The sequence below is a fragment of the Maribacter aurantiacus genome (genome assembly GCF_005780245.1).
Lineage (GTDB): Bacteria > Bacteroidota > Bacteroidia > Flavobacteriales > Flavobacteriaceae > Maribacter > Maribacter flavus.
Genome location: NZ_VBUK01000009.1, coordinates 1 through 57,671 on the forward strand (window position 1 = coordinate 1; position 57,671 = coordinate 57,671).

Below are 57,671 nucleotides of genomic sequence, written 5' to 3' on the forward strand. Positions count from 1 at the left end.
TTCTTCCTAAGAAACTTTGTGGGATGCGGATAGTGAATCGCTCTGAAATCCCGCACTACGCTTATACTTGACCGTTATGTGTAATTTTAGCCGCAAACGCAGTTAAAACAAAAAGGCTCCGAATTTCGGAACCTTCTTTTTATCATTTCATTTTTCTAAAAAACTTGTACAACAAATCGATTTTATTTGAACAAAGAATTGGCATTGCTTCAAAAAGGGTTTCTTCATCCCATTCCCACCATTTCATTTCCTGCAATTTTTGGATGTCATCATCACTAAATCTCTTTTTTATCAATTTGGCTGGATTTCCCCCTACAATTGAATAAGGTTCAACATCTTTTGTAACCAAAGCACGACTGCCAATAACAGCTCCATCTCCTATCTGAACTCCTGGCATTATCATAGCTTCACTACCAATCCAAACATCATTCCCAACAACTGTATCTCCTGCTTTTTGAAATCCATCTTGGCTTTTACTGAAAACATCAAATTCAGACATATAAAAAAATGGAAAACTGGAAATCCAATCATATTTATGACCTTGATTACCTGCCATTATGAAACTTGCACCGCTCCCTATTGAACAATAAGAACCGATAATTAGTTTATCGACATCATTCCTGTCCGGAAACAGATAACGAGCACAATCGTCAAATGAATGACCGTGATAATAACCAGAATAATGTACGTTTTCAAAGAAGTTGGACATCTTAAGTAGAGAGTAATTTACAAAATATTTGCGGCTTTAAAGCGCTGATGATTCCTTCTTCTTTTCTGCATAGATTTCTGTTTTAAAATTTTACGTTGTTCCAAGATTTTGTGATGTGTTCCGTTGTACACACTTGCCGGTGTACAGTTGTTAAGTGACTCATGGTAGCGTTCATTGTTGTAGTACTCAATGTACTCGTCTATGGCACGCTGAAGATCAGAGAAGCTGTAGTAGTGATGTAGTTTTACTACGTTTTTCATTGATCTGTGGTAGCGCTCTATTTTTCCTTGCGTTTGTGGATGCATAGGCGCTCCATGAACCTGAGTAATGCCCTTTTCCTTCATAAAAGACTTGATGTCATGGGAGACGTAGCACGATCCGTTATCAGATAAGATCTTAGGGCGTCTGTCATTTGGGAGCCCTGTCTTTTCAAGGGCAGCTTCTACATTACGTGCCACATCTGGTGTCTGCATAGTTGAGCATAGCTCATGATGTATGATAAACCGTGAGTGGTCGTCCATAATGCTGGAGAGGTAATACCAGCCAACTCCCACAACCTTGAAGTAGGTAAAGTCCGTTTGCCACATCTGATGGATGCGGGTGGTCTTGTCCTTGAACTCGTTAGCCGCCTTAATCAGGATGTGGTTGGGGCTAGTAATCAAGTTCGCAGCCTTGAGTATCCGGTATACAGAACTCTCAGAGATGAAGTGTCCATTATGGTCTGTCATAAAGGTAGCTACCTCTCTAGGAGAGTCGTCCGCACGTTCTAAAGCGACCTCAATGACTTTGCTCTTGTAGCTTTCTGGGATTTTGTTCCAGGTGCTACGGCTTTTCTTGTCTTCCAGCGCATCAGGTCCGCCCTCTAGGTACTTGTTGTACCAGTTATAGAAAGTTGACTTACTCACGCCTAGTTCCTTTATCGTTCGCTTAAGAGGGAGTTCAGACCGCTCTGCGATCTGAATGATCTCCATCTTTTCATCTTTTGTGTATCTCATGTAGCGCTGATAAGGATCTATTCCATGCCCTTCGAGAGCTTTTTTAAAAAGCGGTTGCGCAACATCTGTTCTGCTAGTGCTTCCTTGAGCTCTGCATTTTCATTGCGCATGGCGTTTACTTCATCCGAGTCTGCTTCACGCTTGGTGTCCCCATTTAAACGGGCTTTGCCAGCTTCCATAAAAGCTTTGCTCCATTTATAGTATACAGACTGTGCTATACCCTCTCTGCGGCAAAGCGCTGCTATAGACTCTTCTCCGCTCATGCCTTCCAATACTATGGCAATCTTTTCTTCTGGGTTAAACTGACGCTTGGTACGTCGTTTTACATCCTTGATAATGGCCTCTGATTTCTTGGGCCTTCCTGGTCCTCTTTTCATTTTGACTAAAGTGTTGGGAGACTCTCTGATCACTCTTAAAGTCTCCATTAAAAAATACTAACTTTAGTCCAACTTCCGCTGACGCCTTACAACTTAATAATATATTTTCTGTTGGTATTTGTGGTTAGGTCAGTTTTGTTGTGGAAGAAGACAGGAATTAATCCATTAACCTTTAACAAAACCGATGATGCTCACGGATTCAACGGTAAAATATTCACGATAATATCCATTCTCGAGTTGTTAATAGTCGGGTTATATGCCTTCAAAAATGAGTGGTACGAATATTTACTCCCTTTTTGGTATTTAGAGAATGAAACTTTGCAAAAAATTGGTTGGGGTTTTCTAATTGTTTCTTTGATTCTTGTTTGGATTGCACAAACCCATATGGCAAATTCTTGGAGAATAGGAATTGATGAAGAAAACAAGGCTAAACTCGTGACGAACGGAATGTTTTCAATTTCAAGAAACCCGATTTTTCTTGGAATAATGGTTGCGAATATCGGTTTGTTTCTGATAATACCAAATGCGTTTACCCTATTGATAATCTCACTATCAACAATAAGTATCAATACTCAAATTCGATTAGAAGAAGAATTTTTAAAGCGAGAATTTGGGAAAGATTACGAAGATTACGCAAACAAAGTAAGAAGATGGATTTAAAAAAAAACTGGCTACAACAACGGCTATAGCATATGCCCTGAGGGACACGTGCCATAGCCAAACCGTTAGGTAGCATTACGAAAAAACAAACAAATGGAATATACGGTTAATGACCACTTGATAAATAAAGAACCAATAGTTTCCAAAATCTACGAGAAACTAATAACCGAATGCGAAAAATTTGGAACAGTAACTCAATTACCTAAAAAGTCAAGCATTCATTTGGACAGTAAATCGGGATTTGCTGGAGTTTACTCACGGAAAAACTACCTCTTGTTGAAAATTCACACAAACTTTGAAATTGAGAGTGAAAGAATACAAAAAATTGAAAAAATATCTGCTAACAGATTTAAGCATATAGTTAAATTGGAAAAACTTAATGATGTTGACAAAGAATTGATAAGTTGGCTAAAATCTGCCTACGAATTAAAAAGTTGAAAATATGAATAATATTATCAAAGGTTTGATTGCTGGGACAATTTTTGGAATTACCTCAATAATACCAATGTTCTTTATGGAATTTGAAGATAAGCAAAAAGCAATTATTGCTTCATTTGTAAATAGGTTTTCTATTGGGTTTATTATTTTCAACATTGACTTGCCAATACAGGGTTGGTTGAAGGGATTAATAATTGGCGGAGTAATGAGTTTTCCAGATGCTTTGATAACGAAGGCATTTAAACCAATAATGGCATTGGGGTTAATTGGTGGGCTGATTTGCGGATTATTAACCTAAAAAAGTAAAAAAAACGCTACCTAACACTGTGTATATGTCATAGCCACCTATCGGCAGGCTACGCCACATACACGCGACCGTTAAAAAATACGAACTCAAATGGAATTAATAGTCCACCATAAAATTTCGGACTTGTATAAATCGCTGAATTTACCAATTGAGCAAGAAATGGACTTTACGATTCATTTTTTACCTGCTATTCATTCTAAAACACCTTTTAAATCACCAGTTTTTAGAGCCGATTATTTTTCTTTTGTATTTATAAAAGAAGGTTCTGGAAAATATACCATTGATGATAAAATATTTCCTTTTGATTCACAAACCATATATTTTACAAATCCCGGACATATTAAATCCTTTGAAATAGAAAACTCTAAAGACGCCTATATTATCACATTAACAGAGAGTTTTTTAAGAGAGAATGTTCACCCAGATATTTTTGGTGAATTTCCGTTTTTATTAGCAGAAACAGTTCCACCAAAAAAAATGTTGCAGAATGACTTTAGTGAATTTGAAATTCTTTACAAACAAATATTCAAAGAGTTCAAAAAACAATCTGAATACAAGAACAAAATTCTTGGAAACCTTTTTGTTGTATTACTTCTAAAAATAAAAGAAAATTTTTGGCTATCGTACAATCCATTAGAAGAAGGAGGAAGAAATTCTCAAATTGTTAAATCCTTTAAAATTTTATTGGAACGAGAGTTTAAAATAGCAACTTCAAAAGGACTAACTATCGCCTTTCAAGTACAAGATTATGCCAACGAATTAAATTTACACCCAAATTATTTAAATTCTGTAATAAAAAGTAAAACAGGTAGAACTGTAAACGATTGGATTTCTAAACGAACATTGTCAGTAGCCAAATCATTGCTCAAAAACACTACCTATTCTTCAAAGGAAATAGCGTACAAATTAGGATTCAGTGAACCCACTCATTTCAGTCGGTTTTTTAAAAAACACACACAAATTTCACCAACTACATTCCGAAAATCTAACCAATAGTTGTAAATCTTTGAAATTGGTCATTTCTTGTTTAATTAAGGTTATATAAAATACTTCCTTTTGACTCAACTTTGCTCTATAAATTTTAAAACATAGAACAATGGAACAAAGAATATTGATTACAGGAGCAAGTGGAGGATTTGGATTTTTAACTTGCCAATCTCTTATTGAAAAAGGATACAAAGTTGTTGGAACAATGCGTTCAACCAAAGGGAAAAATGAAAAAGTTGCTGATTCTCTAAAATCAATTGGCGTTCATTTAGTAGAAATGGATGTTACCAATGAAGAAAGCGTAAACAAAGGTGTTAAAAACGCTATTGATTTATTAAATGGTTTGGATGTTTTGATTAACAATGCAGGAGTTGGTGTATTTGGGATGCAAGAACATTTTACACCAGACGATATGAAATATGTGTTTGATGTAAATGTTTTTGGCGTTCAGCGTGTAATGCGAGCAACTTTACCACATTTTAGAAAACAAGGAAAAGGAACAGTAATCTATACTTCAAGTTTGTTAGGTAGAATGACTTTACCTTTTTACGGTGTTTACAATGCTTCCAAATGGGCATTGGAGGCTATCGCAGAAAATTACAGAACAGAGTTATCTGCATTTGGAATTGAATCTAGTATTATTGAACCAGGAGGTTTTCCAACAACATTTATGGAAAACTTAAAAAAGCCTAGCGACAACAGCAGAGACGAAGCCTATGGTGACTTTATGCAAGCACCAAAAGCTATGTTTGATGGATTTGAACAGGCTTTAGAAGCAAATACAGAGCAAAGGCCACAAAAAGTTGCAGATGCCATTACAAATCTTATTGCGATTCCTTACGGAGAAAAACCTATGCGAACTGTAGTTGATTATATGGGAATGGGAGAACACATTACCAATTATAATGAAATGTTGGACAATGTAACTTTTGGAATTTATTCTGCTTTTGGAAATGAAGGAATGTTGAAAATAAATAAATAAAATGGAATTTACTGTTAAAGAGCAAATCATTGAAATAGTTCATAAACTGTTTATCTATACGGATAATCAAGAATGGAAAAAACTTCAAAAAGAAGTGTTTTCAGAGCTCGTTGACTTTGATATGTCCTCACTTGGTGGAGAAATTTCCAAGAAGAGTTCTATTGACATTTGTAATGAATGGAAACAAGGATTTGAAGGTATAGATTCCATAAACCATTTAGCAGGAAATCATTTGGTTAAAATCAGCAATAATTCGGCAGAAGTTTTTATTTACGCAACTGCTACACATTTTAAAGAATCGGCAATCAAAGGAAAAACTCGAGAATTTGTTGGGAGTTACAATTTACATTTAGTTAAAAATATGAAACGATGGAAAATTGACAAATTCAAGTATAATCTAAAGTATATGACTGGAAATCTCGATTTGAAATAAGTATTGAGGAAATGGAGTAATAACTATTGCCAACAACGTATATAAAAAAATAGCGGTTTTGGGGCTAACCTGAACCGCTTTTGCCTTTATTTAAGTATATTGCTTTCCGAAAAGTTAGTGCTCAAAAATCCGCTACTTTTCATATACAAGACCGTTAAATAAACAACTCCTTATAAATCTCCATTGTGGACTTGTTGTAGCTCCAATTCTTCCACGCATACTTTAAAGCTTCTCGTCCAATGTCGGTGCGTAATTGAGCATCAGTAATCAATTTCTGTAATTGCTCTTTCCACTCATTTTCATTTTTCGCAAGCATGCCATTTTCACCATGCTTGATGATTTCAGAATAAGGAAAAAGAGAAGAACTTATCATAGGAATTGCAAAAGCAGCAGCCTCCAAATACTTTACAAATGATTTTCCTTCCGTATTAAATAGATGGTCGTTCATGGGGTGAAGTATTACATCCAAGGCGAGCTTATTCAACTTAGTGGGATATTCTAAAAAAGACACTGGCTTCACGAATTTGAAAGTTAAATCACCAAGGCTGTTTTCGTCTTTGAGTTTTCCATTCCAACCAAAAATGAAGAGTTCCGCATTTTGGTCTTTCAATACTTCCTGCAAAACAGGTAAAATGCTTTTAACATCTTCCGATTGTGAAGGATTGGTAATGATTCCCAGTCTTACAGTTTTACCATTATTCTTGTTGATTTGAGGAACTTCGGCATAAGCTTGATTAGAAAGTAAGTTGGGAACAAAAGCAAACATCGGATCCGAATCAGGAAAAGCGACTTCCAACTTATCTTCAATGGCTTCCAATATTCCATTGGTTGGAGCTGTTATCGCATCCATTTTGGAAAGGTTCTCCAATAGCTTATCCAGTTGCTCTTTTGGGTACTTTTTTATTCCGGGATGATAGTCAGGAAAATTGAAATAATGACAATCAATATCCATTACAAACTGAATGCGGTCATTAATGGAAACAATACCTTCAATGATGGGTTGAATATCTGTAAAGAAGGTAGGAAATACGATGTAGTCAGCCCAACGAATTAATCGTTCATCAACCGGAGTATCGTATTCATCATGCTTTTTGTTGAAGTTCCATTTGTGAATTTGATTCACAACAGCTTTATGCGACTTGGTTTTATTGAGCTCCAAAGCAGGTGCAATCATTCTGTAATAACCCGAAGCATTCATACAAGGAGCCACATACAGCACATGCACTTTTTCAGCTTCATCTTGTAGTTCAGGGTATTTTTCCTCGAAGGAAAGGGAGCTGTTTAATCGCTCCAATAGTTCTTTTAAATTTCTCATGAGTTCACGTCTTTTTTTACCGGGGTTCCCTCGAAATACTTTTCAATCTCGTTACCGGTTTGTTTGTCATAAATGATGGCAGCATCGGCTTTTGTGCCGTATTCCGTTACTTTCTTTCTAAGTCTTGCTAAACCTAAATTTCGGTCCAGGAACTTGGAATACTTGTGCTTCCAGTCCAATGACCATAGCGTTCTTACATTGCCATCTTTGAAATAGATGAGCAGTTTTGAAAGGGAATCCCTTTTTAATTTCCAACCTTCTTTGGGTGCTGTCATGGTTTAAATTGTTTTATTAATGTTTTCAATGGAATAAGGCTATGGTGCTTTTCACCATGGCATAAGAAAACCTTTACCAGGTTGTCTTGAAGCTGAATTTTAGCATTGACCTTTTCAGGTGGGATAGCATGAGCAATGGCGAGATGCTGCAAATAATCACTCACTCGCTTCTCAACAATAGGCTGTAAACCTAATGCCGTTGCCATACCATCACCTGCAAAAAAGTCGATTAATTCAGGTGTGGGAATAGCATAGAGCATTTCTATTTCTGTGATCAATCGGGCTTTACATTGTTTGTTTTGCAAGCCGATTTCTACAATCATATCTTCTTTAGAAAGTCGATAATTCTTGGATTGCACCTGAAAATAGCCCTGTACATTGCTAATGACTTTCTTTTCATAGCCAAAAACATCTATGGTTACATTCTCCATATAGTTTTTAAGGCTCTCTTTGATTCCTTTTTTCTTTCCTAGCATATCTATCTGATTTGATGAATAACTTCCGGTTTGAGCACCGCAGCATGAAATAGGTGCAATAGAGATTGATCGCCCAGTTTGCCGATTCGTGTTTCGCATTCTCGATACACCTGAAGCGAAGACTTTCGATTGGAATCTGTTTTTTTCTCGTTGTTCAAATACTTTTTGATTTGAGCATGGAGAATGAGTTTTTTGCGGACTTCCTCTTTGCGTTCCAAGTGTTTTTGAAGCCACTTTTTGGTTCCGGTGAATCCGGAAGGGTTATTGGTGTCGAAATAGCGATATGGAAGTTGCACAAAACGCTTTTCGGGATCCTTGGCAACAAAATCTCGAACGAGGTAAACCCGTTCGCAATAATTTTGATGCACATTGGATAAAAACTTGTCGGAAACAGGCTCATACCACTTGACAAGCATCTCTTTGGCTTGGTTTTCCTGAAATTCAGTCAGAAAAACATCCCTGTACAAAAGGTTTTTCGCCAGTTTCCACAAGCTTTCTGCATAAAAATTAAGGGAAGTGCTGCGAGCCGAACCGTCCTGTTGTTTCCAGTTTTGTTCATTATTGGCTCGCTTTCGCACTTTTCCCCCGGTATCTTTAGAAATTTTCGCAACTTTTCCCCCGGTGTTTCCAGTTAAAATGTTTCCAGTAGGGTAACCTGCTTTATTTAAAATTTCCGTGAGCGATAGCGAACTCCGATTTCTTTGGTTGCCAGTTCTTCTCTGATCAGGAGATGAACCGTTGGAGTTATCTACACCTATTATTAAATTATTTTTATTGTAACTATTGTTTCTAGTGTATGTATGAGGACAATTTGTCGTACCCTCATTTTTAATTGATTGATTTTCAAGGTCTTTTTGTTTTGCTTCCTGCAACTCCTTTTCGGCTTCCAAAAGGTCTTTTCGACACCTTGCTAACAGTATTTTAGGGTTTATCAACAATTCATATCCGCTATTGCTTCCGCAAAACTCCTTGCCTGTGATAATATCTGCTTCTTGTAGTTTGATGATATGTCTTTGAATGGTTCTTGGGCTTACCTTGACCAATCCTGCTAATTGAGAATTGTTTGTTTTTAGAGCCGGCAGGTTTTCAGCCGTTAGCTCCATAATGCCATTTGCCTTGATTAAAAAGGCTCCGTAAATGCGAATGATTTCCTTGGCGGTTAGCAGTACACTTGCTTTGATCTTATCCGATAAAGCCTCATGTGAATCGTTGTGGTATTCCACGAACTGATCCAGTGCTTTATAGGAGATTGAATAATTGATGACCAACATGATGATATATTTTAAATGACATGAGCTATCGCTCGATATATTCCGAAGGGTTTTAAGTCCAGGTTCGTGGCTTGTCTTACCAACCTGAATCGCTTCACCCAAATAATTTCTTGATAGGATGTTGTAATGTCTGCTGCATCGAATTGAGCAACATAAATTTGAAGACCTTGCTTATAGAAGGGTAAAGGATTTTTATAAAGCATACAGCCCAGTTCAGATTGGAAGCTGTGCCATTCACCGTTCTTTACGCCTTTAGGAAGACTGAATTGCAAGCAATCTTCTTCTAGTGAACGCCCTTCACCAGTCAAAACCTTGAAAAATATGTTAGCAGGTCTGACCATAAGAAGGGTTTGTTTCCTTTACCTGTTCAATCAATGCCTTCAACTCTGAAAGGAAAGCATGATATTTACTATTTTGTATAACTTTCATAAACTGAATTAGTATTCTTTGTTTAGCACTTCTTCGGCATGACGTTTTAATTCGGCACGCTTTTCTTTCATTTCTTGGATGATTAACCAACCTTCTTTCCAAATTTTTTCAGCGAGGTGAAGGCGTATTTCTTCTCCTTCCAAAAACTTATAAATCGTTGGACGTGAGATACCTGTACGGCTTTTTATCATCTGTATTCCTTTCAAAGGAAGCTCATCTTTGAACCCTTTTATTTCTTCTCGTGTAAACATGTTGTAAATATTTTGTAAATTTGTTTACCTTTAATAAATAAAAATATCTATCTTTGCTGCAAAGATATACTAAATTAGTAAACTAATACAAATTAAATTGATAAAAATGGTAAACTATGGTTGATAAAGAAATTACCAGAGAGATGCTGAATGAGCGATATGTGTCTGCAATAGAACATCTTATGCGAGTGCATACGCTAAAAAATCAGCGTGAATTTTCTGCTAAAATGGAAGAGAATCCCACAGTATTCTCTCAAATTAAGTCAGGAAATAGAAATGCCTCACTCACGCAGTTAACTAAAATTGTAAACGATTTCGACCTGAATGCAAACTATTTTCTAAAGTTTGAGAATCAAAAGGAGCCAATCGAATACAGTGAGCTGAACATTAATCCAACAATTTCAGGGGATAATCAGGATGTGATGGTTGGTAAGAATGTTTCCAAAAATGACGGAGTTGTTCATGGAGACTTCTACAATGTAGAGAAGCTAATCAATCAAGCTCCACCGGAGTTAAGAGAACATATCAGACAGTTGCAAACCAAGTATGAGCTGCTAGAAAAGGAAAACAGCAAATTCAAGGACGAAGTCAGCGAATTAAAAAAAATAATCGCAAACATGACTTCACAGCTCAATGACGCACATGCTCAAATCAAAGAGAAAGACGAGCGTTTGTATCAGGCACAATGCGAACTGATTGAAGTTTACAAAAAGAAGAAGTAGGATTATGAAGAGCAATAATCACATAGCAACTGGTCAATCTCCATTGGAGCAACTGCTTTTTTGTTTGCGAAACAAAAAGGTGGACTGTGTTTTATTGTCTTCTGATCAAAATGCAAGCCTTTCATTTATTGATGGTATTAATGAAGCAATTCTATTTCAGGCATCCGATTTTAATTTGAATCAAACTGCCATTCAAAAATTATCGTCATCGCTTAACGAACAAACTAACAGAAATGGTATATGGCTTAGTTATTTAGAAAGCCGTGTGTTGGATGTGTTGGTGAGTGAAAAATCCATCCTTATCACATTTGATAAGAGTGGAAAGCTGATTGAAAGTTTACATGGAATAGGCTGTTTTGTAATCCATCTTGCAGAATTAATAAAGGAGGTTTTTCCGGGAATATACCTTTGGGCAAAGGAATTGAATCTGATAGCCATTGAACAAAAGGAATCTAAAGCTTTGGATTTTATACAAAACAAGAACTACCACAGTGTTAAAGTAATCAAACGCAAAGGTCAGCTTGATAGAGTGGAATGCGAAGAGAAAATGCCTATTGACAAAAGGGTAATTGACATAATGAGAGATGCTGCCTTCCAAAGTATTTCCATCAACCAGGAAGACGGTAAGGCGGTACATATTAATAGAGTTGTAAAACAAAAGTTATGAAAGCTTTGAGAAATATTCAGGCAACATCACAAACACTGGTCTTATCAAAAGATTTGAGGGATTGGCGAAGTGAAGGAAAATGCAAACGAGAGAAAATGGATCTCATGCGGAAACGTATCGAAAAATTCTAAAAGCAGAAAAAATGACACCGGAGAGACTTAGAGCTTTTCCGGGATTTGAAGAAATAAAGGAAGATGAAGCAAAACATGTAATTGAAACTTTAGAGTGTTTTTGTGGAATCATTGTAAAACATATATCGAAAAAAGAAGATTATGAAGAACCTTGATATTTTTAAGCCATTTGCGAAGCAATCAAAAGGGCAGTCGATAAATACTGATGGAAAAGCAGTAATCTACACAAGGGTATCGACCAAAGAACAAGCTGAAAACAATGCCAGTTTAGAAACTCAAAAGAAGTATTGTTTAGAATTCGCAAAGCGGAAAAATATTGAAGTAATAGAGTATTTCGGTGGAACCTACGAATCTGCCAAAAGCGATGAAAGAAAGCAATTTCAGAAGATGCTGACTTTCGTTAAAAGAAGAAAAGACATTTCATACATCATCGTATATTCTTACGATAGATTTTCAAGAACTGGAGCAAACGGAGCTTATATCAGTGATACATTAAAGCAGCAGGGAATTGTAACACTTTCAGCTACTCAGGAAGTGGATGCCATGACCGCAGCAGGATCCTTTCAACAAAACCTGTACTACATGTTTAGTCAATTCGATAATGAATTGAGAAGAGACAAGTCGGTATCAGGAATGCGTGAGAAACTTCGAAAAGGATATTGGATCGGAACTATTCCATTTGGCTACACCAATCTTAATCCGGGTAAAGGAAAAGAACAGGACATTGTAATCAATGAAGACGGAGAATTATTGAGACATGCATTTATATGGAAGGCAAACGAAGACATAACCCACAATGAAATCTCCGACCGATTAGCTAAGAAGGGATTAAAGGTAACAGCCAAGAAATTGAGCGACCTTTTTAGAAACCCATTCTATTGTGGTTTAGTAGTAAGCTCTCACATCCCCGGAGAAGTAGTAGAAGGAAAACATGAGGGCTTAGTATCAAAAGAAATATTCCTGAAGATTCACAAACTATTAAACAAGCGTGGATACGGAGAGAAACGCAATGCAGATTGCGAACACCTTCCTTTAAAGCAATTCGTTCGTTCAGCAGATTGTGACACACCTTACACAGGCTATTTGGTTAGAAAGAAAGGTTTATACTATTACAAGAACAACCGAATCGGAGCAAAAGAAAATAGAAGTGCCAAAGTGATGCACGAGAAGTTCACAGACCTTTTGAAGAACTATCAAATTCAAGATAAGAAATACATCGCCCCGATGAAGGAGATCATGTATTACACTTTCAAGGCTGAACATGAAGCAAAAATTCAAGAGACCGCAGTTCAGCAAAAACAAATATTAGAACTTGCAACCAAGCTAGAAAGATTGGAAGAGCGATACGTTTTTGAGGAAATCTCACAAGGTCAATACGAGAAGTTCAAGCAAAAGCTAGAAGCCGAGAAGTACGAAATTGAGGAAAGTTTGTATAGCAATGGTTTTAATTTATCGAACCTTGAAAAAGCCATTGATTTATCATTGAAATATTCCCTAAAACTCCCTGAATTGTGGGATTCTGGCGATTTAGAGGTAAAGAGAAGTATTCAAAAAATGGTGTTTCCGGACGGGATTCTGTATGACTTCAAAAATGACGATTATCGAACCACAAGAATAAATTCAATTTTCAGCGTAATCCCTTCATTATCAGTAAAAAACAAGCATAAAAAAAACGGGAATAAAACTGAAAATTCAGATTATTCCCGTTTAGTACTCGAGGCGGGAGTACCAATCGTTTTATTTTCCTTAAAACCTATTTAAACGCTCAAATACTGTGTTTATTGATGATAATAAATCAATTTAAATTGATTAAATTTATATATCGGATTTTTTTTGACACCAAATATGACACCAATTTTATCCATTTAAATCTATTTCAACGCTGATGCAAGTTATCTACTATATAATTGAGAGTAAGTTGGATAAACAAGGCAACGCGCCTATTTTCTATAGTATCACTTTTGGTGGGGAAAGAATTCGACGTAAGATAAAAGGGGTGAAAGTAATGCCTAAGGATTGGAATGGAAACTTACAACGGGTCAAGCCGCCATTGAAAAAAGAACCTTATAACTATCATATTGAATACAACAAAACAATTGAAGAACTTGATCAAAAATTAAAAACGATTTTTCGATTAATTCTCTTAAACGAAATAGTGCCAACTAAAGACTATATACTGGATAAACTGGATGATAAGTCGCCAGTTGAAATAACTCATAACTTCATTGATTCGTTTCAAGAATTTATTGATACATCAAAAATCACAAAGGCTGAAAGAACCATTAAATCTTATGTGACTGCCTTGAACGTATTTAAGGATTTCAGCGAAAGGAAAAAATATCCCCTGCGTTTTGATACCATTAACAAGGAGTTTTTTGCGAAGTTTCAGGAATTCTGTTTTGTAGAAAAGAAAACAAAAAACAATTATTTCTCAAGGTTAATTACAACGTTAAAAACATTTATGCGGTGGGCCATGGAAAATGATTACCATGAAAATTTGGACTTTTTGAAATTTCAAGCTCCAGAAGAGGAAATTGAGGTAATTTATTTGACCCTTGATGAATTGATGAAACTGTACCATCACGATTTTGAAAAAGAGAAATTAAGTAGGGTTCGGGATGTATATTGTTTTGGATGCTTTACAGGCTTAAGATTTTCGGATTTAAAAAACCTTAGGCCATCAAACATCATGGAGAACGAGATTAAGCTTAACATTCAAAAGACCCGGACCATAGATCATCGGATTCCATTAAACGAATATGCAAAATCCATATTACAAAGATATCGGGATACGATATGGGAACCTCTGCCCATAATCTCCCCGCAAAAATTCAATTCTTATGTCAAGGAATGCTGTCGATTAGCAGGAATTGATACCCCCACTTCTATAACACGGTATCGAGGTACAAAACGATTGGATAAGACCGTTCCAAAATATGAGCTTATAACAAGTCATACTGCCAGAAAAACGTTTGTGACCAATAGTCTGGTTTTAGGTATGAAGGAAATGGTAGTACGAAATATTACGGGACATAAAAAGGAAGAAACCTTTCGGCGTTATGTCAAAATAGCTGAAAACCTTAAGCAGGAGGAAATGTCCAAGGCGTGGAACAACATATAATTATTTCCTTCCCATAATTATACTTAGAAATCGGTCAAATAGCTCTATTCCAATTGTATATATAAGATTTTTCTAATAATCCCGTTTGAATAGGACAATTTTCAAACGAATCGCTTTTGGCCAAATCCCTAAATATAGAAGAATCCTTCGATTCGATTATTCTGTTTTTCTTCAGTGACTTCCAAACCAAAGAGTTCAAGGAGTTCACCAGAATAAAGATTAAAAATCTAAGTCCCTATCAGTACTATCACTTGTTAGGATGGTTACTGGAAAATATCAAGGATGATATCCTCTTGGCCAACTTGGACATAATATTTGATTTTTCTGCCTTGAAACCTAAAAAGTACCTCCCCACTGAACCTAGGGAAGTTGCACCTTCCAATGAACCAGTAGAGGGACCATTACTGCCCGACAGATTTGGAAAGGATTGCATAAAATTCTTCCGAATGGGTTATGGGTCCATCAAATTTTTGCAAGACGAGGTAGACTCTATGGATTCGGTTGATCGATTTTTGTTTCATTATAGGGCCAAGGGATGTCTAATCGAACCTGAAGTCGATTATGAACGTTTGTTGCATTTGATGTCCCTGGAGGAACGGCTTTGCTTTCCTGTCTACGACTTTCCCAATGAGAATTCGCTTCCCTTCTATGGTCATGCCATCAATTACCTTCGTGTGAAGGTAGAAAGGGAAGTAAACTCCTTAAAACTGTCTTTGGATGAATGTCTTTGTAAGGTAGGGGAAAAAATTAAAAAGATGTTTTTGGGCAAATCGAAACAGTCCCTTCCGATGGCATTTATGACAAGGGAAGTAATGGTGTTGCCTTTAGTTGTGGGTTTCGAGCAATGGAAAAGATTGGTCTTGGACTCGCTTCATAACAAAAAGTATTTTCCACTTTTAAAGGCCAGGATATTGTTTTTGTTGGACGAACTTCAACAACTAATCAAGGATAGCTTTTTTCAGGATTTAACCTCCTATGCAAAAAGAAAAGGATTGATTGTCGAGGATAAGGAGATGGGCATTCGGACATTAAAGTCGCTATCACCTCCATTGGTCAGTTCCTATGAATATAGAAAATGGCTGAAAAACCTCAAATTATCGGATTTGAACAAGGAGGTAAAAATAGAAAAAGAGGAATCATCACCATATCAAATCATAATTTCAAAAAATGGGTCGCAATTAAAGCTGAAAAAGGCCTTACTCGAATTTTTTGCATATATAAAATTAAGAATCGACGAAGAGAGGGATAGGGCTTTAGAGAGTTTTATCTATCGTACCTTCTCCTATGAGTACCATGATAAAACGGATTATTCCAAACGAACAGTGAACAACTTTGGATACAAACCAATGACCTTTATTAAGTCGGAACATGCCAAGGACTTTACGAAATTATTACTTTACCTATCCGATAAGGGTTACTTGGTAAGTAACAAGACCCAGATTATCCGTACGCTTGATGATGATATCCACGAAAAAAAGGGCAAGGATGGCTTTAGTTACAGTTCTTTGATACGAATTCCAAGTGATGAACACCACCTATTTCCCGATGATACCCTTAGGAAGAGGGTTCGTTCCATCCTAAGGATTGACGATTAAGTGCACCATCAAAAATTGGATTGCTCCCAAGTATCCCATCATAGGGAACGTTTTAAAAGATTACTGCACTAATTCTGGTAGTGTAACCCAGTTTTTCCAATTTGTCCCCAATTTAGGTATCCGGCTTTTTCATCCGGCTTAAATACACTACATATGGGAAATATACTTTTTTACACGCACACGAAGGAAGATTTGAAAAGAACCGTAAAAATGGTCCTGGAAGAACTAAGTAAAACAGAATTGATTAATGAAACTTCTATCAATCCTGAGGACGACAGGCTCACCCAACAGGAAGCGGCCAAATTCTTAGGTATCTCCGTGACCTCATTGATCAGTTGGAAGAAGAAAAAAATTGTACCCTACTATCAAATAGGACGTGCTATTTTCTTTTCAAAAAAAGAGTTATTGGCACTCGCTAGGAAAAATGAATTTGTAAGAAGGTCACGATATTGATTTTTAATTTTAGTCATTGGTATTTTAGTTTAAATGCATCCATTTAAAACGAAAAAAGATTAAGACAAAAGTCAATCTTATACCTAAACATCATCTATACGGGAAACGTTCTTTTTGAACTGCGAAAAAAATTGTTCGAACAAGCTTGTTTCTCCTAGAATTAGCAGAACTTTATTTGAAGGCTTATCGAAGATTTTATTCGGTATCGCATCTTCATTGGCTAATATGACTTCGTAGGACACTTCATCATTCTGAAATTCAATTTGATTACCCAGAATTCCTATTTCCGAAATCTGGCCTTGCCTATCAAGATTTATTTTTGTAATGTTTTCTTTGATATCAAATTTTTCGAAGTCGGTAATGGGAACTTTAATGAAAAAAAATGGCCTGGAGTTTTCAAAAGACGGACTTACAGAACTAGAGTGCAAATCATAAGACCTGTAAATAGGATATTTCAGCTCGTTCGATGCAATTATGCCAGCAATTATAAAAATTATAAAAAGCAGATTGCCATAACCAAGAAAAAAACCTAATTTTTTTTCTAATAAATCTTGAACCTCCGGACTTCTTATTATGTCATGCTTTTCCTGTGCCATTTTACATTCTAATTTCCGAGTTCAAGTTGATTTCTGATAAGATTAAAGTATTCCTTTTTATTAGCGATGAGTTCGGAATGCGAACCTGATTCTATAATCTTACCTTTGTCCAACACGATGATATTGTCTGCGTTTTTTACGGTACTGAGACGATGAGCGACAACAACCACTGTTTTGTTTTTAAAAATCCTATTAAGCCTTTCCACGATAATTCTTTCGTTTATAGTATCTAAAGAAGAAGTGGCTTCATCAAAAATTAGAAGTTTAGGGTCTTTATATATAGCGCGTGCTATCAGGAGCCGTTGTTTTTGCCCTGAACTAATTTGAGTGCCTTCAGCCCCGATTACGGTTTCGTAACCCAAAGGGAGTTCTGACACGAAATCATGTATGTTTGCTATCCGAGCTGAACTTAAAACCGATTCAAGATCATAATTATCCATCCCAAAAGCTATATTTTTAGCTATAGTGTCATTGAATAAATACCCCTCTTGCATTACCGCTCCGCAGTAATCTCTCCATGATTTAAGGTTTAAAGACTCTAGATTAGTGGCCCCGAATTTTATAGAACCTTCTTGAGGGACATAGAATCGCATCAATATTTTTAAGAGTGTTGTTTTTCCGCTACCACTCTCACCTACAATAGCTGTTACCTTGTTTTTGGGAATTTTAAAACTAATATCATTTAATATAATTTTACTTTCTGGAGTATATCTGAAGGTTACATTATTCAAGGTCAAATCCTCGATTCCATTAACAAGAGACTTGCCAATGTCCATATCTACTTCATCATTTTTGTTATGAATCTCCCCAAGTCTCTCCAATGCGATTTTTGCATCCTGAATATCTCGTAGAAAATAAATTATTTGACTTACCGGCGAATTCAGCTGACCCACAATGGATGCAACGGCTAGCATCATACCCAAGGTTATTTCTCCTTCGATTACCAGTTTTGCACATAGAACAGTTATTAATATGTTTTTTAATTCGTTGATTAGCATAGAACCGCTGGACTGCTTTTGTTCCAGTGTGAGATTTTTTATTCCTACCTTAAAAAGATTGATTTGGATTTTTTCCCAACCCCATCTCATTCTAGTCTCGGCATTGTGCAACTTGATTTCCTGCATGCCGTTGATGATTTCGATCACCTTGCTTTGTTCCTTGCTGAATTCCTTGAATCTTAAGTAATCCAGTACCTTCCTTCTTTTGAAAAAATGCAGTGTCCATAGGAAGTACAACAAGGTGCCAATTATGAATACAATGAAAATCTGGATGTTATAATATGCTAGAATTGAACCAAAAGCTAGAAAACTGAAAGTTGAGAAAAATGTGCTCAGTGTAGATGTAGTCAATATTCGCTCCAGTCTTTTATGGTCACCAATCCGTTGTATGATATCACCCGTCACTTTGGAGTCGAAAAAGGCAATTGGTAAATTCATAAGCTTTTGAAAAAAATCGGAAATCAATGAAATACTTATCTTGGTACTAAGATGAAGTAGAATCCATCCCCGCAATATTTCAAGGCCCGTTCTACCAAAAAACACAAAGATTTGGGCTAATAAGACCAAATGCACAAAACCTATATCTTGGTTTTTTATGCCAATATCTACAACGCTTTGAGTTAAAAAGGGGAAAAACAGTTGCAATAAGGTCCCGGCAAATAGCCCCAAAATCAATTGAAAAATTAGTTTTTGGTAATTTTTGAAGTACTTTACTAAAAATTTAAAATTAATAGAGGAGGAATTATCAATATTCTTGATTAGATGAAAGTCTTTATCTGGTTCTATTAATAATGCGATACCACTACAATTATCTTTGTTATTTCTACACCAATGACCAATAAAACCTTCTTTATTAATTTTTAAATGACCAATCGCCGGATCCATAATATAGAAACAGTAGTTTTTTATTTTATAGAGAACAACATAATGGTTCTGATTCCAATGTAGTATACATGGCAGTTTTACATCAAATAAGTCCGTAAATACTAGTTTTGCGGCCTCCGAAATGAAACCAAGTTTGTGCGCAGCTTTTGTAAGACTGAAGAGACTACTGCCCTCTCTGGTCGTATCCATATAGCTCCGTATTATTTCGATATCTACTTGCTTATCAAAATATAGGAGCAAGGATTTCAAACAACTGGGGCCACAGTCATTCGACTCTCGTTGTTTAAAAAAAGGAACTTTATGTTTTTTAATTCTATACCTCATTTGAAAAAAGCCAAGGCCTTCCTAAACCTTGGCTTTCAATTACTAGATACAACAACCATTTGATGAATACCAAAATTCGCATGATGGACTCGGTGTACTCAGGCCACAACTTGGGTTATAACCATGGTTCATAGGATAACAGCAATCGTTTGCTGGATCACAACAATTCCTGTATGCACCTGCTGAACCACCAAAAATGTTTTTCTGCTCCTGATTGCTCAGAATTTTGAAGCTTTTAATTTTTTTCATCGTAATTAAATTTAAAATTATTTTTGCCTTGAACAGTTAGGGACACTCAAGGTTTATGTCCATCTTTCGCGAAAAGATATTGTTCATGCCGAATTCTTTGAACCATATGTAATCGGCATTTTTTATACTGCTAGTTGTAGTTCCATGTTTTGTAAATCAATAAAATCGCTTAAAACGAGTGGTAAGTCCGAAATATCATATTGTTTTGGAAGTGGGGCCCCATTTATAAGAACATAAGGCGTAAAAAATATTTGGTTTTTAGTACACCACTCTTTTTGTTTTTCTAATAACATATCAGCCTTTTCTAAAGTAAGTTCTTCTACTTTCGGTGATTCTTCAAGCCAATTCAACATTTCCTTTTGACTACCCCTAAGAATATCTAAAACTGGGGCTACCTGCTTCTTCGGTATTTTTTCATATAATGCAGTCAGTTGTTTAGCTATTCTATAGCCTAAGCTGTCGGTATTCTTTGTATCAGCCGAAAAGCGTATGGTCAAACCTACATGCTCGGGAAACCTTTCTACAGCAGTTCTTAGAACCGGATAGGCGCTCTTGCAATAACTACAGGTTGGATTAGTAATCATAACGATTTGGGTTTTAGAAGCTGGATTTCCTATTTTAATTTCATTGTAGGCTTCTAAACTACCCCCATCCATTAATCTACTGGCACTATTGTATGCAAGTATGAAAAGCTCGAAATTCGATTTGAACTTATAATATTTGATTTTATCAGTTGCCAATTCTATATAACTCGAAATGAAATTTTTGACAAAAGACCATATAATAATTAGATAAATTAATATAATTACCAAGAATAGAATGGAATTTATATCTGGCCAAACATTAAAATTCCAGAGGTTATTGTTAATAGAAAAAACACCGAACTGAAGCCATAGAATTCCAACAATTGCAAGACACAGTGTGCACCATTTTTCAATGATTAGTTTTTGATAGTATATCGAAAAGAGTGTAATCGGAATCGATAAAATAGCTAAGTAAAATAATATTGATGTATCGATATCGATAATTACTGATACTATCCAGAACAATAAATTAGAACCAAAATAAATGATGGCCAAATCGCCCAATTCGACATTATAAGGCAGGGAAATTTCCTTGGAGTTAATTACCCGGTCACAATCCGTCATACTCGTAAAATGGCATACCTTGTCCAATAGAGGGGACATTCCCCCGAATTGCTTGTTGATTATTAAAATACTTACAAAAAGACCCAATAGAGTTGAAATGAAATGTATCCTTTCCAATGTATTTTCAAGATTCCAAAAAATCAAACCTAACAAAATTAATGTTCCTAATGACAATGCAATTAGTGCAGGCTTAGTTCCTTTGTTCGAGCCAACCTTCTTAGTAAGCTTTTCTACTATTAACACTTTACCATCCCAAATTTCTAAGAACTCATGTATCGTAAGCTTTTTATGGGTGGTATCTTCATAGGTCAATTCTATTGTTGTCTCCCCCTTTTTTGTAACCATTACAAACGCATTGCTTTCCTTTGTCTTGGTTATAAACCGCATTGGTAGGTCGTTCAAATTAGCCGGGGTTTCATCAATTTGAATGGGGTAATTGTTAACTCCAAAATGGTTCAGCACTCCAACTACCGAATTTAGGCTAGGGTAATAGGGATGGCTTAATAATTGAAATCTAAGTTCGCTAGCATTGATTTTAAAATTAAGCTTTGATAAAAAGTTTTTCAAGAACAGAAAAAGCTGGTCATTTTGCATGGCGATTTTAGTTTTTAAGTAAGTAATAATGCTTTTAAATTAGTATTTTTTCTTTATAATATGTAAGAAAATACTTTAATTCTACATTATTTTTGTAATTTCATTTTTATCTGTTGACTTATGAATACTTCGTGTTTAAAAAAAGTTAACTTTAGATTATATTGATATTAGTTTTTTGACTATTCCATTATACCCTAAGGATTAGTTGCTTATATGTATTTGTTTAACTTTTCAACACCATCTAATATTTGGAAGTGTATTTTTATCTATTAAATAAGCTCTACTTCTTGCTGACTATTTTGTTTTTGTCGGCATTCGTCATCTGTCATGGTCAGGAACCGACCAACATTTCTGGAAACTATACCAATATTCCGCTAAAGGATGCCCTTTTGGACATTGAATCAAAGACGGATTACCGTTTCTTTTTCTTGGACGATAGGATGGAAGACGAAAAGGTGACCTTACGTTACAATGCTATGGAAGTGAGCGAAGTCCTTGACGGCATTTTGGAATCCTCTGCCTATAATTACTACATAAAAGAAGATGAAAAACGGATATTTATCATCAACAATTCCATAATATATGATGAATTGCCAGATGGATTTTTTAATGATTTGGAAAAAGGTGAAGGCGATAGTTTGATTGTGCAAAAATCAAATGCACCGCCACCTACTTTTTACAATGAAGAGGTTAGTCCAAAGGAGAAAAAATATCCTGTTGCACGCATTGGCAAGTCAGACCCAAATAATCTCCAATTTGAGTACACATTGTCCGGAAGGGCGGTAAACGTAGTAACTCGAGAGCCAGTTCCTGATTTAACCATCCGAGTAAAGGATATGGATAGGTTTGTGATAACAGACAGTGCTGGAAACTTTACCATCCAAGTTCCTGCCGGTTACAATAAATTGGTTGTTAGGGCTATGGGTATTGCTTCTACCGAGCGTGAAGTCATCATGTACAATGACGGTAATCTGGATTTGTTGTTGGAGGAGGGACTGCAACAATTGGATGAGGTAGTGGTGCAGGCGGACGCCGCCAGAAACGTGGAAGATGCCGATACAGGAAGTGAGCAGATCGATTCAGAAGCGTCCAAAAATATTCCTTTGGTTTTGGGGGAGCGCGATATTTTACAGGTTGCAAAGGCGCTTCCTGGGATTTCTTCCGCGGGCGAGGGGGCAACGGGGTTAAACGTGCGCGGTGGTAAAACGGACCAAAACCTGGTACTTTTGGACGATGCGGTCCTATACAATCCACAACATTTTTTCGGAATTTTTCAAGCATTAAATCCCTTTACCACAAAAGGTGTGAACATTTACAAAGGTGCAATGCCGGTGGAATTTGGGGGCCGACTTTCCTCGGTCTTTGATATACGGACAAAAAACGGCAACGTGGAGAAATTGGCGGGTGAAGGTTCCATAGGTCCCGTGACGGGTAATTTGGCCCTTGAAATTCCCGTAGTCAGGGATAAATCCTCCCTTGTGGTTGGGGCAAGAGGCGCCTATGCAGATTGGATATTGCGCTCTTTGGACGAACCGTCCTTAAACAATAGTAATGCCAGTTTTTTTGACGGTATCCTAAAGTATCACCATAAAATCAATGACGCCAACGAAGTAAAGGCCACTGCCTACTACAGTAGGGACGCCTTTAGTATCACTTCAGACTCACTTTACAATTATGATAACAGGTTATTTTCTTTGAGGTGGGACAGAAAAATCAGTGAAAGGTCAACCACGGCAATGGTACTGGGAAATAGTAATTATGGTTTTGGAATCGATTTTGACGGACAGGCAAACACGGATTTTAAGCTGGATTATAGCATCAATGAAACCGAGTTCAAATATAAGTTTAGGACCTTGCTGAATGAAAGGAATACGCTGGATTATGGTATTTCTGCCAAATATTATTCGGTCAACCCGGGAAGTATTCGCCCGGACGGGAATGAATCCAGTGTAAGCACCATTTTAATTGATAATGAACAAGCCTTGGAAGGAGCATTGTTTTTGGGGAATGAATACAAATTGAGTGAAAAGTTTTTATTGGATCTAGGGGTAAGGTATGCCTTTTTTGCCGCTTTGGGTCCGGGTACACAGCAGCGCTATCAAGAAGGGCTTCCTAAAAATGAATCCACCGTGCAGGAAACCATAACCTATGATGGGGCAGAGGTAATAAAGACCTACGGTGGGCCAGAGGCCCGGGTTTCAGCTAGGTATCTTTTTACACCCGATTTTTCCATTAAGGCCAGTTTTAATAATTCGTATCAATTCCTACATACACTATCCAACAATACGACTGTTTCCCCTATAGATACTTGGAAGCTTTCTGATTTGAATATTGCTCCTCAAACAGGGTATCAAGCCTCGTTGGGACTCTACAAGAACTTTAAGGAAAATGAATATGAATTGAGCCTGGAGGGTTATTACAAGGGTATGGACAATGTGCTGGACTTTAAAACGGGGGCCGACCTGTTTCTGAACGAGAATGTGGAGACCGAAGTACTGCAAGGGGAAGGCAAAGCGTATGGAGTGGAATTTTTGGCGAAGAAGAATCGGGGAGATATCAACGGGTGGCTCAGTTATACCTATTCTAGATCATTGTATCGTTTTGATAGCGAGTTTAGCGAAGAACGTATTAATAATGGTGACTTTTTTCCATCCAATTTCGATAGACCCCATGATGTAAGCATTATCACAAATTACAGGTTTACCAGAAGATACAGTATGTCGGCCAACTTTGTGTACCAAACGGGACGGCCGGTTACCTATCCCATTGGTACCTTTCGTTTTAACAATGCCGATTTTGTGGCCTTTAGCGATAGGAACGAATTCCGCATTCCGGATTTTTATCGCCTGGACCTTGGATTAAATATTGAGGGCAACCATAAGAAGAACAAACTGGCACATAGTTTTGTGACCATATCGGTATATAATGTTTTGGGAAGAAATAATCCCTACTCCGTGTTTTTTGTAACGGAAAATGGCGAGGTAAAGGCGTTGCAGAGTTCCATATTTGCTATTCCCATCCCATCTATTACTTATAATTTTAAATTTTGAAAATGTTTTTAATGTCCCGTACTAGAATACATACTTATCTTCTTTTTTTATCCTTATTCACATCTTTTACAGGATGTATTGAAGAAGTTGAGATTGAACGAACTCTGAAATCCGATATTGTCGCCGACGATATTCTCGTGGTCGAAGCGACGATTACCAATGAGTTAAAGACCCAACAAGTTTCGTTGAGCAGGGCTCGTAGTTTTGCTAATGATAGTACCTTGCTGTTCGAAAAAAATGCGATTGTTGAGATATCCACCGATTCGGGTGACGTATATCAATTTGAAGATCAAGGAGATGGGAATTACCTGTCAAAGACGCCATTCGCTGCGGAAGAAGGAATTGCATACCAATTATCGGTTACAACAAGTAAAGGTGAACAATTACAATCTGATAAAGTTGTTAGTATTGGCGAATCGAATATAGACGATATCTACGCGGAACGGATAATCAGCGATAGCGGAGAAGACGGAATGGCAATATTCGTAGATAGCTCGAATCCGTCAGATGGTTTTAATAACTATAGGTATACCTATGAGGAAACATACAAAATAATTGCCCCCAATTGGACTTCACGTGAATTTGAAATAATTCGCCCCAATTTCGAACTCGTTACGGATCCGGTTACGGAAGAGGTCGTCGAAGTTCTATACCCAGACGTTCAGTTGGTACCAAGAAAAAATGAAGAGCAAATCTGTTTCAATACCGTTCTTTCCAATCAAATTATTCTGTCCGATGGTAACGCTCTTGATCAAAATAGTATAACAAGGAATCAGATAAGGTTCATTTCCAGGAATAATCCCATCCTCTCACATCGCTATAGTATATTGGTACGGCAATTTTTACAATCTCCGGGGGCATCGGATTTTTACAGAACATTACTTCAATTTTCACAAAGTGAAAACATTTTTACGGAAATCCAACCTGGACTTATCGAAGGTAATATTTCAGCGGTAAATAACACCCAGACCGTAGTGATCGGATTCTTCGATGTTGCGAGTTTAGCGGAACGCCGTTTATTTTTTAACTATACCGATTTCTTTCCGAACGAGGAACTACCCCCATATTTTGGAACCGTTAACTGTAAAAGTTTTTTTGCGCCTCCTTTGGGGAATCCGGAAAAAGACGGTCCGACCCGTCCCGGTGAAGAGGGTTGTCCGAGAGTTCAAACCCTAACCGATTTAATTCAACTTGAGGAAATTGAATATTTTGGAGATAATGATCCTCCCGACGAGTGTCAAGGACCATTTCTTGTAACACAACGGGAATGTGGTGACTGCACCGCACTTGGAAGTAATATAGTACCTGAATTTTGGATCGAATAATATGACCTTAAAAACACGAATCTTTTTATTAATACTGTTGTTAACAGCAATAGTCGGAAAACCACAGTATGTTATTAAGGATAGCATAGAATTATTGAATCTTAAAAAACTACCACAAGAAAAGGCGTTTGTTGATCATACCGGTCCATTGGTTTTTTCTGGCGAATATTTACATTACGCCCTTTACTGTTTCAATGCGCAGAACAATAAGCTTACCGATATCAGTAAAATCGCCTATGTAATCTTACTGAACAAAGCCAAAGAAAAAGTATTCGAACATAAAATTAGGCTTGAAAAAGGCATAGGGACAGGCGATTTTTTTGTACCTACTTCGATTCCATCAGGCACTTACAAGCTATTGGCGTATACCGAATGGATGAAGAACAGTGGACTACAACAAGTCTTTAAGGATGATTTGGTTATCATTAATCCATATTTGGTAGACCAAACTGCTCTTTTAAAGGGTTTTTCGAATTCAAGTGCAACCATTGAAAAAAATAAAGAACAACAGTCCGTTTCGTTAATTGACTCGGCCATCGTATCATTCCGGCTCAATAAGGATAGATTTGTGCCTCGTGAAAAAGTCAAACTATCCATTAAAAATTACAAGGGGTATCTAGGCAAGGGAACTTATACTATAAAGGTTAAAAAGAAAGATGACATTCCCTCAAGAGCTAATTTAAGCGCCATAAATTATGGTAAGTCTTACTTCAATGCCCAAAAGGAAATCCCCCAAGTGGTCGGGGATAGTGTATTTTTGCCGGAACAGCGAGGAGAGCTGCTTTTCGGATACGTAACGGATAGCAGTACAAGAATGCCTGTTAAAGATGCTTCTGTAGTCATATCTATTCCAGGCGAAGATTTTTTGTTAAAGTTTTCGCAAACGGACGAAAATGGCAATTTTTATACATACATAAGTGAAGAATATAATAAAGAGCAGGTCGTTTTTCAAGTGTTAGAAGAAAACAGATATTTCACCATAGAAAAAGGCAAGAAGACGGACCTTGACCTTAAAGACCTGTCTTTTGCTACTTTCCATCTTACAGAGAGTTATAAAGATATGATTACGGAAAGAAGTGTCTTAAACCAAATTGAAAATCAATTTTTCTCTGTTAAGCCCGATTCAGTTCTAGCGAGTAATCCTGTAGATCCTTATTATGGAAGTATTCCTGAAATTATTTATTTAGATCAATTTACCCGTTTTCCCACCTTCGAAGAAACCTTGGTCGAAGTGATAAAATATGCTGGATATCGTAAGGATGGAGCGCAAAATGATTATGTTAAAATAACACAGGACTTAGAAACTTATGATGAAACCATTGATAATTTGTCCGCCATTGTTCTCATAGATGGAATTTTTATTCCGAATCATGAGAAAATTAAAAATTTAGATGCAAATGAAATTGAGAAAATCAGTTTCATTCGAGGACCCTTGCGTTTAGGAGATAAACTATACCATGGGCAAATGAATATAAGCACTTTTAATGGAGATTTTTTAGACAGTTATAATACGAAAAATAGTTTGGTGGTAAACATTGATAAGCCTATTACTAAGAAAAATTACTACCGGCAACGGCATGATAAAATGAATGGTGCATTTTCTAGAATCCCGGACTATAGAAGATTACTATTTTGGCAACCTCATTTAGTTGTCGAAAGTGGTAGTTTAAATTTTGAATTCTTCACTTCTGATATTGAAGGCGAATATGAAGTAAGTTTAAATGGCTTTACAACTTATGGCAAGCCAATAACAATTATCAAAACATTTAATGTTGAAAAAAGTGTTTCAAACTAAATTGATTCAGTTTTATTATGTTGTCTAGTTTGATTTATACTAGTGACGCGTTTAAAAATATCCAATCCAATAAAACCTAACGAATATGGTTTTTACTGAGTATTTCGTTATTGTTCGATTTGGATTTAGCTTTAAACTTCAAGTTGGTCTAATTATAAATCCAATTGAATAACTGTCAGGATATGATATGTTTATAAAATTAATAATGCACCCAATTTATTTGTAACTGATTTAGTATCTAAACGCATTAGCACATTTTGATCAACATGAACATTTATTCTTCAACCCTTCATGATTTATCGAAAAAATACCAAACCCATGTTAAGAGATTACAATTACTGAGTTACTTCAACTCGAGAACACTTTCAATTAAAATGTGAATTAGATTTAATTTATCAACTTACTATGAAAACGTATCGGACTCAGCGTATCTTTCGTTTTTGAAAGATAGCAAGCGGGAACCATGCGTTGCAGTGGTTCCCGCTTGCGCCTGCGGCGGACCAGCGCAGGCTATGCCTGCTTTAAGAGGTAATTCGTGAATTATACCGCTTTATAATTTTCTTATAACGAACAATGCAACTGGTTGATTTTCAAAACTAAGTACTATAAAAACCTTGCACCCGACCTAATTATCTTCAATTCTATAATAATTCTCATAATCAGGGAATTAGAAGGGTAAACATGCACCGCGAACATTAGTGCAAAGGATTCGGAGTTCCAAAAAAGGACATTTGGGAAAAGGAACCGACATGCGGAAGAAGAGCATTATCATCAACGAAAGAAGCCATAGGGAACTCAAAAAACTGGCCCAGGAGCACAATAGGAACATTGGAAAATTTACCGAGGAAATGATATTGTATTTCCAAAAAACGGGAACCGACCCCCAAGCCATAAAAGGGAAGAATGCCAGCGAAATGATCAAGGTCATCGATAGGCGTATCGTATCCTTCTTTAAGACCCAGGAATCGGAAATCCTATATCCCATTCAGGCGCAATTGAACAAGAACGGGGAACGTACCGACTTTCTTTTCAAAAAGCTTATCGACGAGCTGAACAAGATTTTTGAGCGGATAAAATTGGGGGGATGATGCCCGTAAGTATCGTTCATACCACTTCCATGGACAATAAGGGCAGTTGCTCCAAGTACGGACATTACCTGAACAAGGAAAATGAGGTTATGAAGAAGGAAGGTCAGGGGCATCGGCAACAGTTTTTCTTTGATCAGGAACAAAACAGGCTTACGACCCTTAGGGCCATTGATAGGGTAGACGGGAATAGCAGAAATAAGGGGCTGTCCAAAAAACAGGACCGATATTTTACGATGACCCTGAATTTTAGCCAAAAGGAACTGGAGCATCTAACAGCTACCCTGGCCAAAAGACCGATAAGGGATGTAAGCGAATTGAACGATAGGGAGTTACAGGACTACAATGAGGTTATCCGATTGTTTACCCGACAGGCCATGCGCAACTATGCGGACAACTTTAACAAGGGAATTACCGAGAAGCAGCTCGTTTGGTTTGCCAAGATCGAGCACCGGAGATACTATAAGGGAACCGATAGGGAGGTCATGGTCGGCAAGGCCAAAAGCGGGGAACGTAAAGAAGGACTGCAGACCCATGTGCATATTACCGTTTCGAGAATGCATAAAGAATATCGTATAAACCTTAGCCCCTTGACCAATGCCCGAAACAGCAAGAATTTGGTCTTGAACGGAAAAAAGGTAAATGGCGGATTTGACCGTTCCCAATGGAAACAATGGAACGAGGACACTTTTGACGAGATGTTCAAATACCAAAGAGGGCTGGAGGAAAAATTTGAAACGCTTCGGGTTTTAAAGCATGGTACCCTAGAAGAGAAAAAGGTGTTGAAAATGGCCATACAAAAGGAAAAGAACGAGGCCATGGAAAATCGCTCCAAATCAAATGAAATGAAAGGACCGAAGAATATTCAAAAAGAGAGGATAAAAAGTAGGAACAACCAAATTACAAGATAAGCGTATGGACAAGTCGGTATTTATGGAATTGCTGATGGGAGGGACGCACCCCATCATACATCTGTTGATGCGCTTGGTCGCTTTTGTAGTCTACTTGCTGTTTTTAAAGCGTGTCTGTAGAATGCACTTTTTTCTGGCACTCTTTGTTTCTTTTCCCCTAACCACATTTTTACCATTGGCACTTTTTATCCCATGTTTTGTCCTAGGTTGGACTTCCTATCGGATTTACGCTTGGGTACGTTCCCTATTTAAGAAAAGCGAAGTTGTCCGTGATGAGGTTCAGGACAGTCCGGAGAGCTTTCTGTTTTTGGTCGGTAACAAGAACGTACTCTTGGAGAATCCATATCGGGGCATCTACATCCAAGGAGGGGCGGGGAGTGGAAAGACAGTTTCGCTGATACACCCCATAGTAATACAGGCCATTACCAAAAACTATTCGGGCATATGTTATGATTTCAAATCCCCTGAATTGACCCGATTGCTATTTGCTAACTTGAAAAAAGGGGAGGGGCTGGTCCGACCTTATTTTATCGATTTCAAGCAAGCCCGAAGAAGTGCTCGAACAAACCCTTTGAAACCCGAACTGTTACCTAAAATAGCCTATGCCCAAGAATACGCCCAGACCTTGATGTATAACCTATCCCCCAAGAACATCAAGAACGAGGACTATTGGATGATGGAGGCCAAAAGTGTGCTGACCGGGCTTATCTGGTATCTGAAATCGGAGCATCCCCGCTATTGTAGCCTTCCCCATGTGATAAGTTTGATTTTGCATACCGATATGTCCCAACTGTTGAAACGGATATCGGCAAATCCGGAAGCGTCTGGATTTACGGCCAGTTTAAAACAGGCAGTACAAAATGAAGCCTCCAACCAAGTGGCGGGTGTGGTAAGTACTTTGCGCACCAATTTGGCGAAGCTGAACACGCCCGATATTTTCTGGATACTCTCGGGAAACGTTCTTGATTTGAACATCAACGACCCCATGAACCCAAAATTCCTTTGTATCGGAAACGAAAGCACCTTGGCTGAAACCTACGCCCCTGTAATTTCCCTGCTTATTTCCGTAGCCCTAAAACAGATGAATCAACCCGATAAACATAAATCGGTAGTAGTGGTGGACGAGTTGCCTACCCTTTATATCAACAAACTGGAACAGACCCTTGCCACGGCCAGAAGCAATAAGGTGGCAACGGTTTTGGCCTGTCAGGATTTTAGCCAACTGGTGGACCGATACGGAAGGGACAAGGCCCAAGTTATGCTGTCCAATATGGGAAACCAGTTTTATGGGAGGACGGTCAATAAGGATTCCGCACAGATGATAACTCAATTGTTCGGCAAGGCGGACAAAACTTTTAAGACAACCAGTAATGGGGATAATTATTATTAATCCTCCATTTTTGGAAAGCACACCAATTCCTTGAACAAAAGCATCAGTGAGACGATTCAGGAACGGGATCGGGTTAAGGTGACCGATATCATGAACCTAGGGCCTGGAGAATTTTACGGATTAATTGCCGAAGGCAATGAACACGAACTTTTGAAATCCAAGTTCGAAACTGATGAGAAGGGTAGGGAGGAAGTCATTGATTTTCCTCTAATTGCTTCAGAAATGGAAATAAAAATTAATTATTACAGAATCATAGCCGAGGCGAATGGAATATTGGAGCCTGTAAATAATCAGGGTGATAGCTTGCTAAAGTTTTAACCCAGTATTGAAGTTGGCCTTTCAAAAGACGATAATTATTGCTCTACAATTTTTAAAACGCCCTCGTTGCTTTCGGTAAAAGCGTTGCTTTGTTTTAGAATAGCTTCCATTTTTTCCAAATCATGGGCATTCAGCGTATCGCTGAAAGCATGGGCACGCGCCAACATTCGCAGATAGACCTTTGGGTCATTATTTCGGGTCAATCGTCGTAAGGCTCCCAAGTAATCCTCTCGATATACTGTAGGGATAATTATCTTAGTTTGGTCGGCTGCCGATAATTCGGCATTCATCATGATACGTGCCAAACGTCCGTTTCCATCCAAAAAGGGATGTACTTCACTCACCACAAACATGATGTAAGCAGCCTTGGCAAAAGGATGGACTAAGGCCTTGTAAAAATCGAAGCTCTGCAATAACGTACCACGTACAAGTTCCATATCCACAAAAAGGGTGTCTCCGGCCCGATTGTTCTTATCCTTAAACGTACCTGGTTTTTTATTAGTCCTGGCACTTAGGAGAATTTCATGTCGGTATTGCAGGATTTCCAAAAAGTTTTCTGGACTGTAGGGAACGATTTTCATTTCCCGTTTATTGGAAACCAATTGATAGGTTCCTAAGATATCATGCGAATCTTCATTTCTTGAAGGTAGTGGTTGTTGGGTAGCAATAACCTGTTTCGCTTCATCTATTTCAAAAACCGTACCCTCGATATAGTTGGAAAAGTAGCTTTCGTAAAAGGCAAAGTTGCGGTAGGCCTCATTGGTAACATTCTTTTCTGCAAGATATTTGAACTCCTGTTGTTTTAGTTCCCTAAAAAGAGTTTCGAATAATTGTAGTCTGGCTGGGTCATAGGGGTTGCCCATGGCACGTGCAGTAGCCACTTTTGAAGTAAGTGCTTTCGCAGTTTTGGTCGTCAGTAGGGCACCAATAATTTTGTTGAGTTTTTCAAATTCCTTTTCCATCCCCAAAGCTTTGGATATATCCCGCGCCCTATCCCGAAGCTTGTTGAGTTCGACCTCACCGTTTACCTGAATTATTTTTTCCAATTTTTCCTCCAATTGGGGGTAGGCCAACGTTTTGGAATCCGCTCCTGTCTGACGGGAGGTTTGAAGGTTTTCCAAGAAGGCACGTTCCCGTTGTGAGACCATCAAATCACCTGAAAAGGAAGTGTCGCCGGCAATGGCCTGTGGACCTTCCAAAAAGCGGATGGTAATACCCGGAAGTTTTATTTTTTTGGTGTATTTGTAGGTCACAAATATCTGGTTAGTTGAGGTGGGTGCAAATTCAAAGGCGGACCGATGACTCAGTACCGCACCCGGGTACAGATGGCCTAGAATGGGAAATAGGTTGCGGCGTATAATATCTTCTGGACTGTCTTCCATATTTGATGTATAGATGCGAGAAGCTATCTTTCGTATAATCCCTTCGTCCTCCCATTTTGATATGCGGCGAGAGGTTACTGAATCTGGGGAAGCATAAATAATTTCCTGTAAATGAATAGGAGTGTTTTTTTCCATTATACCCGTATTAAAACATAAATTTGCAAAATATTTTCCATTATAAGTTATTTAAAGCAAAATATTTTCCATTATAATGTAATTATTGATTTTCCAATAGACTACTTTGAAATGTTGCTATGTAAAATATTTTCCAGTATAGGAACGAAAAAGCAAAATATTTTCCATTAAAAATGAAAAATAAACTGCATGAATAACTAACCATGTTCCTGCGGAAGTTGAAAAACCTTCACATTCCAGCCTGCCCGAGCGGACACGCTACGCTGGTCCGCCTTCGATCGTCTTTTCGGTTCCGGTTTTTCAACACCCTCGAAACCGCCCATAAACACAAACGAACGCTTCGAGCGTCCGTTTGCATTTAGTTTCCTGCGTTTTTGGATTGATATATTTGACTTTTCGTAGAATGAAAGCGCTATTCTATTTTAATGCCTTCCCAACTTTCCAATTTAGCTGTAAAACCCCAATTATATTTTTGGCGATTATCCCCAGACAACATGAAAATCAATTCATTTGGTCCCTTTTTAAGTTCGAGTCGTATCTGTTCGTCATCTACAAATACCCTGCCTTCTTTGCCTTTATTTGCGGGCGGTTGAAAGTTCATTCCCTTATCGAAGAGAACTTTGGAATTCATCAAAACAACTAGATAGTCTGCGTAGTCAAAATGTAGGCCAATCGTCCTGTCCGAATCGGATATCAAAGTGTTTGTCAAGATGACCGTTTTAGACATGTCCTCATAAAAACGGCTAATATTTATTAAACCATCACCATCGGCTTCTATACTTTGGGTAAATCCTTTTATAGTCTTCAATGAATCTACTTGGTCAAGAAAAGCAATAGAATCTTTGACAAATGGCTCTGATGCTTTCCAACGGTTTAGGTAGGAGTTAGGCAAAGTTTTGTAGGCAATTAAATTATTGTTTTTCGGTGCTTGTATTTCTTTAATAGATACATCGCTAAAATAAACTTGGTCAAAGTCACTGATTAAACTGATACCACCAGAATTAGAAATGCCTTTTAGATTGTTTACAGTGAAGCTGGGAGAATCCATATCCTCAATATAGATGGACATTGTATCCCCAAGAACGACCAGTTTTACATGTATCCAAGTGCGAAAATCCAATAGTTTAAAATCATCTATCTCTTTCTCTATTAGTAATGCCTTTTTGTCCTTAGGATCAAAAATGTATTGGATTCCTTCTTGAGTGAAATCTATTAATGATTCTTGAGAGAAGGAAATCCCATTTTTCTTCAAGTAGTCCAGTAATTCATTTTTTACAGTTCCTTTAACTAGGTTGCTTTCAAAGGATTTGGGCAAATTGGCTACTAATTCTTTTGGGAAGTTGGCTTTTCCTTCATATTTGGGGTAGTTATATAGTTGCCATGGTAAGCTTCCATTATATATAGGTACATATTGAATGGCGTCTTGGTATCCGCTCATGGGAACCCTTAGGTACAGATATTCAAAGGTTTTCTTGTCCTGTATTCTGAATCCCACTCCTGGAAATTGGCCATTACAATAAAATTCTAGCTCAAAGTTTTTAAATTTTTGTTCCTTCAAAAAAGCAGTTTGGCCCGGTTCCAAAACAATGGAATTTCTACCCTTATGTTGTGTAGTCTTAATTTTGGAAGGAGTACCATCGACATTTTCTAAAGTCCAGAACTTGTCGATAAATGGAAATGATTCGTCTTGGTCATCATTCATTTTTTCTTGAGCATAAGAGGGTCGAAAAAGAATAATAAAAATGACTAATAAAGCATAACAACCTGTTTTCATAATAAAAATCTATTTTTGGATTGATGATGGTCTAATTTATTGACTAGAAACAAAAAAGGTGACTAAGACCCAGTTCAAATCCGTTCAAGTTTGTTCACATAAGCGCAAAGGCATTTATGAAAGACTATAAAGAATTTATTAAAGAGATCTTTGAGCTCATTGAACGCAAACTGTCCAGAGGGAACATCCATAGCTGGGAGACGAGGGATTATCAAGCATTGAGCGTATCAATCCAAAAGGAAACGGGTACCTTGCTGAGTGTGTCGACCTTAAAACGGCTGTCCGGCAAAGTCAAATACGGCTCAAGGCCCAATACGGCAACCTTGAACGCACTTGCCCAATATGTTGGTTTTAAGGATTGGAGAGCTTTTGTACAGGATTCAGAAGCAAGTAATCCTCCAATTCAAAAACTTACCAAAACGAAGGGTCGGAATACCAAAATTCTATTGATTCTTATACTGGTTTTGATCGCATCAATCTTTGCTTTTTTCGGCATTGAAAAGAATAAACCCTCATATAAGTCCGACGATTTCGTTTTTAAGGGCAAATCGGTAACGACCGGATTACCAAATTCAGTTGTGTTCAATTTCGATGCCTCTGTTGCTGACGAAGATGCCAAAATAGAAATACAACAAGATTGGGACAAGCGAAAACGGACACTAGTCAACAAAAATGACTCTGTTTCCACAAGCATTTATTACTGGCCTGGATATTTTAAGTCCAAATTGGTTATTGACGATACTATTGTTAAAGAACACGATATATTAATCCCGACTGTGGGTTGGCTGGGAATGATTGAACAAGAGGAACAACCCATTTATTTGGACCCAACGGATATTTACCGGGATAAAAGTCTAGCTATTTCGAAACAAACCCTGCTCGCTCATAACGTAGACCCTAGTATAGAAAAGGTGGTTGTAGGCTTTTATCTTGTAAAGGATTTTGGGGAGATTTACACCGATAATTTTGAAATGAATGCTTCCGTTCGTAATGAATATATGGATGGGCTTAGTGGAGCTTGTCAACGCGTAACTGTTCTTGTTCTATATGATGGGGGTGCGATAGGGATACCATTGTCCAAAAACGGGTGTATTTCCGAGTTGACTTTGATGACTTTCGAGGATTTTGTAGATGGCAAAAAGAGCGATCTTTCAGGATTTGGAGTTGATTTTTCCAAATACGTTCGACTAAAATGTATTTCAAAAGACCAAAAATTTAATGTATTCATAGATGATAAACCCGTATATCATTTTAAGGTTCCAGAAACCCCGAAAAAAATATACGGCATTTGTATTTATTTTGAGGGGTCGGGTTCCATTCAATATGTTTCTTTTGAAAATGATAGTTCAACACTGTATAATTCAAATTTCAATCTTTAGAAGAAGAGAATTTCAAATTGACAGTAGGATAAACTAAATATTGAACATTCATAGAAAAATGATAGTCGGTTATTGAAAACCTAAAAAAAACCGTTAAATACCACTTGAATTTATCTTTGCCTTCTAAGAACCTATTTTTTTGAAACTGAAATACCTTCCTTCCCTAGTTGTTCAAGATTTTGCCTTGCAAGCTCCGAATTCCAAATGAAACGCCAAATGCGAAGATTTGGCTTATTCATTTAAAATCCGGTGGACGCTCGCCATCAAAATCTTATAACAATGGAAAGAGCGAACGAAATTCAAATCAGTTACAAAAACAATGGAAGTGCCAATCAATTAAAAATTACCGATGCCAGTAGTGCCAACAACATTATAATGGATTCTTGGGACAGAAACACCATTGAGTTATTCGAAACCTTTAAGGTAGTGTATCTAAACAACTGCAATACCGTAAAAGGAATCTGTACCATTTCCACAGGAGGAATTTCCGGTACCATCGTTGATATACGCTTGATATTTGCAACGGCCTTAAAGACCTTGTCCACGGCTATTATCCTAACACATAACCATCCCAGTGGGGTCGTGGTTCCTAGTCAAGCCGATATTCAATTAACCCAAAAAATAGTCAAGGCAGGGGAGTTGTTGGATATTAAAGTCTTAGATCATATTATAGTCACCCCACATGGCTCATTTTATAGTTTTGCGAATGAGGGGAGGATTTAGCTAAAAATTAACCTCTTATTCGTATGTCTCAACTTGGAGTAAGTAATAAGTACATTTATATGATCCTTTATTTGAACTTTTTATTTGATTGCTTACGTTCTTATTTAAAAACAACTAAATTTACAGTATTAAAATCTCTTTATAAAATACCACAATTCGGCTGGGGCAAAATACTCTCAGTCCAATTAATGACCATTTAAAACTGGCCATAATTCTCTACACTCAATTTTATAAAGAAATCAAATGAAAAATAATAAAAAGATTGCCGTCCTTGGTGGCGGTGGTAGAACTGGAAAATTTCTTGTTCGCCAATTAATAGATAAGCAATACAGACTGAAACTTCTCCTCAGAAGGCCCGAAGAATTTACAATCGAAAACTCTTTAATTGAAATAATAAAAGGGGATGCCGTTAATCCTGAATCAATTCACTCCTTACTTGAAGGTTGTCAAGTGGTGATAAGCACAATTGGGCAGAGGAAGGATGAACCTATGGTTTCAAGTCAAGCTACCTTAAATATTCTAGAATCGATGGATACTTTTGAGATTGAACGTTACATTCTAGTTGCTGGTTTAAACGTTGATACTCCCTTCGACAAGAAGGGTGAAAAAACAAAAATGGCAACCGACTGGATGAAAGCAAATTTTTCAGAGACCCATGCAGATAGACAAAAAACATATTCTATTTTAGAGAAAAGCGATGTGAATTGGACAATGGTAAGAGTTCCTTTAATTGAATTCTCAGGTAACTATGGTTCAGTAATTTCAAGCTTGGAAGATTGCAAGGGCGAAAAAATAAGTGCTTCGGACATAGCTGCTTTTATAATTGAGCAATTGTCATCTGACAAATATTTCAAGAAATCTCCTTTTATTGCGAATTCCTAGTATTAATAAGCGGGCCATAAAAAAATGGCTCGCTACTTTCAATAATAGATTATTATGGTTCAAAACATTACTCTTAGGGAAAATGAATTATTCGATGAGTGGCGAAAAAGGACACCCAATCTAAGTGAGGACGGACTTATTGATTCTAAATCCTACGTAGATTCGAAAGTAAAGATTCTTTACCTGTTAAAGGAAGTCAATTCCGAAGAGGGATTTAACTTAAAGGACTTTGTGAAGCAAGGTGGTAGAACCCAAACTTGGGGTAATATTGCAAGATGGACGTGTGGAATATTAAATCATGAAAAAAATTTTGAGTGGGACGAAATTGAAAAAATAAAAAACAAAGACCTGCGCAGGGAATGGCTTAAATTTATTGGTGTCATAAATATTAAGAAAACACCTGGGGGCCACACTGCCAATTCGAAAGCACTATGGAAAGACGCATCGCAGGGCAAGGATTTTTTACAGAGGCAGTTTGAGCTATATTATGAGAATATGGAGACCCGGCCTGACATAATAATTGCATGTGGCACAGAAACATCAAATTTCTTCCATGAAATTGTACCATTTGCAACTGACAAATATTGGCTTTTCACGAAAAGAGGCGTTCCATTTTATGAATATGAAAAGAACAAATATTTTGTCAAATATGCACACCCCGAGGCACGAGTTTCAGACAATTTATTATTCTATGGACTCGTTGATGCCATACGAGAATTAAAGGGGAGTGCGTAGCACTCTATCAGAGGACAAACTTTGGAGCCAAAAAAGAACTATTGAATAAATCTCCCATTATTCCTTTTGAAAAGGGGAGATTGATTAAATTTTGGCCAAATGAAATTAACATGAAATACAATCCTATACTATTCATGCGTATTGCTTGGATGAAAGATTATAAAGGTGTAACAGTTAATGATATTCCCTCCGGTGCAGGAAGTTATGTTGATAAAAATAAGGATGGAGGAGAGGTATATAACTTCATGCCACTTGATAAAAAGCTTTACGGCTATGCAAGAATGCAAAATGGGCGTTCAATTAATATAGATAAACTTGGAGCAAACAGTTCAGACAGTAGTATTGAAGGAGTAACTGTAGTTTTTATTTCAAAACACCCAGGTACAGGTGGGCAATACATAGTGGGTTGGTATAAAAATGCAACACTATACAGAAAATTACAAAATATTGAACATAGTGATCGCGGAGAACATACTTCTTATAATGTGTTGACAGATAGTTCCAATGGAAAACTAATATCAGAGGATGATAGGGTATTTAGTATCCCTCATGGTAAAAAAGGTTGGCCAGGTCAGACCAATGTGTGGTATTTACCTAAAATCGGCAAAGACTCTTTCCTTTCCAAACTGAAAGGCTATATGTCCGACCCAGATACTTGGATTGATAGAACCCGTAAAAAAATTCCACCACTTACCGGATTCCAAAAAGATTTTGAAAAACGAAAGCAAATTGAGATTGCTGCCATGGAAAAAACTGCAGAATATTTTTCAAGGAGGGGTTTTGAAGTAAAGGATGTATGTAAACTTAACTACGGTTGGGATTTGGAGGCAAAGAAAGGAGAACAGACTTTGCTGCTTGAGGTCAAAGGATTGAGCGGAAAATTTGGAGAATACGGATTTGAAATAACCCCAAACGAATTTGTTAAATCGAAAAGGAATCGCAAACATTTTCGATTTTGTATATTAAGCTATGCCCTAAAATCAAAAGATCAGCAATTGGATATTTTTTATTATCAAAACAGCAACTGGAGAACAATTGATGGTAAACAAATGAAAATCGAAGAGATTCGTTCGGGTAAGGGCATATTAGTTTAACAAAATCGGGAACGTAGTGGATATTCGGCTTATGGAACTCATAAAGGTCAAACAAGGAAAACGGCTACAATTCATTAACAATGAATACGAGCATTTTATGGAAGTGTTCCAGGTGACCGACAGGCCAGAGCAATCCGAAAATGGATATAAAATTAGATTGAATGGTGAACTTGTTGGCGACTTTAGAACATATCCTCCTTTTTCAAAAGAGTGTAAAACCTTAATTAAGGATTATAAATTAGAGGAATATTAAAAGTCCAAAATAGCAAATGAATGGATATGACCCAACAAGACAAGGAGGATTTTCATCAAGCAAAGCGAATATATGCTGAAGCGATGGTAAGATTATTCGAGAGTGAAGGCAGGGCCTCCGTACATAGGAGCTTAAAGGAACTGTTCGCCGACCAAACCCTTAAACTATTTTCTTCTGATTATTCTAAGGATGAACTTTACAGAATCATCATGGGTATTAAAAGGGATAACTTTAATAAAGTTTTAGAAAAGCAAGCAGTTCTATTTAAGGGAAGCTTACAAAATGGGCTTTCAAAACTAGAAGGAATTTTACTTAATTTAAAAAGCTATACCAACGAGCTAATCCTAGTTGCTTCATAAACTAATAGATAACCGGTAAAAGTTGCATTTACAGTAGCAACACCAATTAATAATAATGAGATTATATTTCATTTCTTTTATGTCCTTCTTATTGTCATTGAACATGTTTGCGCAGGATGTGAAGGTTAACGGTATAATTATAGATGAATCAGGTTCTGAAGTCCCTTTTGCAAGTGTGATATTTTCCAGTAAAAATGATTCTACAATTACATATGGCACTTTAGGTCTTGAGGATGGAAGCTTTTCCCTAATCTTGAAAAAGGACGAATATATTGTAGAGGTATCAGTAGTAGGGTTGGTCTCAAAAAGCTTCAATTATAACCTTAAGGGCAACGGTGATAGTATAGATTTAGGAAAATTGAGTATACAATCCGAAACCCAATTGGATGAAGTTGTAGTAAGAAATACCACCTCTGCAGTAAAGTTAGGACTTGATAAAAAGGAGTATGATGTTTCAAAAGACCTTCTTTCCAAAGGAGGAACATTGGCAGATGTAATGCAGAATGTTCCCTCCGTTCAAATAGATGGGAGCGGAAATTTGAGTTTACGGGGAAATGCCAATGTACTCATACTTTTGGATGGCAAACCAAGTGGTTTTGCCAGTAGTGCCGAATTTCTTCGTTCAATACCTGCGAGCAGCATTGCCAAAGTGGAAGTTATAACCAATCCATCTGCAAAATTTACGGCAGAAGGTGCCGCGGGTATTATCAACGTCATCCTAAAAAAAGGAACCGTAAGGAAACTTAATGGAAGTGCCGAGATCTTTACGGGCTACCGTTTTAATATTGGTTCCAATGTAAATCTGAACGGCGCCGCTAAGACCGGTTCTTGGTATGCCAATACTGGAATAGGATATTCGGAGCCTTTGGGCAAGAGTTGGATATCTTTGGATGACTTTATTTCCGAGCCAGATAGTACAGAACAAAACTCCGAACGTTTGCGTAAGCAACTATATGTTTTGCTGAACGTAGGCGGAGACAAAAATCTCGGTGAAAAACAAACATTATCGGGAAGTGTAACATATCGAAAGGTTGTGGCAAATAATGAAAATACTACTGATTACGAGGATTTTAATAACAGAACGCTAACCTCTATAATCAACAGGTTTGAGGAAGAGGATCAGAAAGGAAGTTTTTTTCAGGGTAGAACGGATTATAACATTCGGCTAGATACCTTGGGACAAAAGTTTGAAGTGGGTTTTAATGCGGAGTTTTCCAGAAATAATGATGATGCTCAAATATTGGAAAACAGGGTATTTCCCGAATTAAACAATAATGGCCTGGATATTACTTTCAATGAAGAAAACCGCCGACAATATTTAGTATCAGCAGATTATACTTTACCCTTTCAAAAGGAATCTAAATTGGAATTAGGTTATTTATCTACCTTGGGTTCTACAAGAAACGATTATGGAGTTCGTACTGAAGCCGATATGGGGTTCGTTGATATTCCTGAGTTCACGAACAATACCGAATATCGGGAAAATGTTCATGCATTTTATGGACAATACACAGGTTCGTGGAACAAATTATCCTTCAAGCTTGGGTTAAGGTCCGAAACCACGGATATTTTGATCAAAGCAATGGCTACCGATTATCAAGAAGGAAAAAACTACACGGACATTTTTCCTTCGGCATTCCTAAACTATAAACTTAAGGGTGATGCGACATTCAATTTAAGTTTGTCACGACGCATTGGAAGACCTTATTACAAATTGGTAGTACCTTTTTCAAGCTACACGGACAGGCGTAATATTTTTGTGGGAAATCCAGACATAAACCCAAGGTATATAAGTAGTGCGGAATTAGCTTATTCAGGAAAGATACTTGAAAAGTTTCAAATTATACCAACGCTTTACATTAGGGATACCAAGAACGAGATGGAGTTTTTTGTGGAGAGGAGAAACGTTACTGTGGGGTCCGAAACACGTGAGGTGTTTGCTTCGACAATTGCGAACATCGGCAATTATACCGCTTATGGCTTGGAGTTGGGAATAGTCCATAAGCCAACCAATTGGTGGGACATATATCTCGAAACCACCTTCAATGGTTTCAAACAGGTTGGAAATGTCAGGGGTGCAAGTTTCAATGGTGAAGGACTATTGTTTTACGGAAGGTTCAACCATACAATAAACCTTTTCAAGTCTATGAAACTGCAATGGCAGAACAATTATAGAGGACCCATTGAAACAGGACAGTACAGACGTAAAGGGATTTACTATATGAACTTGGGACTGAGCAATTCTCTTTTTAACGATAGGTACACATTAACTGTCAATTATAGTGATGTGTTGAATTCCAATAAAAGAATCGTCACAACCTATGGTAATGGTTTCATCAGGGAATTGACACTCCAGAATAGGGTTCCTCAACTTAATCTGTCCCTTTCTTATAGGTTTGATTCTAAAAGCAAGGTTAAAGAGGGATTACAATATGATGATGTTAAAATCATAAATTAATTCTGAATCATGAAGGTTTAAAACAAACTAAGAAACAATTACCATTAAGTATGGCATTAATTATTGAAATAGTAAGTGTTGTTTTGAATCTGCTTTTCCTTGTGTTTCTCCTGAAAGAGAGAATAATTTGTTGGTTATTTGGAATACTCGGGTCGCTTACTAGTATGTTACTATTTTATCAATCGAAGTTATATTCGGAATGTATTCTTTATTCATACTATGTTTTAATGGGTTTCTATGGCTATTACCTTTGGAAACAAAAGAAGGAGGGCCATAAGTCCTTAAATATTTCAAAATGGAGTTTAATTAGTCATTTGTACATATTGATAGTTGGAATTTCACTATCAATTACAATGGGTTATTATTTTGACAATTATACGGACGCTGAAAAATCTTATCTTGATTCGGCCACTACTATATTCAGTTTTATAGCCACGTATATGGAAGCGAAAAAAGTCTTAAGTGCTTGGATATTTTGGATTATTTTAAATGGTTTGAGTATCTATTTGTATTTTTCTAGAGGTCTAAATATTTATGCACTTTTAGCTCTTGTATATTTTGTTGTTTCCTTTTACGGATATTTAGTTTGGAAACAAAAGTATAATAAGCCAGATTATAATGTGAGCATATAAAGAAATATCTGAAAGTTTAATAAACGATACCGTGAAGACATTAATTTAAGTTGCACGATTTTTGTAATTTTAATTTAAAGAATCGATATGGGCACATCTGAATTAAATACTATAAAAAAGGAACTTGTTAGCTGGATTGAGTCCTTAAAGGATGATACTCTTGTTGGATTGCTCAACTCGGTTAAACTTTCCAGTGAGGGCAAATCAGGTGATTGGTGGGAGGAGCTTAGCGAAAGTGATAGGGTTAATATTCTTGCTGGTATTAGGGATTTTGAACAAGGGCGTACAATGAGCTCAAAAGACTTTTGGAACGGTCTTGCCAATGGATAATGTAATTCAAGTAAAGTGGACCGAAAGGTCACTTTCAAATGCACTTGACATCAAGGAATTTCTTAGGGTCAAATTCAGTAAAAAAGAAGTTTTCAAGTTTGAGTACCTTCTAAAACAATTTGAAAATACGGTTTCGAACTTTCCGACCCTTTATCCCCAATCAAAAAGTCGAAAGTCACTACGGAGGGCAGTGATCCATAAAAGATTGACTGTCTATTATGTGTTCAAAGAAAATAGGGTAACCGTAATCGCCATAAAGGACAATAGACAACGTAAACCAAAATATTAAGTTTTGAGAAAATGAGCTTTTTGCCAACAGGCCTTGATTTGTAGTGCAAGTGCAAGATTTTACATTTTCCTTAAAAATCCTAAGAAGGGAATTTATTTGATGATTTCTATTTATTAAGAAACAAATTAATTATCGATTGACACCAAATTTGACACCATAAAAAATATAAATCCCTAAAAATCAATTGATTAATAGGGATTTAAGTACTCGAGGCGGGACTTGAACCCGCACGGGCAAATGCCCACAGGATTTTAAGTCCGGCGTGTCTACCAATTCCACCACTCGAGCAGGACTTATTATTTTAAACAAAAAACTCCACCAGGGGTGACTGAGCGGAGTTCAAGTCGAGCGAAAAACGGGATTCGAACCCGCGACCTCCACCTTGGCAAGGTGGCGCTCTACCAACTGAGCTATTTTCGCATTTTTCGAAAATCGCTTCAAGCAACTAAATCTTTGATAAAAAATCTATCGCTCTATTCCTATCCAATACGTATTGGAGAAATGGAATGCTATTTCGAATGTTTTTAAGAACGTACATCTCCTAAAAGATGCGGATGCAAATTTAATACAATTCTATAAATGTCAAAGTAAAAAAAGCAAAACTATGGCTTTTCTTAGGAGGTGGCTTTCTTCTTTTTTGATAACAAGCGTTTTATCTCGTTCAATTTCATCAAAGCCTCTACAGGCGTCAGCGTATCAATGTCCAGATGCAGGATTTCTTCCTTGATTTCCTCCAGTAAAGGGTCGTCCAAATTGAAGAAACTGAGTTGCATATCATCGGGCACGGAGCTCATTTTTTCCGTAAGTTCCTCGCTGGAGTGGGATTTCTCCAATTTCTTGAGAATCTTATTTGCTTTTGCGATTACCTGCTGGGGCATGCCCGCCATTTTGGCTACGTGTATACCAAAGCTATGTTCGCTGCCACCAGGTGTCAATTTTCTGAGGAACAATACGTTATCCTTTAGTTCCTTTACGGAGACATTGTAGTTTTTAATACGGTCAAAGGTGGCCGCCATTTCGTTCAATTCGTGGTAGTGCGTAGCAAATAGCGTCTTTGCCCTCGCTGGATGTTCGTGTAAATACTCCGAAATCGCCCAAGCGATGGATATGCCGTCATAGGTGCTAGTTCCCCTGCCAATTTCGTCCAAGAGGACCAAACTGCGTTCGGAAAGGTTGTTGAGGATGGAGGCGGTCTCGTTCATTTCTACCATAAAGGTCGATTCTCCCATCGATATGTTGTCACTGGCGCCTACACGGGTAAAAATTTTATCCACATAGCCAATTTGAGCAGCTTCCGCCGGCACAAAACTTCCCATTTGGGCCAAAAGCACGATAAGGGCCGTTTGTCTCAGAATGGCCGACTTACCGCTCATATTGGGACCTGTAATCATGATAATCTGCTGGCCACTGCGATCTAAGGATATGTCATTGGCAATGTAGGCCTCCCCTAGCGGTAGTTGTTTTTCTATGACCGGATGGCGTCCGTTCTTAATGATAATGCCCGTAGAATCATTGAGTTCAGGGGCAACGTATTGATTTTCCTTTGCCAATTGGGTAAATCCGCAGAGACAGTCGAGCTGTGCGATCAAGTGCGCGTTGTTTTGAACGGGCTGTATGTATTCCTGCATCCACACGATCAACTGGGAGAAAAGTTGCTGCTCCAGAGAGGTGATACGTTCTTCCGCCCCTAAAATCTTGGACTCGTATTCCTTGAGTTCCTCCGTAATATAGCGCTCCGCATTGACCAAGGTCTGTTTACGTATCCAGGATTCCGGAACCTTGTTTTTGTGGGTGTTCCGGACTTCTATGTAATATCCAAAAACGTTGTTGGAAGCAATCTTAAGCGAGGAAATACCGGTAGCCTGTGTTTCGCGTTCCAGCATCTGGTCCAGATAGTCCTTCCCACGGGTTGCCAGTCCCCGTAGTTCGTCAAGTTCTTCGGAAAAACCTTCGGCAATGACATTTCCTTTTAAAATGTTTACGGGGGCTTCCTCGTTCAGCATTTCCTTGATCTTGTTTCGCAAAAGATCACAGGAATGCAATTTGTCCCCAATAAATGCCAATGCCTCGTTTTGGGAATTGCTGGTAAGCTGTTTTATAGGTACGACGGACTCCAAGGAATTCTTAAGCTGTACTACCTCCTTTGGATTTACCTTTCCAGTAGAAATCTTGGAAATGAGCCGTTCCAAATCGCCCATATGTTTGATGTTGGACTGTAATTTGTGAAGTATTTCCTCGTTTTCGAACAAGTGTTTTACAACCTGATGCCGACTCTTTATTTTTTGTACGTTTTTAAGTGGTAAGGCCAACCAGCGTTTTATCATTCTTCCTCCCATGGGCGAGAGCGTCCTATCGATAACATCCAACAGCGTAACGGCATTTTCGTTGTTGGAATGGTACAGTTCAAGGTTTTTTATGGTAAAGCGGTCCATCCAAATATACTCGTCCTCGGAGATACGCTGCAGGGTGTTGATATGCTGTAACTGCCTATGCTGGGTTTCGGATAGGTAATGCAATATTACCCCCGATGCAATTATACCCTGTTCCAAGTGGTCCACCCCAAAACCTTTCAGGGATTTGGTCTTAAAATGGTTGGTGAGATTTTCAAGGGCATAGTCTTCTTGATAGACCCAATCTTCCATGTAAAAGGTGTGGAAGCTAGTGCCAAAGATTTCGGCGAATTCCTTTTTATGCGATTTCGCGATAAGGATTTCATTGGGCGAGAAATTCTGTAAAAGTTTGTCCACCTGCTCTTCGTTTCCTTCCGAAGTCAAGAACTCCCCAGTGGAGATATCCGCAAAGGCAACCCCTATTTTTTTTCTTCCGAAGTGAACGGCACATAGAAAATTATTGCTTTTGGAATTTAGGATATCGTCGTTTAAGGCTACGCCCGGTGTTACCAACTCCGTGACCCCTCTTTTTACGATGGTCTTGGTCTGTTTGGGGTCCTCTAACTGGTCACAAATGGCCACACGTTGCCCGGCCTTCACCAATTTGGGCAGGTATGTGTTCAAGGAATGGTGGGGGAAACCGGCAAGTTCCGTCCGGTCACCGCCATTGTTTCTATGGGTAAGAATGATTCCCAGAATTTTGGATGCCTTTACGGCATCTTCCCCAAAAGTCTCGTAAAAATCGCCCACACGAAAGAGCAACAGTGCATCAGGATATTTGGTCTTGATGGTGTTGTACTGTTTCATCAAAGGGGTCACCTTTTTCGTATTTCCTTTCGCTGCCACGGGTTTCTACCTATTTTTGTCGATTCAACACGAATATATGGCATTCCCCATGCGATTTGAATTTTTGTTGATATTTACCGTCGATAGTTGAAAAGTATCATTATGAGAAAATTGAGGAACGAGGAACTGGAAAGACTGGATGTGGACGCGTTTAAGAAAACCGAAAAAATTCCGGTTTGTATCGTATTGGACAACATTCGAAGTCTGAACAATATTGGCTCCGTATTTAGAACCTCCGATGCCTTTTTGGTGGAAAAAATCTACCTCTGTGGTATTACCGCAAAACCGCCCCATAAGGACATTCATAAAACGGCCCTTGGCGCTACCGATAGTGTGGAGTGGGAGTATGTGGAAGAAATTACGGATTTGCTGCCAAGACTTGGTTCCCAGGGCTATCTAAAGTTGGCGATTGAGCAGGCGAAAGGTGCACGGATGCTTCATGAGTTTATGCCCCAAAAAACGGGAAAGTATGCGCTGATTTTTGGTAACGAAGTGAAAGGGGTACAGCAGAAAGTAGTGGACGCCTGTGATTCCGTTTTGGAAATTCCCCAATTTGGAACCAAACATTCCTTGAATATCTCCGTGAGCGTGGGGGTGGTAATTTGGGATTTTTGGAGCAAACTTCAAAAATAAAAGCCCGGCATAACCGGGCCTTTCGTATAGTTTGAGTTAGTTAGTTTCTCAAAAGAGCCAACCAAGAAAGTAAATTCATTTCTATTGTGCAAGAAATTTGCCAAAATTGTGTTAATCCCTCTGTTGAAGTGCAAAGCTGGAAATACTTTCTAAGATGGTTTTGTAATCAGTTTTTTTATTTACAAAGTCAAGCTCGGAAACATCCATAATCAATTGGTTTTGTTGTGGATACGTCCTTAAAAAATTGAGATAACCGCGATTTATTTTCTCAAGATATTGGGCGTCGATGCCCATCTCGTAGTCTCTGCCCCGCATTTTGATCTGCTCCAAAAGTCGCTCCGTGGTCTGGTACAGATAGACGTATATTCTGGGTTTTTTGACCTCTTTGTACATGAAATTGAAAATCTTTCGGTAGAGATCAAATTCATCTTTTTGAAGGGTCACCTTGGCAAAGATGAGCGACTTGAAGATATCATAATCACTGACCATAAAATTCTTGAAAAGGTCGAATTGATTGGTATCGTCCATGTATTGCTGGTACCTATCGGCCAAAAAGGACATCTCCAATGGAAAGGCGTACCGCGACTTGTCCTTGTAAAAATTTGGCAAAAACGGATTTTCGGCAAAACGTTCCAGAATCAGTTTGGCATTGAAATCCTCCGATATTTTTGTGGCCAAACTTGTTTTACCGGCACCTATATTTCCTTCAATAGCGAGAAACTGTACATCGGAAAACAACTCCATCTTATTTTTAAAGAGTTTGATGGGCAGCTTGGTAATCTCGCTCTTGTCCCTGGTTTCCTGTAACAAATTTCGGGTGTCCTTGTTTACGATGGGATGGTAGAATTGAGGGGCGATATCGGCCAAAGGTTTAAGTACGAATTTACGTTCCGCCATTCTGGGATGCGGAAGGGTCAATTGGTCCGTATCCACTACAAGGGTTTCATAATAAATGATGTCAAGGTCTATGTTCCTGCTTTGGTATCCAGATTCTAAACTTCTTTCACGCCCTAACTGTTTTTCAATGGCCAAAAGTTGCTCCAATACCTCCGCTGGTTTCAAGGTCGTTTGGGCTTCGAGACAGACATTGTAGAAATCATCAGACTCAAAACCCCATGAGGGCGTATTATAAACGCTCGATACAGCGGTGACGTCGCCAATACGCTCCCCAATCATGAATATTGCTTTTTGTAGGTTGTTGCGTTTTTGGCCCAGATTACTGCCTATGGAAAAATAAACTGTTTGGGATTCTGTCATAATATAATGGCAAAATAACTAAAACAAATTCACATTGGTTATCTTTGGAAGCTAATAAAAATTGCGTTTTCATGAAGTTTTTGAGAAACCTTTTAGCGGCAATTCTGGGTACCTTGATTGCTTTGGGAATAGTCTTTGTGATGTTTTTTGTATTCATCGCTTTGCTGGGCAGCGGTGATGATACCGTAAAAGTCAAGGACAATTCAGTTTTGGAAATACAACTGCAGCGACCCATAGCGGATTATACCGGTAGCAGCGAACTGAATCCGTTTTCAGGTCTTTTCGAGGAATCCCAAGGTTTGGACGAAATTCTTCAGGCAATAACGGTTGCCAAGGATGATGACAGGATAAAGGGCATAAGCATCAACAATAATTTTTTACTGGCCGGATTGGCCCAGACCCAAACACTTAGAAAAGTATTGGAAGACTTTAAGGAATCCGGGAAGTTCATATACGCCTACGGCGATTTTTATTCCCAGAAGGATTATTATTTGGCCAGTGTGGCGGATTCCGTTTTCTTGAATCCGGTAGGGGTAATGGATTTTAGGGGACTTTCTTCCGAAGTACTTTATTTTAAGGACTTACAGGAAAAAACAGGTGTGAAAATGGAGGTGATTCGGCACGGGAAATATAAAAGTGCCGTGGAGCCCTATTTGGAAAATGAAATGAGCGAGGCCAATAGGACCCAGATAAAGGAGCTGATCCAATCCCTTTGGGATTCCATGATAGACGATATTTCCATTTCTCGAGGGATTTCAACTTCGGACCTAAATACCATCGCGGACACCTTGGGTGGTAGGCTGCCCAAATATGCCAAACAAAACCGATTGATAGATGACGTTCTTTTTTATGATCAATACGAAAGCGTTATCGCCAAGGCACTCACCGAAGAAGAAAATGAGGATATCAATTATATATCCTTGGACGACTACACCCAATATTCCTCGAAAAAAGTAGTTAGGTCCGGAAACGATAAGATTGCGGTCATTTTTGCCCAAGGCGAAATCCTTTATGGTGAAGGTGGACCGGATATCATAGGTCAAGGAATTATCAACGAGGCCTTGATCAAGGCGCGGGAGGATGAAAAGGTAAAGGCAATCGTGCTTCGCGTAAATTCACCTGGAGGTAGTGCCCTAACTTCGGATATTATCTGGAGGGAAGTGGAACTGGCCAAGGAAGTGAAGCCCGTAGTGGTGTCCATGGGGAACGTAGCGGCCTCTGGCGGTTATTATATTGCGGCCGGAGCCGATAAGATTTTTGCCGAACCCACCACCATTACGGGATCGATCGGGGTTTTTGGAACGATTCCCAATATCGAAGGCCTGGCCAAGGACATCGGTATCAATGCGGAGCAAGTGGGTACCAATAAGAACTCGGTAGAGTATTCCCTATTTGAGCCTATGGGCGAGGCCTTTAGGAACCAGGTGCAGGAGAGTATCGAGGATACATATGAAACCTTTTTATCACGGGTTTCCAATGGCAGGAACATTTCCATGGCCCAGGCCGATAGCATTGCCCAGGGCAGGGTTTGGAGCGGTGTGGACGCGCAACGATTGGGCTTGGTAGACGAGCTAGGTACGTTGGAAGATGCCATTGCAGCGGCCGCAGGCATGGCCGAAATAGAAAGTTACGGCATACGCAAGTACCCCAAGTACAAATCGGGATTTGAGCGTTTTATGGAAGATATTTCCGGTGCCGGAGCGAAGATGAAGGAAAATATGGTCAAGGAGGAAATCGGGGAGGAAATGTATCAAGTACTTAAAGACATTAAATCCTACATGAACCAAAAAGGCATCCAGGCCAGAATGCCCTTTACCCTGAACATCGATTAAGATGGTGCAAAAGGATAAATTGTTGGCCAGACGTATCTATTTGTACCTTGGTGCGCTGTTCATCACTTCGCTGGTAGTGTCCAATCTTATCTTCCAAAAGTTTTTCTATTGGAAGCCCTTTGGGGACCTTACCGTTTTTGGGGTTTCCCTGTTCGAAATTTCAGTAGGGGTGTTGCCCTATCCCATAACTTTTTTGATTACCGACTTGATATCCGAAATTTTTGGACGAAAAAAGGCAAACCAGATCGTGACCGCCGGTATTTTCGCCTCATTTTTCTCCATGGGACTGGTACTTTTGGCCGATGTGGCCCCTGCCATAGAATCATCTCCATTGGATGATGCTATTTTTAGCAGGGTATTCGCGCTCTCGCCCATAGCGGTTTTGGCCTCCATGCTTGCGTATTTGGCGGCGCAGTACATTGATATTGCCATTTACCATTTCTGGAAAAGGGTTACCCAGGGAAAGTACCTATGGCTTCGGAACAATTTTTCAACCTTTCTGTCCCAATTTGTGGATACGTTCACGGTCGTAGGTTTGCTCTGTACCTTTAAGGTCTTGCCATGGGACCTGTTTTTCGGCCTTGTGGTAAGCGGCTTCCTTTTTAAGATATTTATTGCATTGATCGACACCCCTTTCCTTTATTTCTTCGTATATATCATGCGGAAACGATTTAACCTCGCTATAGGTGAGGAAATCGACCTTGATGCATAATAATCGCGGTGGTTTTTGAGTTCTATCGGTAGCATCAACAATCGGTAGAAAAACGTCCATAATTCCCATGGATTTTCAATAAGTTGTTGAAAGAAATTGCTTTTTAAATTAACATATGAAGAAGATATTAAAAATAGTGGGCATTATCCTTGTACTGATTATTGCCCTGTTGGTTTCCATACCCTTTTTTCTGGAAGCTAAAATTGGGGACATCATCAGGAACAATGTAAATAGTTCTGTTAACGCGACCTTGGATTTTTCCGATGCCAAGTTGAGTCTCATCCGTAGTTTTCCAAATGCCGAGGTGAGCCTAAAGGACGTAAGTTTGGTGAACAAGGCCCCTTTTGAGGGCGATACCCTGTTCGCTTCCAAAGAAGTTTCATTGTCCATGGGCGTTATGCAACTGCTGAAATCCAGCGGGGAGCCCATATCCATTTCAAGGTTACAGGTGGACAAGGCGCTTTTACATATAAAGTTGGACGAGGCCGAAAATGCCAATTACGATATTGCCTTGGAGTCCGAAACAACGGGTGCCGAAACTTCACCCGATACCGAAGGTTTTGCCTTCAACATGGAATCCTACGAAATAAACGATTCCAAAATTTTGTACGATGATTTTTTCACCGGCATTCATTTGGAAATCGATGCAATGAACCATAGGGGAACTGGGGACCTTTCCCTGGCAACCTCGGAACTGGATACCCACACGGATGCCCTTGTTTCCTTTGAAATGGACAGCACCAATTATTTGAACAGGAACAAGGTGCAACTGGATGCCCTGATCGGAATCGATTTGAACGAAAACAAATATTCCTTTTTACGGAACGAGGCACTGGTCAATCAACTTCCCTTGGTTTTCGAAGGTTTTGTGAAATTGAACGAGGACAACCAGGAAGTAGATATTAGTTTTAAGACACCGTCGTCCGATTTTAAAAATTTCTTGGCGGTCATTCCTGAAACGTATTCCAAGAATATTGAAAATGTGACGACCACGGGCGACTTTGTGGTGGAGGGCCGCTTTAACGGAATCGTGGACGAGGAGCATATTCCACAATTCAATATCAAGATCAATTCGAACAATGCTTCGTTCAAATACCCGGATTTGCCCAAAACGGTAAAAAATATATTCATCGATGTGGCGATAAACAATACTAGTGGCATTGTAGAGGAAACCTATGTAGATATCAACAGGGCATCTTTTATGATCGATGAAGATCAATTCAATATGACCTCAAAAATTTCCGAATTGATGGGAAATACCAAGGTCAATGCCCACCTGGACGGAAAAATGAACCTGGCCAATTTGGAGAAGGCATACCCCGTGCCTGCTGGACTCAGTTTAAAGGGACTTCTGAATGCCGATATCACCACGGCCTTTGACATGGAAACCATTGAAAGGAAGCAATATGAGAATACGAAAACGGAAGGGCAAATGACCCTTACCGATTTTGAATATAAATCCGAGGAAATTCCCAATCCGGTTGTGCTGAACGCCACATCGGTCGCATTCAACCCAAAGTCGGTTACGTTGCGCGAAATGAAGGGTTCCACGGGGCAAACGGATTTCCGGATTACGGGTACCATCAACAATTTTCTGGGCTATCTGTTCAATAATGAAAATGTGGAGGGCAACTTTGATCTGGTTTCAAACACCTTTGCCCTGAACGATTTTATGGTGGAGGATTCTGGGGAAACATCGGGAGAAACGGCCTCCCAAACTATGCCATCGGAAGAAAGAATCAAAATACCTTCCTTTTTGGATGCCAACTTTAATGCAAGGGCCAATACCGTTATCTATGATAATATTACACTCCGGGACGTTTCCGGAAACCTGAGGATAAAGGACGAAAAAGCGATCTTGAGCAATATGACATCCTCTTTGTTCGATGGTAAGGTCGCCTTTAACGGGGAGGTTTCCACAAAACAGGAAACCCCCACTTTTGCCATGCAGCTGGCTTTGGACCAATTGGAATTGCAAGAAAGCTTTCAGGCATTGGAATTGTTTCAGGCCTTGGCACCAGTGGCAAGAATTCTCAAGGGGAAATTCAGTTCCGATATTTCCCTTTCAGGTAATTTGACCGATGATTTTACGCCGGACCTACTTTCGTTGACCGGTAATATCCTCGCCGATGTAATCACAAGGGAAATCAGTACGGATAAGGCGCCGGTGCTATCCGCGTTGGATACCAAGTTGGATTTTATCGATTTGGAAAAACTGAGCTTGAAGGAATTGAAGACAAAACTATCCTTTGAAAATGGATTGGTCGCGGTAAAACCTTTTAGTATTCGATATCAGGATATAGAAATTAACGTGGACGGAAACCACACTTTTGACCAAAAAATGAATTACAAGGCCACTTTACAGGTTCCATCCAAATATTTGGGCAAGGACATAAATAACCTGATTGCGAGGATAGATGATCGTTCCCTAGATAGCCTAACCATTCCCGTTACGGCCAATATCGGTGGGGTTTACAATAGCCCGGAAATTACAACCGATTTGACATCGGGCATAAAAACATTGACCAACCAATTAATCGAGATAGAAAAGCAAAAATTGGTCAATAAAGGAAAGGACAAGGCCAAGGATTTGATCGGGGATATATTATCCGGCTCAACCAAAAAGGATAGCGCCGGTCAAGATACAAATACGGGGGCCAAGGAAGTATTGAGCGGTATCTTGGGTGGTTCCAAAAAAACGGATTCCACAAATAGTAAGACGGATACGCTTTCTACACCACCTAAAAAGGAGGAAGCCGTGAAGGAAGCCGCCAAGGATGTGTTAAAAGGTCTTTTTGGGAAGAAAAAGACGGAAACGGAGGCTAAAAAGGATTCCGTTAACTAATGCTAAGGCCAATATAGTAGCCCTCACTTCCCCGGATATTGAACACGGTATTGTCCTCAAAAATGAGATACTGACCTTTAATTCCTTTTAGGATTCCTTGATATGTTGGAGTTTTGTCCAGGCTTAGGCTTTTGACCTTCTCCGGAAATTGTAATACGGGGAATTCCAAATTGGTTTCCGTATTGTTTTCAATGAAATAGGGCAGGGCTTCTGGTGGAATGTAGGACCTAAGGGTATTGCGCCACGCTACCAAATCCTGATCTTCGATATCATTGGTAAGCATTTTGCGCCAGTTGGTTTTATCGGATACATGGTCTTTGAGTGCAACCTCCGTAATACCTGCCAAATACCTGTTGGGCACTTCCACGATTTCAATCGCTTCATGCGCCCCTTGATCGATCCATCGTGTGGGAATCTGGGTCTTTCTCGTAACTCCCACTTTTATATTGCTGGAATTCGCCAAATAAACAATGTGGGGCTGCAACTGCACTTTTTTCTCGTATTCCAGATCGCGGTCCTCTTGATTCAAATGCGCGGTGCTTAGTTCGGGTCGCATTATCCAATCGCCCGCAGCGGGAATGTCAAAAAAGCAGGATCTACAAAAGCCTTGGCGATAAATGGGTCGGTCATTACCGCAGTTGAGACATTGGTGTTTAATGAGGTTAATTTGCAATTGGCAGTCCAGTACTTGGTTCATATTCAGAAAGTCCGATTCAAATACCAAATAATACTGGATGGGACTTGCCATTTCCGTCTGCATTTTTTTTAGGACACCTTCGTATTGCATTGTTAACTCTATTAGAACTTCAATTTGAAAATGATGGGGATATACCCTAATTTTAGATGTTAAAGATACCCAAAAATGTCCATTCCACTTTTCAATTCCATCGCCTCTTGGTTACTTAAAAAGCGCTATCACCAGATAGAACTTTTCCTAAAGTATCCAGAGGAGGTACAGGAAGAGGTATTGTTGAACCTGTTGGAATTTGCAGAGGACACTGAAATTGGACGGCATTATGATTTTGGGTCCATAAACAATTATGAGAAATATAAGGAGCGACTTCCAGTGGTATCCTACGAGGAAGTGGAACCCATCATAGAGAGGACCAGAAAAGGGGAACAGAACTTGTTCTGGCCCACTACCGTAAAGCTGTTTGCAAAGAGCAGCGGAACCACCAATGCCAAAAGCAAATTTATACCAGTAAGTTCAGAGGCCTTGGAGGACTGTCATTATAAATCTGGAAAGGACTTGTTATGCCTGTATCTAAACAATAACGAGGATTCACAATTGTTTACAGGCAAGAGTCTACGTTTGGGGGGCAGTAAGGAGTTGTATGAGGACAATGGTTCTTTTTTTGGAGATTTGTCCGCCATCTTGATCGACAATATGCCTCTTTGGGCGGAATTTAGTAGTACCCCAAGCAATAAGGTTTCCTTGATGAGCGAGTGGGAGACCAAGCTTGGTGCCATTATTAAGGAAAGCGTTCAGGAAAATGTGACCAGTTTGGCCGGCGTTCCTTCCTGGATGTTGGTTTTGTTGAACAATGTTTTACAGGAAACGGGCAAGGAACACCTATTTCAGGTTTGGGAGAACCTTGAGGTCTATTTTCATGGGGGTGTAAGTTTTAGCCCGTATAGGGAACAGTATAAGAGTCTCTTGCCGCGAAAGAATTTTCGGTATTATGAGATATACAATGCATCGGAAGGGTTCTTTGCCATTCAGGACCGGAATAATGCTGAAGATCTTTTGTTGATGTTGGATTACGGGATTTTCTACGAGTTCATCCCTATGGATATCTATGGAACTGAACAGCAGGAATGCATTCCATTATGGGAAGTGGAAATTGGTAAGAACTACGCCATCGTGATTACTACCAATTCGGGTTTATGGCGTTATAAGATCGGGGATACCGTACGTTTTACATCCAAGAGCCCCTATAGGATTCGGATAACAGGAAGGACCAAGCATCACATCAATGTTTTTGGCGAGGAACTCATTATTGAAAATGCCGAAGAAGCCCTAAAAATGGTATGTCTAAAAACCAGGACTGAAATAAAGGACTATACCGCAGGACCTATTTTCATGAACGGAAAGAAGAAGGGATCGCACGAATGGATAATCGAGTTTAGAAAGGCACCGGAAGATTTAAATTATTTTACGGAATTACTGGATAACGCTTTAAAGTCCCTGAACTCAGATTACGAGGCGAAGCGCTATAACAACATTACCCTTGAGATACCCAAGGTCCATGTGGCTCGGGAAAACCTGTTTTATGATTGGTTAAAAATCAATGATAAATTGGGAGGACAGCATAAAATTCCAAGGCTAAGTAATAGGAGGGACTATATTGAACAGTTACTACGAATGAGCAGTAGTTAGAAGAAAAATCCAAGTTTCTTATATGACCGGAATTTTTAATTTTTTAATGATTGCTGGTGCCATACAGGGATTCATATTTAACGTAGTGACTTTTATGTCTCGCAGGAAAATTGAAAAACCTGTACTGTTTCTGAACTTATTCGTTCTTTTTCTATCACTCAATAATGTACAGTCATGGTTTCTTGAAAAGTACTTTTTTATCTCAGAATCTGAATGGATACATTATACATTACCATGGTATGTTTTAATCGTTCCCATGTTTTATGCTTTTTTGGTAAACTACCTAAAAATTGAAGATAAGGTCAAATCTTATATAAGATTATCCATATTGCTTTTTTGTATACAGTTATTTGTTCGATTGTTGGTCATTTTTATGGCAAGTAACTCTGTCTGGTCCATACCTACTCTTGTTTTATATAATAACCTGGAGGATTCCGTAACGCTTTTGTACTCTTTATTTCTATTTGTTAAATCGGCTCATATTGTTTTTGGTAACAACCATGATATTTCACCTATTATTGATTTTGATGACCTAAATTGGTTAAAAGGATTCTTTTATCTGGGAATTGGTGTTTTTTTACTATGGTTATTGGCTATTATATTCAATACTACCGAGCTCGTTCAAAAGCCCTATAGTTATTATCCCTTGAGGCTGGCATCTTCAATTTTGATTTACTGGGTAGGTTATCAAGCCTTTTTTAGGTATATGGTTCTAAAAGACAGGATTGTACTTAGAAAAGAAGTGCGTAAGAAGAGTAGTGGCGTAGGTCCAGATTTTGCAGAAACCAATAAGGGGGCATTGACATTTGCGGAAATTGAACATTATATTTTGAATGAACAGGAATATCTGGATCCTTATCTAAGTTTGGAAAGGCTATCTGGTAAAGTTGGGAAGAGTGTGAGTACTGTTTCCAAAATAATGAACACGTATACGGATAGTAATTTCACAGATTATATTAATAGGTATCGGGTAGAAGAGGCGAAGAAACAATTGTCAAATCCCAAATTTTTCAACTACACTATTGCCTCAATTGGATTGGAGTGCGGGTTTAATTCCAAATCAACCTTTTATGTGGCCTTTAAAAAGTT

Annotated in this window: 50 protein-coding genes, 2 tRNA genes and 2 pseudogenes (1 of these 54 running past the window's edge); 36 read left to right on the forward strand and 18 right to left on the reverse strand. The window is 38.4% G+C overall.

All coding sequences use genetic code 11. The annotated features are described in order from the left end of the window. Positions 1 to 142: 142 nt before the first annotated feature. A pseudogene (locus FEK29_RS13690) lies at positions 143 to 685 on the reverse strand (CatB-related O-acetyltransferase); the annotation flags it as partial. A gap of 41 nt (positions 686 to 726) precedes the next feature. Continuing rightward, positions 727 to 2,081 (reverse strand): annotated as a pseudogene (locus FEK29_RS13695) (IS3 family transposase). Positions 2,082 to 2,219: 138 nt separating this feature from the next. On the opposite strand from FEK29_RS13695, the gene FEK29_RS13700 reads away from it, so the two are divergent. The 6 genes from FEK29_RS13700 to FEK29_RS13725 all read left to right on the forward strand — a co-directional run bounded on the left by FEK29_RS13700 (position 2,220) and on the right by FEK29_RS13725 (position 5,888). Beyond that, on the forward strand, positions 2,220 to 2,741 hold the full coding sequence (locus tag FEK29_RS13700; RefSeq protein ID WP_240042756.1) for a methyltransferase family protein: 522 nt from the start codon (positions 2,220 to 2,222) through the stop codon (positions 2,739 to 2,741). A gap of 93 nt (positions 2,742 to 2,834) precedes the next feature. After that, on the forward strand, positions 2,835 to 3,179 hold the full coding sequence (locus FEK29_RS13705) for a DUF5655 domain-containing protein (protein WP_138259012.1): 345 nt from the start codon (positions 2,835 to 2,837) through the stop codon (positions 3,177 to 3,179). Between the two features lie 4 nt (positions 3,180 to 3,183). Next, entirely contained in the window at positions 3,184 to 3,477 is a 294-nt protein-coding gene (locus FEK29_RS13710) for a hypothetical protein (protein ID WP_138259013.1), read from the forward strand. A gap of 99 nt (positions 3,478 to 3,576) precedes the next feature. Next, a complete protein-coding gene (locus tag FEK29_RS13715; protein ID WP_138259014.1) occupies positions 3,577 to 4,482 on the forward strand; it encodes an AraC family transcriptional regulator in 906 nt (301 codons plus the stop codon). Between the two features lie 100 nt (positions 4,483 to 4,582). Then, complete coding sequence (locus tag FEK29_RS13720; protein ID WP_138259015.1) at positions 4,583 to 5,455, forward strand: SDR family oxidoreductase; 873 nt, start codon at positions 4,583 to 4,585, stop codon at positions 5,453 to 5,455. Between the two features lies 1 nt (position 5,456). Next, the gene (locus tag FEK29_RS13725) at positions 5,457 to 5,888 is read left to right on the forward strand and encodes a nuclear transport factor 2 family protein (protein WP_138259016.1); all 432 of its coding nucleotides are present in this window, start codon (positions 5,457 to 5,459) and stop codon (positions 5,886 to 5,888) included. Positions 5,889 to 6,042: 154 nt separating this feature from the next. Here the strand turns inward: FEK29_RS13725 and FEK29_RS13730 are convergent, their stop codons facing one another. From FEK29_RS13730 to FEK29_RS13755, 6 genes are all read right to left on the reverse strand, one after another. After that, positions 6,043 to 7,182, reverse strand: a complete 1,140-nt coding sequence (locus FEK29_RS13730) for a glycosyltransferase (RefSeq protein ID WP_161595361.1) — start codon at positions 7,180 to 7,182, stop codon at positions 6,043 to 6,045. Positions 7,183 to 7,199: 17 nt separating this feature from the next. After that, positions 7,200 to 7,478, reverse strand: a complete 279-nt coding sequence (locus FEK29_RS13735) for a hypothetical protein (protein WP_138259018.1) — start codon at positions 7,476 to 7,478, stop codon at positions 7,200 to 7,202. Then, complete coding sequence (locus FEK29_RS13740) at positions 7,475 to 7,954, reverse strand: hypothetical protein (RefSeq protein ID WP_138259019.1); 480 nt, start codon at positions 7,952 to 7,954, stop codon at positions 7,475 to 7,477. The genes FEK29_RS13735 and FEK29_RS13740 overlap by 4 nt, the downstream gene beginning before the upstream one ends. 2 nt (positions 7,955 to 7,956) lie before the next feature. Beyond that, positions 7,957 to 9,225, reverse strand: a complete 1,269-nt coding sequence (locus tag FEK29_RS13745; RefSeq protein ID WP_240042757.1) for a hypothetical protein — start codon at positions 9,223 to 9,225, stop codon at positions 7,957 to 7,959. 11 nt (positions 9,226 to 9,236) lie between these two features. Further along, positions 9,237 to 9,566: a hypothetical protein gene (locus FEK29_RS13750; protein WP_138259020.1), complete on the reverse strand. Its 330-nt coding sequence runs from the start codon at positions 9,564 to 9,566 to the stop codon at positions 9,237 to 9,239. A gap of 96 nt (positions 9,567 to 9,662) precedes the next feature. After that, positions 9,663 to 9,905, reverse strand: coding sequence for a hypothetical protein (locus FEK29_RS13755; protein ID WP_138259021.1), 243 nt, complete (start codon positions 9,903 to 9,905; stop codon positions 9,663 to 9,665). A gap of 116 nt (positions 9,906 to 10,021) precedes the next feature. Here FEK29_RS13755 and FEK29_RS13760 point away from each other — a divergent pair, with 116 nt between their 5' ends. The 7 genes from FEK29_RS13760 to FEK29_RS13785 all read left to right on the forward strand — a co-directional run bounded on the left by FEK29_RS13760 (position 10,022) and on the right by FEK29_RS13785 (position 16,594). Beyond that, on the forward strand, positions 10,022 to 10,627 hold the full coding sequence (locus FEK29_RS13760; protein WP_138259022.1) for a hypothetical protein: 606 nt from the start codon (positions 10,022 to 10,024) through the stop codon (positions 10,625 to 10,627). Positions 10,628 to 10,631: 4 nt separating this feature from the next. Further along, positions 10,632 to 11,294: a hypothetical protein gene (locus FEK29_RS13765; RefSeq protein ID WP_138259023.1), complete on the forward strand. Its 663-nt coding sequence runs from the start codon at positions 10,632 to 10,634 to the stop codon at positions 11,292 to 11,294. A gap of 142 nt (positions 11,295 to 11,436) precedes the next feature. Continuing rightward, on the forward strand, positions 11,437 to 11,580 hold the full coding sequence (locus FEK29_RS17990; RefSeq protein ID WP_161595362.1) for a hypothetical protein: 144 nt from the start codon (positions 11,437 to 11,439) through the stop codon (positions 11,578 to 11,580). Further along, positions 11,567 to 13,186 (forward strand): recombinase family protein, encoded by a 1,620-nt coding sequence (locus tag FEK29_RS13770; RefSeq protein ID WP_138259024.1) that lies wholly within the window; start codon positions 11,567 to 11,569, stop codon positions 13,184 to 13,186. Before FEK29_RS17990 ends, FEK29_RS13770 begins: the two co-directional genes overlap by 14 nt. 124 nt (positions 13,187 to 13,310) lie before the next feature. Continuing rightward, positions 13,311 to 14,546: a tyrosine-type recombinase/integrase gene (locus tag FEK29_RS13775; protein ID WP_138259025.1), complete on the forward strand. Its 1,236-nt coding sequence runs from the start codon at positions 13,311 to 13,313 to the stop codon at positions 14,544 to 14,546. Positions 14,547 to 14,662: 116 nt separating this feature from the next. Beyond that, positions 14,663 to 16,141, forward strand: a complete 1,479-nt coding sequence (locus FEK29_RS13780) for a hypothetical protein (protein WP_138259026.1) — start codon at positions 14,663 to 14,665, stop codon at positions 16,139 to 16,141. Between the two features lie 153 nt (positions 16,142 to 16,294). After that, positions 16,295 to 16,594, forward strand: a complete 300-nt coding sequence (locus FEK29_RS13785) for a helix-turn-helix domain-containing protein (RefSeq protein ID WP_138259027.1) — start codon at positions 16,295 to 16,297, stop codon at positions 16,592 to 16,594. An 83-nt stretch (positions 16,595 to 16,677) separates the two neighbouring features. Here FEK29_RS13785 and FEK29_RS13790 read toward each other — a convergent pair whose 3' ends face one another. The 3 genes from FEK29_RS13790 to FEK29_RS13800 all read right to left on the reverse strand — a co-directional run bounded on the left by FEK29_RS13790 (position 16,678) and on the right by FEK29_RS13800 (position 21,388). Beyond that, on the reverse strand, positions 16,678 to 17,190 hold the full coding sequence (locus FEK29_RS13790) for a hypothetical protein (RefSeq protein ID WP_138259028.1): 513 nt from the start codon (positions 17,188 to 17,190) through the stop codon (positions 16,678 to 16,680). 8 nt (positions 17,191 to 17,198) lie between these two features. After that, positions 17,199 to 19,397, reverse strand: coding sequence for a peptidase domain-containing ABC transporter (locus FEK29_RS13795; protein WP_138259029.1), 2,199 nt, complete (start codon positions 19,395 to 19,397; stop codon positions 17,199 to 17,201). 371 nt (positions 19,398 to 19,768) lie between these two features. Further along, the gene (locus FEK29_RS13800; protein WP_138259030.1) at positions 19,769 to 21,388 is read right to left on the reverse strand and encodes a vitamin K epoxide reductase family protein; all 1,620 of its coding nucleotides are present in this window, start codon (positions 21,386 to 21,388) and stop codon (positions 19,769 to 19,771) included. A 305-nt stretch (positions 21,389 to 21,693) separates the two neighbouring features. Between FEK29_RS13800 and FEK29_RS13805 the strand changes: the two genes are divergently transcribed. From FEK29_RS13805 to FEK29_RS13835, 7 genes are all read left to right on the forward strand, one after another. Next, positions 21,694 to 24,438: a TonB-dependent receptor gene (locus FEK29_RS13805; RefSeq protein ID WP_240042758.1), complete on the forward strand. Its 2,745-nt coding sequence runs from the start codon at positions 21,694 to 21,696 to the stop codon at positions 24,436 to 24,438. An 11-nt stretch (positions 24,439 to 24,449) separates the two neighbouring features. Continuing rightward, positions 24,450 to 25,763 (forward strand): DUF4249 domain-containing protein, encoded by a 1,314-nt coding sequence (locus FEK29_RS13810; RefSeq protein ID WP_161595363.1) that lies wholly within the window; start codon positions 24,450 to 24,452, stop codon positions 25,761 to 25,763. A gap of 1 nt (position 25,764) precedes the next feature. Continuing rightward, a complete protein-coding gene (locus FEK29_RS13815) occupies positions 25,765 to 27,558 on the forward strand; it encodes a hypothetical protein (protein ID WP_138259032.1) in 1,794 nt (597 codons plus the stop codon). Positions 27,559 to 28,289: 731 nt separating this feature from the next. Continuing rightward, entirely contained in the window at positions 28,290 to 28,646 is a 357-nt protein-coding gene (locus FEK29_RS13820) for a BfmA/BtgA family mobilization protein (protein WP_138259033.1), read from the forward strand. Beyond that, positions 28,643 to 29,554: a DUF5712 family protein gene (locus tag FEK29_RS13825; protein ID WP_138259034.1), complete on the forward strand. Its 912-nt coding sequence runs from the start codon at positions 28,643 to 28,645 to the stop codon at positions 29,552 to 29,554. The genes FEK29_RS13820 and FEK29_RS13825 overlap by 4 nt, the downstream gene beginning before the upstream one ends. Before the next feature lie 4 nt (positions 29,555 to 29,558). Then, positions 29,559 to 30,944: a type IV secretory system conjugative DNA transfer family protein gene (locus FEK29_RS13830; RefSeq protein WP_138259035.1), complete on the forward strand. Its 1,386-nt coding sequence runs from the start codon at positions 29,559 to 29,561 to the stop codon at positions 30,942 to 30,944. Between the two features lie 30 nt (positions 30,945 to 30,974). Next, on the forward strand, positions 30,975 to 31,262 hold the full coding sequence (locus tag FEK29_RS13835) for a hypothetical protein (RefSeq protein ID WP_138259036.1): 288 nt from the start codon (positions 30,975 to 30,977) through the stop codon (positions 31,260 to 31,262). Between the two features lie 35 nt (positions 31,263 to 31,297). On the opposite strand, the gene FEK29_RS13840 is transcribed toward FEK29_RS13835, so the two are convergent. After that, positions 31,298 to 32,779 (reverse strand): Fic family protein, encoded by a 1,482-nt coding sequence (locus FEK29_RS13840; RefSeq protein WP_138259037.1) that lies wholly within the window; start codon positions 32,777 to 32,779, stop codon positions 31,298 to 31,300. Positions 32,780 to 33,191: 412 nt separating this feature from the next. Further along, positions 33,192 to 34,553 carry a hypothetical protein gene (locus FEK29_RS13845; RefSeq protein WP_138259038.1) on the reverse strand — a complete coding sequence of 454 codons (1,362 nt, stop codon included), beginning with the start codon at positions 34,551 to 34,553 and terminating at the stop codon, positions 33,192 to 33,194. A 116-nt stretch (positions 34,554 to 34,669) separates the two neighbouring features. Between FEK29_RS13845 and FEK29_RS13850 the strand changes: the two genes are divergently transcribed. From FEK29_RS13850 to FEK29_RS13895, 10 genes are all read left to right on the forward strand, one after another. Continuing rightward, on the forward strand, positions 34,670 to 35,932 hold the full coding sequence (locus FEK29_RS13850; protein WP_138259039.1) for a hypothetical protein: 1,263 nt from the start codon (positions 34,670 to 34,672) through the stop codon (positions 35,930 to 35,932). Positions 35,933 to 36,211: 279 nt separating this feature from the next. Then, positions 36,212 to 36,655 carry a JAB domain-containing protein gene (locus FEK29_RS13855; protein ID WP_099545601.1) on the forward strand — a complete coding sequence of 148 codons (444 nt, stop codon included), beginning with the start codon at positions 36,212 to 36,214 and terminating at the stop codon, positions 36,653 to 36,655. Between the two features lie 243 nt (positions 36,656 to 36,898). Continuing rightward, complete coding sequence (locus tag FEK29_RS13860; protein ID WP_138259040.1) at positions 36,899 to 37,537, forward strand: NAD(P)-dependent oxidoreductase; 639 nt, start codon at positions 36,899 to 36,901, stop codon at positions 37,535 to 37,537. A gap of 54 nt (positions 37,538 to 37,591) precedes the next feature. After that, a complete protein-coding gene (locus FEK29_RS13865; protein WP_138259041.1) occupies positions 37,592 to 38,272 on the forward strand; it encodes a hypothetical protein in 681 nt (226 codons plus the stop codon). A 41-nt stretch (positions 38,273 to 38,313) separates the two neighbouring features. Then, complete coding sequence (locus FEK29_RS13870; RefSeq protein WP_138259042.1) at positions 38,314 to 39,366, forward strand: protein NO VEIN domain-containing protein; 1,053 nt, start codon at positions 38,314 to 38,316, stop codon at positions 39,364 to 39,366. Positions 39,367 to 39,382: 16 nt separating this feature from the next. After that, on the forward strand, positions 39,383 to 39,619 hold the full coding sequence (locus tag FEK29_RS13875) for a hypothetical protein (protein WP_161595364.1): 237 nt from the start codon (positions 39,383 to 39,385) through the stop codon (positions 39,617 to 39,619). A 26-nt stretch (positions 39,620 to 39,645) separates the two neighbouring features. After that, positions 39,646 to 39,978 carry a hypothetical protein gene (locus FEK29_RS13880; RefSeq protein ID WP_138259044.1) on the forward strand — a complete coding sequence of 111 codons (333 nt, stop codon included), beginning with the start codon at positions 39,646 to 39,648 and terminating at the stop codon, positions 39,976 to 39,978. 55 nt (positions 39,979 to 40,033) lie between these two features. After that, positions 40,034 to 42,436 (forward strand): outer membrane beta-barrel family protein, encoded by a 2,403-nt coding sequence (locus FEK29_RS13885; RefSeq protein WP_138259045.1) that lies wholly within the window; start codon positions 40,034 to 40,036, stop codon positions 42,434 to 42,436. 50 nt (positions 42,437 to 42,486) lie between these two features. Continuing rightward, positions 42,487 to 43,068, forward strand: a complete 582-nt coding sequence (pnuC, locus tag FEK29_RS18205; protein WP_138259046.1) for a nicotinamide riboside transporter PnuC — start codon at positions 42,487 to 42,489, stop codon at positions 43,066 to 43,068. A gap of 87 nt (positions 43,069 to 43,155) precedes the next feature. Further along, positions 43,156 to 43,398, forward strand: coding sequence for a hypothetical protein (locus tag FEK29_RS13895; protein ID WP_138259047.1), 243 nt, complete (start codon positions 43,156 to 43,158; stop codon positions 43,396 to 43,398). A 493-nt stretch (positions 43,399 to 43,891) separates the two neighbouring features. On the opposite strand, the gene FEK29_RS13900 is transcribed toward FEK29_RS13895, so the two are convergent. The 3 genes from FEK29_RS13900 to mutS all read right to left on the reverse strand — a co-directional run bounded on the left by FEK29_RS13900 (position 43,892) and on the right by mutS (position 46,884). Next, positions 43,892 to 43,975, reverse strand: a tRNA-Leu gene (locus FEK29_RS13900). A gap of 59 nt (positions 43,976 to 44,034) precedes the next feature. Then, positions 44,035 to 44,107 (reverse strand) — tRNA-Gly (locus tag FEK29_RS13905). A gap of 194 nt (positions 44,108 to 44,301) precedes the next feature. Continuing rightward, positions 44,302 to 46,884, reverse strand: coding sequence for a DNA mismatch repair protein MutS (gene mutS / locus FEK29_RS13910; protein WP_138259048.1), 2,583 nt, complete (start codon positions 46,882 to 46,884; stop codon positions 44,302 to 44,304). A 141-nt stretch (positions 46,885 to 47,025) separates the two neighbouring features. On the opposite strand from mutS, the gene FEK29_RS13915 reads away from it, so the two are divergent. Beyond that, positions 47,026 to 47,556, forward strand: coding sequence for an RNA methyltransferase (locus tag FEK29_RS13915; RefSeq protein ID WP_138259049.1), 531 nt, complete (start codon positions 47,026 to 47,028; stop codon positions 47,554 to 47,556). A gap of 111 nt (positions 47,557 to 47,667) precedes the next feature. On the opposite strand, the gene folK is transcribed toward FEK29_RS13915, so the two are convergent. After that, positions 47,668 to 48,813, reverse strand: a complete 1,146-nt coding sequence (gene folK / locus FEK29_RS13920) for a 2-amino-4-hydroxy-6-hydroxymethyldihydropteridine diphosphokinase (protein ID WP_138259050.1) — start codon at positions 48,811 to 48,813, stop codon at positions 47,668 to 47,670. 71 nt (positions 48,814 to 48,884) lie between these two features. Here folK and sppA point away from each other — a divergent pair, with 71 nt between their 5' ends. The 3 genes from sppA (at position 48,885) to FEK29_RS13935 (ending at position 54,202) form a co-directional block, all read left to right on the forward strand. Beyond that, positions 48,885 to 50,645: a signal peptide peptidase SppA gene (gene sppA / locus FEK29_RS13925; RefSeq protein WP_138259051.1), complete on the forward strand. Its 1,761-nt coding sequence runs from the start codon at positions 48,885 to 48,887 to the stop codon at positions 50,643 to 50,645. Between the two features lies 1 nt (position 50,646). Further along, positions 50,647 to 51,357, forward strand: a complete 711-nt coding sequence (locus FEK29_RS13930; protein ID WP_138259052.1) for a queuosine precursor transporter — start codon at positions 50,647 to 50,649, stop codon at positions 51,355 to 51,357. 115 nt (positions 51,358 to 51,472) lie between these two features. Then, positions 51,473 to 54,202, forward strand: coding sequence for an AsmA-like C-terminal region-containing protein (locus FEK29_RS13935; RefSeq protein WP_138259053.1), 2,730 nt, complete (start codon positions 51,473 to 51,475; stop codon positions 54,200 to 54,202). Here FEK29_RS13935 and FEK29_RS13940 read toward each other — a convergent pair. Continuing rightward, positions 54,195 to 54,989, reverse strand: a complete 795-nt coding sequence (locus tag FEK29_RS13940) for a DUF2797 domain-containing protein (protein WP_138259054.1) — start codon at positions 54,987 to 54,989, stop codon at positions 54,195 to 54,197. The genes FEK29_RS13935 and FEK29_RS13940 overlap by 8 nt on opposite strands. 75 nt (positions 54,990 to 55,064) lie before the next feature. Between FEK29_RS13940 and FEK29_RS13945 the strand changes: the two genes are divergently transcribed. Both FEK29_RS13945 and FEK29_RS13950 read left to right on the forward strand, forming a co-directional pair. Then, positions 55,065 to 56,582: a GH3 auxin-responsive promoter family protein gene (locus FEK29_RS13945; protein WP_138259055.1), complete on the forward strand. Its 1,518-nt coding sequence runs from the start codon at positions 55,065 to 55,067 to the stop codon at positions 56,580 to 56,582. 373 nt (positions 56,583 to 56,955) lie between these two features. Further along, positions 56,956 to 57,671: the 5' portion of a helix-turn-helix domain-containing protein gene (locus tag FEK29_RS13950; RefSeq protein WP_161595365.1), read on the forward strand. The gene runs 46 nt beyond the window's last position; only the first 716 of its 762 coding nucleotides appear in the window; its start codon is at positions 56,956 to 56,958; the stop codon falls past the right edge of the window.

Excerpts from the sequence above, each read along its gene's own strand:
- FEK29_RS13940 (WP_138259054.1), bottom strand. The coding sequence starts at position 54,989 with ATGCAATACGAAGGTGTCCTAAAAAAAATGCAGACGGAAATGGCAAGT.
- FEK29_RS13825 (WP_138259034.1), top strand. The coding sequence starts at position 28,643 with ATGATGCCCGTAAGTATCGTTCATACCACTTCCATGGACAATAAGGGC.
- FEK29_RS13895 (WP_138259047.1), top strand. The coding sequence starts at position 43,156 with ATGGGCACATCTGAATTAAATACTATAAAAAAGGAACTTGTTAGCTGG.
- FEK29_RS13800 (WP_138259030.1), bottom strand. The coding sequence starts at position 21,388 with ATGCAAAATGACCAGCTTTTTCTGTTCTTGAAAAACTTTTTATCAAAG.
- FEK29_RS13770 (WP_138259024.1), top strand. The coding sequence starts at position 11,567 with ATGAAGAACCTTGATATTTTTAAGCCATTTGCGAAGCAATCAAAAGGG.
- FEK29_RS13865 (WP_138259041.1), top strand. The coding sequence starts at position 37,592 with ATGGTTCAAAACATTACTCTTAGGGAAAATGAATTATTCGATGAGTGG.
- FEK29_RS13745 (WP_240042757.1), bottom strand. The coding sequence starts at position 9,225 with ATGTTGGTCATCAATTATTCAATCTCCTATAAAGCACTGGATCAGTTC.
- FEK29_RS13860 (WP_138259040.1), top strand. The coding sequence starts at position 36,899 with ATGAAAAATAATAAAAAGATTGCCGTCCTTGGTGGCGGTGGTAGAACT.
- FEK29_RS13815 (WP_138259032.1), top strand. The coding sequence starts at position 25,765 with ATGACCTTAAAAACACGAATCTTTTTATTAATACTGTTGTTAACAGCA.
- FEK29_RS13705 (WP_138259012.1), top strand. The coding sequence starts at position 2,835 with ATGGAATATACGGTTAATGACCACTTGATAAATAAAGAACCAATAGTT.
- FEK29_RS13885 (WP_138259045.1), top strand. The coding sequence starts at position 40,034 with ATGAGATTATATTTCATTTCTTTTATGTCCTTCTTATTGTCATTGAAC.
- FEK29_RS13830 (WP_138259035.1), top strand. The coding sequence starts at position 29,559 with ATGGACAAGTCGGTATTTATGGAATTGCTGATGGGAGGGACGCACCCC.
- FEK29_RS13715 (WP_138259014.1), top strand. The coding sequence starts at position 3,577 with ATGGAATTAATAGTCCACCATAAAATTTCGGACTTGTATAAATCGCTG.
- FEK29_RS13765 (WP_138259023.1), top strand. The coding sequence starts at position 10,632 with ATGAAGAGCAATAATCACATAGCAACTGGTCAATCTCCATTGGAGCAA.
- FEK29_RS13755 (WP_138259021.1), bottom strand. The coding sequence starts at position 9,905 with ATGTTTACACGAGAAGAAATAAAAGGGTTCAAAGATGAGCTTCCTTTG.
- FEK29_RS13750 (WP_138259020.1), bottom strand. The coding sequence starts at position 9,566 with ATGGTCAGACCTGCTAACATATTTTTCAAGGTTTTGACTGGTGAAGGG.
- FEK29_RS13790 (WP_138259028.1), bottom strand. The coding sequence starts at position 17,190 with ATGGCACAGGAAAAGCATGACATAATAAGAAGTCCGGAGGTTCAAGAT.
- FEK29_RS13710 (WP_138259013.1), top strand. The coding sequence starts at position 3,184 with ATGAATAATATTATCAAAGGTTTGATTGCTGGGACAATTTTTGGAATT.
- FEK29_RS13740 (WP_138259019.1), bottom strand. The coding sequence starts at position 7,954 with ATGCTAGGAAAGAAAAAAGGAATCAAAGAGAGCCTTAAAAACTATATG.
- folK (WP_138259050.1), bottom strand. The coding sequence starts at position 48,813 with ATGACAGAATCCCAAACAGTTTATTTTTCCATAGGCAGTAATCTGGGC.
- FEK29_RS13935 (WP_138259053.1), top strand. The coding sequence starts at position 51,473 with ATGAAGAAGATATTAAAAATAGTGGGCATTATCCTTGTACTGATTATT.
- FEK29_RS13845 (WP_138259038.1), bottom strand. The coding sequence starts at position 34,553 with ATGAAAACAGGTTGTTATGCTTTATTAGTCATTTTTATTATTCTTTTT.
- FEK29_RS13850 (WP_138259039.1), top strand. The coding sequence starts at position 34,670 with ATGAAAGACTATAAAGAATTTATTAAAGAGATCTTTGAGCTCATTGAA.
- FEK29_RS13735 (WP_138259018.1), bottom strand. The coding sequence starts at position 7,478 with ATGACAGCACCCAAAGAAGGTTGGAAATTAAAAAGGGATTCCCTTTCA.
- FEK29_RS13760 (WP_138259022.1), top strand. The coding sequence starts at position 10,022 with ATGGTTGATAAAGAAATTACCAGAGAGATGCTGAATGAGCGATATGTG.
- FEK29_RS13725 (WP_138259016.1), top strand. The coding sequence starts at position 5,457 with ATGGAATTTACTGTTAAAGAGCAAATCATTGAAATAGTTCATAAACTG.
- FEK29_RS13915 (WP_138259049.1), top strand. The coding sequence starts at position 47,026 with ATGAGAAAATTGAGGAACGAGGAACTGGAAAGACTGGATGTGGACGCG.
- FEK29_RS13930 (WP_138259052.1), top strand. The coding sequence starts at position 50,647 with ATGGTGCAAAAGGATAAATTGTTGGCCAGACGTATCTATTTGTACCTT.
- FEK29_RS13880 (WP_138259044.1), top strand. The coding sequence starts at position 39,646 with ATGACCCAACAAGACAAGGAGGATTTTCATCAAGCAAAGCGAATATAT.
- FEK29_RS13945 (WP_138259055.1), top strand. The coding sequence starts at position 55,065 with ATGTCCATTCCACTTTTCAATTCCATCGCCTCTTGGTTACTTAAAAAG.
- FEK29_RS13785 (WP_138259027.1), top strand. The coding sequence starts at position 16,295 with ATGGGAAATATACTTTTTTACACGCACACGAAGGAAGATTTGAAAAGA.
- pnuC (WP_138259046.1), top strand. The coding sequence starts at position 42,487 with ATGGCATTAATTATTGAAATAGTAAGTGTTGTTTTGAATCTGCTTTTC.
- FEK29_RS13720 (WP_138259015.1), top strand. The coding sequence starts at position 4,583 with ATGGAACAAAGAATATTGATTACAGGAGCAAGTGGAGGATTTGGATTT.
- FEK29_RS17990 (WP_161595362.1), top strand. The coding sequence starts at position 11,437 with ATGACACCGGAGAGACTTAGAGCTTTTCCGGGATTTGAAGAAATAAAG.
- FEK29_RS13795 (WP_138259029.1), bottom strand. The coding sequence starts at position 19,397 with ATGAGGTATAGAATTAAAAAACATAAAGTTCCTTTTTTTAAACAACGA.
- FEK29_RS13855 (WP_099545601.1), top strand. The coding sequence starts at position 36,212 with ATGGAAAGAGCGAACGAAATTCAAATCAGTTACAAAAACAATGGAAGT.
- mutS (WP_138259048.1), bottom strand. The coding sequence starts at position 46,884 with ATGAAACAGTACAACACCATCAAGACCAAATATCCTGATGCACTGTTG.
- sppA (WP_138259051.1), top strand. The coding sequence starts at position 48,885 with ATGAAGTTTTTGAGAAACCTTTTAGCGGCAATTCTGGGTACCTTGATT.
- FEK29_RS13840 (WP_138259037.1), bottom strand. The coding sequence starts at position 32,779 with ATGGAAAAAAACACTCCTATTCATTTACAGGAAATTATTTATGCTTCC.
- FEK29_RS13810 (WP_161595363.1), top strand. The coding sequence starts at position 24,450 with ATGTCCCGTACTAGAATACATACTTATCTTCTTTTTTTATCCTTATTC.
- FEK29_RS13775 (WP_138259025.1), top strand. The coding sequence starts at position 13,311 with ATGCAAGTTATCTACTATATAATTGAGAGTAAGTTGGATAAACAAGGC.